Origin of the sequence: Exiguobacterium sp. SH5S4 (assembly GCF_004337045.1) — a bacterium.
GTDB classification, from domain to species: Bacteria; Bacillota; Bacilli; order Exiguobacteriales; family Exiguobacteriaceae; genus Exiguobacterium; species Exiguobacterium aurantiacum_A.
Genome location: NZ_SJUQ01000005.1, coordinates 1 through 53,678, shown reverse-complemented (window position 1 = coordinate 53,678; position 53,678 = coordinate 1). Strand labels below are relative to the sequence as shown.

The 53,678-nt window shown below is 43.5% G+C and carries 73 protein-coding genes (1 of these 73 running past the window's edge); 34 read left to right on the top strand and 39 right to left on the bottom strand.

Annotated features, from left to right (window positions below; translation table 11 throughout):
* From EVJ32_RS04845 to EVJ32_RS04705, 29 genes are all read right to left on the bottom strand, one after another.
* A protein-coding gene (locus EVJ32_RS04845) for a hypothetical protein (RefSeq protein ID WP_131457091.1) crosses the window boundary here: on the bottom strand, window positions 1-619 show its 5' portion. The gene continues 155 nt to the left of window position 1, outside the view; 619 of the gene's 774 nt are visible here — the first part of the coding sequence; the start codon lies at window positions 617-619; its stop codon lies off the left edge, out of view.
* Window positions 620-912: 293 nt separating this feature from the next.
* A complete protein-coding gene (locus EVJ32_RS04840) occupies window positions 913-1,422 on the bottom strand; it encodes a riboflavin biosynthesis intermediates N-glycosidase (protein WP_236639480.1) in 510 nt (169 codons plus the stop codon).
* Window positions 1,423-1,805: 383 nt separating this feature from the next.
* Window positions 1,806-2,033: a hypothetical protein gene (locus EVJ32_RS04835; RefSeq protein ID WP_131457089.1), complete on the bottom strand. Its 228-nt coding sequence runs from the start codon at window positions 2,031-2,033 to the stop codon at window positions 1,806-1,808.
* Between the two features lie 26 nt (window positions 2,034-2,059).
* Window positions 2,060-2,287 (bottom strand): hypothetical protein, encoded by a 228-nt coding sequence (locus tag EVJ32_RS04830; protein ID WP_131457087.1) that lies wholly within the window; start codon window positions 2,285-2,287, stop codon window positions 2,060-2,062.
* Window positions 2,287-2,484 (bottom strand): hypothetical protein, encoded by a 198-nt coding sequence (locus EVJ32_RS04825; RefSeq protein ID WP_131457085.1) that lies wholly within the window; start codon window positions 2,482-2,484, stop codon window positions 2,287-2,289. Before EVJ32_RS04825 ends, EVJ32_RS04830 begins: the two co-directional genes overlap by 1 nt.
* Before the next feature lie 189 nt (window positions 2,485-2,673).
* Entirely contained in the window at window positions 2,674-2,883 is a 210-nt protein-coding gene (locus EVJ32_RS04820; RefSeq protein ID WP_131457083.1) for a hypothetical protein, read from the bottom strand.
* 26 nt (window positions 2,884-2,909) lie between these two features.
* Window positions 2,910-3,596, bottom strand: coding sequence for a hypothetical protein (locus EVJ32_RS04815; RefSeq protein ID WP_131457081.1), 687 nt, complete (start codon window positions 3,594-3,596; stop codon window positions 2,910-2,912).
* A gap of 29 nt (window positions 3,597-3,625) precedes the next feature.
* Complete coding sequence (locus tag EVJ32_RS04810) at window positions 3,626-3,868, bottom strand: hypothetical protein (protein WP_131457079.1); 243 nt, start codon at window positions 3,866-3,868, stop codon at window positions 3,626-3,628.
* A gap of 28 nt (window positions 3,869-3,896) precedes the next feature.
* Complete coding sequence (locus EVJ32_RS04805) at window positions 3,897-4,289, bottom strand: beta-sandwich lipoprotein (RefSeq protein ID WP_131457077.1); 393 nt, start codon at window positions 4,287-4,289, stop codon at window positions 3,897-3,899.
* Window positions 4,290-4,529: 240 nt separating this feature from the next.
* Complete coding sequence (locus tag EVJ32_RS04800) at window positions 4,530-4,772, bottom strand: hypothetical protein (RefSeq protein ID WP_131457075.1); 243 nt, start codon at window positions 4,770-4,772, stop codon at window positions 4,530-4,532.
* 422 nt (window positions 4,773-5,194) lie between these two features.
* On the bottom strand, window positions 5,195-5,629 hold the full coding sequence (locus EVJ32_RS04795; protein WP_131457073.1) for a hypothetical protein: 435 nt from the start codon (window positions 5,627-5,629) through the stop codon (window positions 5,195-5,197).
* A gap of 13 nt (window positions 5,630-5,642) precedes the next feature.
* Window positions 5,643-5,948: a hypothetical protein gene (locus EVJ32_RS04790; RefSeq protein ID WP_131457071.1), complete on the bottom strand. Its 306-nt coding sequence runs from the start codon at window positions 5,946-5,948 to the stop codon at window positions 5,643-5,645.
* 41 nt (window positions 5,949-5,989) lie between these two features.
* Window positions 5,990-6,631 (bottom strand): hypothetical protein, encoded by a 642-nt coding sequence (locus EVJ32_RS04785; protein WP_131457069.1) that lies wholly within the window; start codon window positions 6,629-6,631, stop codon window positions 5,990-5,992.
* A gap of 42 nt (window positions 6,632-6,673) precedes the next feature.
* The gene (locus tag EVJ32_RS04780; protein WP_131457067.1) at window positions 6,674-6,886 is read right to left on the bottom strand and encodes a hypothetical protein; all 213 of its coding nucleotides are present in this window, start codon (window positions 6,884-6,886) and stop codon (window positions 6,674-6,676) included.
* 1 nt (window position 6,887) lies between these two features.
* The gene (locus EVJ32_RS04775; RefSeq protein WP_131457065.1) at window positions 6,888-7,259 is read right to left on the bottom strand and encodes a hypothetical protein; all 372 of its coding nucleotides are present in this window, start codon (window positions 7,257-7,259) and stop codon (window positions 6,888-6,890) included.
* Entirely contained in the window at window positions 7,256-7,792 is a 537-nt protein-coding gene (locus EVJ32_RS04770) for a hypothetical protein (RefSeq protein ID WP_131457063.1), read from the bottom strand. Before EVJ32_RS04770 ends, EVJ32_RS04775 begins: the two co-directional genes overlap by 4 nt.
* A gap of 102 nt (window positions 7,793-7,894) precedes the next feature.
* Complete coding sequence (locus tag EVJ32_RS04765) at window positions 7,895-8,398, bottom strand: deoxycytidylate deaminase (RefSeq protein WP_131457061.1); 504 nt, start codon at window positions 8,396-8,398, stop codon at window positions 7,895-7,897.
* On the bottom strand, window positions 8,395-10,029 hold the full coding sequence (locus EVJ32_RS04760) for a DHH family phosphoesterase (protein WP_161568774.1): 1,635 nt from the start codon (window positions 10,027-10,029) through the stop codon (window positions 8,395-8,397). Before EVJ32_RS04760 ends, EVJ32_RS04765 begins: the two co-directional genes overlap by 4 nt.
* Entirely contained in the window at window positions 9,962-10,285 is a 324-nt protein-coding gene (locus tag EVJ32_RS04755; protein ID WP_131457057.1) for a hypothetical protein, read from the bottom strand. Before EVJ32_RS04755 ends, EVJ32_RS04760 begins: the two co-directional genes overlap by 68 nt.
* A gap of 4 nt (window positions 10,286-10,289) precedes the next feature.
* Window positions 10,290-11,348, bottom strand: a complete 1,059-nt coding sequence (locus EVJ32_RS04750) for a toprim domain-containing protein (protein ID WP_131457055.1) — start codon at window positions 11,346-11,348, stop codon at window positions 10,290-10,292.
* Window positions 11,349-11,360: 12 nt separating this feature from the next.
* Window positions 11,361-12,878 carry a hypothetical protein gene (locus EVJ32_RS04745; protein WP_131457053.1) on the bottom strand — a complete coding sequence of 506 codons (1,518 nt, stop codon included), beginning with the start codon at window positions 12,876-12,878 and terminating at the stop codon, window positions 11,361-11,363.
* 18 nt (window positions 12,879-12,896) lie between these two features.
* Window positions 12,897-13,493 carry a hypothetical protein gene (locus tag EVJ32_RS04740; RefSeq protein WP_131457051.1) on the bottom strand — a complete coding sequence of 199 codons (597 nt, stop codon included), beginning with the start codon at window positions 13,491-13,493 and terminating at the stop codon, window positions 12,897-12,899.
* Between the two features lie 28 nt (window positions 13,494-13,521).
* Window positions 13,522-13,899, bottom strand: coding sequence for a 3D domain-containing protein (locus EVJ32_RS04735; protein WP_236639479.1), 378 nt, complete (start codon window positions 13,897-13,899; stop codon window positions 13,522-13,524).
* Between the two features lie 53 nt (window positions 13,900-13,952).
* Window positions 13,953-14,306: a hypothetical protein gene (locus EVJ32_RS04730; RefSeq protein ID WP_131457049.1), complete on the bottom strand. Its 354-nt coding sequence runs from the start codon at window positions 14,304-14,306 to the stop codon at window positions 13,953-13,955.
* A 94-nt stretch (window positions 14,307-14,400) separates the two neighbouring features.
* Window positions 14,401-14,751 (bottom strand): hypothetical protein, encoded by a 351-nt coding sequence (locus EVJ32_RS04725; protein ID WP_131457047.1) that lies wholly within the window; start codon window positions 14,749-14,751, stop codon window positions 14,401-14,403.
* 249 nt (window positions 14,752-15,000) lie between these two features.
* The gene (locus EVJ32_RS04720; RefSeq protein ID WP_131457045.1) at window positions 15,001-16,047 is read right to left on the bottom strand and encodes an ATP-binding protein; all 1,047 of its coding nucleotides are present in this window, start codon (window positions 16,045-16,047) and stop codon (window positions 15,001-15,003) included.
* A gap of 100 nt (window positions 16,048-16,147) precedes the next feature.
* Entirely contained in the window at window positions 16,148-17,131 is a 984-nt protein-coding gene (locus EVJ32_RS04715; protein WP_131457043.1) for a single stranded DNA-binding domain-containing protein, read from the bottom strand.
* 116 nt (window positions 17,132-17,247) lie between these two features.
* Window positions 17,248-18,312, bottom strand: coding sequence for a phage lytic cycle repressor MrpR family protein (locus EVJ32_RS04710; protein WP_131457041.1), 1,065 nt, complete (start codon window positions 18,310-18,312; stop codon window positions 17,248-17,250).
* Window positions 18,309-19,526 carry a DNA sulfur modification protein DndB gene (locus tag EVJ32_RS04705; RefSeq protein WP_131457039.1) on the bottom strand — a complete coding sequence of 406 codons (1,218 nt, stop codon included), beginning with the start codon at window positions 19,524-19,526 and terminating at the stop codon, window positions 18,309-18,311. The genes EVJ32_RS04710 and EVJ32_RS04705 overlap by 4 nt, the downstream gene beginning before the upstream one ends.
* Before the next feature lie 336 nt (window positions 19,527-19,862).
* Here EVJ32_RS04705 and EVJ32_RS04700 point away from each other — a divergent pair, with 336 nt between their 5' ends.
* From EVJ32_RS04700 to EVJ32_RS04615, 19 genes are all read left to right on the top strand, one after another.
* Window positions 19,863-20,438, top strand: a complete 576-nt coding sequence (locus tag EVJ32_RS04700) for a hypothetical protein (RefSeq protein ID WP_131457037.1) — start codon at window positions 19,863-19,865, stop codon at window positions 20,436-20,438.
* A gap of 106 nt (window positions 20,439-20,544) precedes the next feature.
* Window positions 20,545-20,916 (top strand): hypothetical protein, encoded by a 372-nt coding sequence (locus EVJ32_RS04695; RefSeq protein WP_131457035.1) that lies wholly within the window; start codon window positions 20,545-20,547, stop codon window positions 20,914-20,916.
* Window positions 20,917-21,802: 886 nt separating this feature from the next.
* Complete coding sequence (locus EVJ32_RS04690; protein WP_131457033.1) at window positions 21,803-22,042, top strand: hypothetical protein; 240 nt, start codon at window positions 21,803-21,805, stop codon at window positions 22,040-22,042.
* Between the two features lie 532 nt (window positions 22,043-22,574).
* The gene (locus EVJ32_RS04685; RefSeq protein WP_131457031.1) at window positions 22,575-23,312 is read left to right on the top strand and encodes a Rho termination factor N-terminal domain-containing protein; all 738 of its coding nucleotides are present in this window, start codon (window positions 22,575-22,577) and stop codon (window positions 23,310-23,312) included.
* Between the two features lie 26 nt (window positions 23,313-23,338).
* A complete protein-coding gene (locus EVJ32_RS04680) occupies window positions 23,339-23,770 on the top strand; it encodes a DUF7659 family protein (RefSeq protein ID WP_131457029.1) in 432 nt (143 codons plus the stop codon).
* A gap of 18 nt (window positions 23,771-23,788) precedes the next feature.
* Entirely contained in the window at window positions 23,789-24,154 is a 366-nt protein-coding gene (locus EVJ32_RS04675; protein WP_131457027.1) for a hypothetical protein, read from the top strand.
* Between the two features lie 299 nt (window positions 24,155-24,453).
* Window positions 24,454-24,624, top strand: a complete 171-nt coding sequence (locus tag EVJ32_RS16175; RefSeq protein WP_161568773.1) for a hypothetical protein — start codon at window positions 24,454-24,456, stop codon at window positions 24,622-24,624.
* Entirely contained in the window at window positions 24,621-25,151 is a 531-nt protein-coding gene (locus tag EVJ32_RS04670; protein ID WP_131457025.1) for a hypothetical protein, read from the top strand. Before EVJ32_RS16175 ends, EVJ32_RS04670 begins: the two co-directional genes overlap by 4 nt.
* A 31-nt stretch (window positions 25,152-25,182) precedes the next feature.
* Window positions 25,183-25,791: a hypothetical protein gene (locus tag EVJ32_RS04665; RefSeq protein WP_131457023.1), complete on the top strand. Its 609-nt coding sequence runs from the start codon at window positions 25,183-25,185 to the stop codon at window positions 25,789-25,791.
* A gap of 31 nt (window positions 25,792-25,822) precedes the next feature.
* Window positions 25,823-26,242 carry a hypothetical protein gene (locus EVJ32_RS04660; protein WP_131457021.1) on the top strand — a complete coding sequence of 140 codons (420 nt, stop codon included), beginning with the start codon at window positions 25,823-25,825 and terminating at the stop codon, window positions 26,240-26,242.
* Between the two features lie 59 nt (window positions 26,243-26,301).
* Complete coding sequence (locus EVJ32_RS04655; protein WP_131457019.1) at window positions 26,302-26,574, top strand: hypothetical protein; 273 nt, start codon at window positions 26,302-26,304, stop codon at window positions 26,572-26,574.
* An 87-nt stretch (window positions 26,575-26,661) separates the two neighbouring features.
* Entirely contained in the window at window positions 26,662-27,072 is a 411-nt protein-coding gene (locus EVJ32_RS04650) for a hypothetical protein (protein ID WP_131457017.1), read from the top strand.
* 54 nt (window positions 27,073-27,126) lie between these two features.
* Entirely contained in the window at window positions 27,127-27,693 is a 567-nt protein-coding gene (locus EVJ32_RS04645; RefSeq protein WP_131457015.1) for a hypothetical protein, read from the top strand.
* 733 nt (window positions 27,694-28,426) lie between these two features.
* Window positions 28,427-28,819 carry a hypothetical protein gene (locus tag EVJ32_RS04640; protein WP_131457013.1) on the top strand — a complete coding sequence of 131 codons (393 nt, stop codon included), beginning with the start codon at window positions 28,427-28,429 and terminating at the stop codon, window positions 28,817-28,819.
* On the top strand, window positions 28,816-28,998 hold the full coding sequence (locus tag EVJ32_RS04635; RefSeq protein ID WP_131457011.1) for a hypothetical protein: 183 nt from the start codon (window positions 28,816-28,818) through the stop codon (window positions 28,996-28,998). The genes EVJ32_RS04640 and EVJ32_RS04635 overlap by 4 nt, the downstream gene beginning before the upstream one ends.
* A 254-nt stretch (window positions 28,999-29,252) precedes the next feature.
* On the top strand, window positions 29,253-30,002 hold the full coding sequence (locus EVJ32_RS04630; protein WP_131457009.1) for a hypothetical protein: 750 nt from the start codon (window positions 29,253-29,255) through the stop codon (window positions 30,000-30,002).
* Window positions 30,003-30,308: 306 nt separating this feature from the next.
* Complete coding sequence (locus EVJ32_RS04625) at window positions 30,309-30,680, top strand: hypothetical protein (protein WP_131457007.1); 372 nt, start codon at window positions 30,309-30,311, stop codon at window positions 30,678-30,680.
* A 29-nt stretch (window positions 30,681-30,709) separates the two neighbouring features.
* Window positions 30,710-31,006 carry a hypothetical protein gene (locus tag EVJ32_RS04620; RefSeq protein ID WP_131457005.1) on the top strand — a complete coding sequence of 99 codons (297 nt, stop codon included), beginning with the start codon at window positions 30,710-30,712 and terminating at the stop codon, window positions 31,004-31,006.
* A gap of 169 nt (window positions 31,007-31,175) precedes the next feature.
* Window positions 31,176-31,391: a hypothetical protein gene (locus EVJ32_RS04615; protein ID WP_131457003.1), complete on the top strand. Its 216-nt coding sequence runs from the start codon at window positions 31,176-31,178 to the stop codon at window positions 31,389-31,391.
* 692 nt (window positions 31,392-32,083) lie between these two features.
* On the opposite strand, the gene EVJ32_RS04610 is transcribed toward EVJ32_RS04615, so the two are convergent.
* From EVJ32_RS04610 to EVJ32_RS04575, 9 genes are all read right to left on the bottom strand, one after another.
* Window positions 32,084-32,536 (bottom strand): hypothetical protein, encoded by a 453-nt coding sequence (locus tag EVJ32_RS04610; RefSeq protein ID WP_145983586.1) that lies wholly within the window; start codon window positions 32,534-32,536, stop codon window positions 32,084-32,086.
* Between the two features lie 425 nt (window positions 32,537-32,961).
* The gene (locus EVJ32_RS04605; RefSeq protein WP_131456999.1) at window positions 32,962-33,453 is read right to left on the bottom strand and encodes a hypothetical protein; all 492 of its coding nucleotides are present in this window, start codon (window positions 33,451-33,453) and stop codon (window positions 32,962-32,964) included.
* On the bottom strand, window positions 33,453-33,773 hold the full coding sequence (locus tag EVJ32_RS04600) for a hypothetical protein (protein ID WP_131456997.1): 321 nt from the start codon (window positions 33,771-33,773) through the stop codon (window positions 33,453-33,455). Before EVJ32_RS04600 ends, EVJ32_RS04605 begins: the two co-directional genes overlap by 1 nt.
* Window positions 33,770-34,054, bottom strand: a complete 285-nt coding sequence (locus tag EVJ32_RS04595) for a hypothetical protein (protein WP_131456995.1) — start codon at window positions 34,052-34,054, stop codon at window positions 33,770-33,772. Before EVJ32_RS04595 ends, EVJ32_RS04600 begins: the two co-directional genes overlap by 4 nt.
* On the bottom strand, window positions 34,054-34,458 hold the full coding sequence (locus EVJ32_RS04590; protein WP_131456993.1) for a hypothetical protein: 405 nt from the start codon (window positions 34,456-34,458) through the stop codon (window positions 34,054-34,056). Before EVJ32_RS04590 ends, EVJ32_RS04595 begins: the two co-directional genes overlap by 1 nt.
* A complete protein-coding gene (locus tag EVJ32_RS04585) occupies window positions 34,458-35,294 on the bottom strand; it encodes a prohibitin family protein (protein ID WP_131456991.1) in 837 nt (278 codons plus the stop codon). The genes EVJ32_RS04590 and EVJ32_RS04585 overlap by 1 nt, the downstream gene beginning before the upstream one ends.
* Before the next feature lie 97 nt (window positions 35,295-35,391).
* Complete coding sequence (locus EVJ32_RS16170) at window positions 35,392-35,541, bottom strand: hypothetical protein (protein WP_161568772.1); 150 nt, start codon at window positions 35,539-35,541, stop codon at window positions 35,392-35,394.
* A gap of 345 nt (window positions 35,542-35,886) precedes the next feature.
* Window positions 35,887-36,162: a hypothetical protein gene (locus EVJ32_RS04580; RefSeq protein WP_131456989.1), complete on the bottom strand. Its 276-nt coding sequence runs from the start codon at window positions 36,160-36,162 to the stop codon at window positions 35,887-35,889.
* A 21-nt stretch (window positions 36,163-36,183) separates the two neighbouring features.
* Entirely contained in the window at window positions 36,184-36,717 is a 534-nt protein-coding gene (locus tag EVJ32_RS04575; RefSeq protein ID WP_131456987.1) for an AAA family ATPase, read from the bottom strand.
* A 592-nt stretch (window positions 36,718-37,309) separates the two neighbouring features.
* On the opposite strand from EVJ32_RS04575, the gene EVJ32_RS04570 reads away from it, so the two are divergent.
* Complete coding sequence (locus EVJ32_RS04570) at window positions 37,310-38,674, top strand: hypothetical protein (protein ID WP_131456985.1); 1,365 nt, start codon at window positions 37,310-37,312, stop codon at window positions 38,672-38,674.
* A 16-nt stretch (window positions 38,675-38,690) separates the two neighbouring features.
* On the opposite strand, the gene EVJ32_RS04565 is transcribed toward EVJ32_RS04570, so the two are convergent.
* On the bottom strand, window positions 38,691-39,710 hold the full coding sequence (locus EVJ32_RS04565; protein WP_131456983.1) for a tyrosine-type recombinase/integrase: 1,020 nt from the start codon (window positions 39,708-39,710) through the stop codon (window positions 38,691-38,693).
* A gap of 150 nt (window positions 39,711-39,860) precedes the next feature.
* Here EVJ32_RS04565 and EVJ32_RS04560 point away from each other — a divergent pair, with 150 nt between their 5' ends.
* From EVJ32_RS04560 to EVJ32_RS04500, 14 genes are all read left to right on the top strand, one after another.
* Window positions 39,861-42,221 carry an AAA family ATPase gene (locus EVJ32_RS04560; protein WP_131456981.1) on the top strand — a complete coding sequence of 787 codons (2,361 nt, stop codon included), beginning with the start codon at window positions 39,861-39,863 and terminating at the stop codon, window positions 42,219-42,221.
* Window positions 42,218-42,421: a hypothetical protein gene (locus EVJ32_RS04555; RefSeq protein WP_131456979.1), complete on the top strand. Its 204-nt coding sequence runs from the start codon at window positions 42,218-42,220 to the stop codon at window positions 42,419-42,421. Before EVJ32_RS04560 ends, EVJ32_RS04555 begins: the two co-directional genes overlap by 4 nt.
* Entirely contained in the window at window positions 42,414-43,856 is a 1,443-nt protein-coding gene (locus EVJ32_RS04550; protein WP_131456977.1) for a hypothetical protein, read from the top strand. The genes EVJ32_RS04555 and EVJ32_RS04550 overlap by 8 nt, the downstream gene beginning before the upstream one ends.
* 168 nt (window positions 43,857-44,024) lie before the next feature.
* The gene (locus tag EVJ32_RS04545) at window positions 44,025-44,315 is read left to right on the top strand and encodes an HU family DNA-binding protein (protein ID WP_161568771.1); all 291 of its coding nucleotides are present in this window, start codon (window positions 44,025-44,027) and stop codon (window positions 44,313-44,315) included.
* 13 nt (window positions 44,316-44,328) lie between these two features.
* The gene (locus tag EVJ32_RS04540) at window positions 44,329-45,579 is read left to right on the top strand and encodes a PhoH family protein (protein ID WP_131456974.1); all 1,251 of its coding nucleotides are present in this window, start codon (window positions 44,329-44,331) and stop codon (window positions 45,577-45,579) included.
* Between the two features lie 440 nt (window positions 45,580-46,019).
* Window positions 46,020-46,283: a hypothetical protein gene (locus tag EVJ32_RS04535; protein WP_131456972.1), complete on the top strand. Its 264-nt coding sequence runs from the start codon at window positions 46,020-46,022 to the stop codon at window positions 46,281-46,283.
* Window positions 46,284-47,595: 1,312 nt separating this feature from the next.
* Window positions 47,596-47,757: a hypothetical protein gene (locus EVJ32_RS16165; RefSeq protein WP_161568770.1), complete on the top strand. Its 162-nt coding sequence runs from the start codon at window positions 47,596-47,598 to the stop codon at window positions 47,755-47,757.
* A 1-nt stretch (window position 47,758) separates the two neighbouring features.
* Window positions 47,759-47,953, top strand: a complete 195-nt coding sequence (locus tag EVJ32_RS04530; protein ID WP_131456970.1) for a YonK family protein — start codon at window positions 47,759-47,761, stop codon at window positions 47,951-47,953.
* A gap of 2 nt (window positions 47,954-47,955) precedes the next feature.
* Window positions 47,956-49,143 carry a metallophosphoesterase family protein gene (locus EVJ32_RS04525; RefSeq protein ID WP_161568769.1) on the top strand — a complete coding sequence of 396 codons (1,188 nt, stop codon included), beginning with the start codon at window positions 47,956-47,958 and terminating at the stop codon, window positions 49,141-49,143.
* Window positions 49,144-49,155: 12 nt separating this feature from the next.
* Window positions 49,156-50,007: a hypothetical protein gene (locus EVJ32_RS04520; protein WP_131456966.1), complete on the top strand. Its 852-nt coding sequence runs from the start codon at window positions 49,156-49,158 to the stop codon at window positions 50,005-50,007.
* Window positions 50,007-50,294 carry a hypothetical protein gene (locus tag EVJ32_RS04515; RefSeq protein ID WP_131456964.1) on the top strand — a complete coding sequence of 96 codons (288 nt, stop codon included), beginning with the start codon at window positions 50,007-50,009 and terminating at the stop codon, window positions 50,292-50,294. The genes EVJ32_RS04520 and EVJ32_RS04515 overlap by 1 nt, the downstream gene beginning before the upstream one ends.
* A gap of 348 nt (window positions 50,295-50,642) precedes the next feature.
* Window positions 50,643-51,503: an LAGLIDADG family homing endonuclease gene (locus tag EVJ32_RS04510; protein WP_131456962.1), complete on the top strand. Its 861-nt coding sequence runs from the start codon at window positions 50,643-50,645 to the stop codon at window positions 51,501-51,503.
* Between the two features lie 300 nt (window positions 51,504-51,803).
* Window positions 51,804-53,186: a terminase gene (locus EVJ32_RS04505; protein ID WP_131456960.1), complete on the top strand. Its 1,383-nt coding sequence runs from the start codon at window positions 51,804-51,806 to the stop codon at window positions 53,184-53,186.
* 24 nt (window positions 53,187-53,210) lie between these two features.
* A partial coding sequence (locus tag EVJ32_RS04500; RefSeq protein ID WP_201740684.1) for a hypothetical protein occupies window positions 53,211-53,678 on the top strand: 468 nt, incomplete at its 3' end.

Sequence of the window (53,678 nt, the reverse complement as noted above, 5' to 3'; positions counted from 1 at the left end):
TCACAGCTCCACATACAAACTCAACAGGAATACTGTCGTCTTTGTACTCCACAATTCCAGAAAGAACCTTATCGAGATCTTCGTCGCTCAAGTGTTTGTATGTGTCTTTAAACCAACACAATAATGCGGGTGACACATATTTCTTCTTCTTAAACAAATCAGCATGATTTTTAGCAGACTCAGGAACGTCCTCGATATTAATACACTTCTTCAGAATATCCTCAAGCTCAATGTCATCCAGGTATCCAACGTGATTACTTGTCACTTTCTCATCCTTTTCGTAAGGCAAAGTAACCACGGACATCGTCTCTAGCTCAAACCCGACCTTGTACCAGTGTTTGCATTCATCGGTCTCGTAAGCCGCTACCCATGTGTCAGGGTTGTCGATCATTGCTTGCTGCGCGTTAAATGGCTTTTTAAGATACCAGTCTTCAAGAAGAAGTAAAGAGAGAGACGTCGTATCTTCGTGCGCCGTATACTGATTATAAAACCATACGGTTCCGTGTTCTTTGTCAAACTCAAATCTGTTGCCGTGACGATCGTAGATAGGATTTCCATCCAAGAGAGCGTGAATACCCTTGATACCACTAACTTTTTCGTGTTTTCTCAAATCGATCATATGTATTCCTCCTAAAAATTGGTGATGCTACATGTTTATAGTAACACACAACACCACCAAATAATAATACTTTTTTAATTAGATATTAAATTCTTATATGTTTCGGTTTTATCTTTTCAATGTGACACGTTGGGATGTACATATTCACCACTTCTTTGTCGGTTTCAGGATCTAGCTTGTAGAGAACCGTATAGTTTTCGTCTTGCTCCCATTTCGCATAAAGACTATGCCCGCTGTCCTTGAACCACACCTCAAACACCTGCATATCTCTCACGTCCAATCAAATTATTCTTTTATTTGCTTAGCAGTTTAGAATTATCTTTTTTAATCTTTTCTCGCACATCCATCAATATTATTCCGAGTCTATTTTCCCCTTCTCCAGCGCAAACTCCCCAACATTTATCGTTCCATGTGTTTCCTTCGACTAAATAGCTGTCACCAGTATTAAGGAGAAGTCGCTTTAACTTATCGTTTCCTCGAAATTTACGAAGAACTACCTTTCGCATTGCTTCGTCTTTGTAGCTTTCCCAATCGTTTCTGAGCTTGACTCTCCTTCCTAATCTTTTTGCCTCATTGGGCTGAAGGTTGTAAAACTCTTCTGCCCTAGACGGATCTTTCATAGCTTGAAAAGCAGCTTCTCCATTAAGAAATCGCTGGCCTGTTTTGAAATTAATTTTGCTATTGTAAAAGTTGCTCAGGAAGTAAAACTCCTCTGCGAACACCCCAATCACGTCTCCAGATATTCCTTTCCTTCTGGCATACTCTTCGCTCATTCTCTGTGTAAGTAGATTTTTTGAATTCACGTTCATCTTCCTTCCGCTAAAAGTGAGATTTTATTCGTCTAATTGTCCATATTGCCTTCGAGATAATATTTGAAAAACCCGACTTCTATGTAGGGATACATCCGTACTCCGTTCACGATTTTACTGTTTAGAAACATATCGTCTGTCAGTTCGACTTCAAGCTGATCTTCATATTCCCACAGGATTGTTCTGGTATCGTTTTGCAAGAATTTTCATCTCCAATCAAATCGTAATTTTATTCACTTACATACTCTTTATATACGATCATAATGACTTCGCTTTCGTCGTTGGCAGCCATCTTTATATCAATTACGTCCATATGAGAATTCTCTTTAAGCCATCGATTGATTCCGGGCTCAGTATCCACGTAAACTTGCGTGATCTCACTCATCAATCTCCCAACCCCTCAAAACATACTTTTCTCCGGCTTCGTACTGATCATTTAACACAATCGATGTCGCGTACCAAACGGCCTCTTTGTACGTTAACCCTTGTTCGAGAAATTGTTCGGTAAGATCGTCGATACCTTCTTTTAGTTTCGCTTGGGCTTCGTCGTAACCAGGAATAGATCGTAACTTTTCCATTAGGTCTTCGTGAGTCTTTTTGCTCATCAGATTAGCTCCTTATTGTTGAAATTCTATACGGAGAAACGTTTTTGAACACGTCCAAACCTTGTTCGTACTTCTCCTTCTTTCTCTAATCTTTTGTAATCAAGTTTCTCGTGATATTTAATTTGCAAATGATCTTTGGCGAAGTCGTCTAATTCGTAAAGTTCGATAATCTTCGTTTTTGCATCTTCTTTACATTTAGCTAAAACCAACCCACCGCTACCTTCGAAATCAATATGCCACTCATAAATAGTCATCAGATCAACTCCTTTTCACCGTCATATAGTTCGTAATCATCTTCAACTAGATCCAGGTATTCTGAATTGTTTTCGCTGCCGTACTGCTTATGCCAAGCTTCTACCATTTCAGTTCCGTAATACTCGTTAACATTCTCTGCAACAACCGTCTCTTTGTAATAATCTAATCCAAAGTTGCTTCGCGTAACAATCTTCATCTTCATCATCCTTCCATTCAAATCAGAGTTTTATTCCTTTCATTTGAACAACGTAGAACACTATGTTAGCTTCGGATTCCCACCAGCTCTCGAGTATCTTATACCCGAGTTGTGCAATAGCGGATTCAAATCCGTATTTCTGCTCGTCACTACATTTTAATATGACACGTTCCATTCTTCCTCTCATTCTTACAACCGCTCAGGCTTTACGCCCGTCAGTTCTTCAAACCCGTCGTACACGTAATCTTTATACGTCTTATGTAGTCGCCGCGCTGACCATAACACCCATCTCCGCAATTCTTCGTTCTCGTGCTCTAGATCGCAGATTTCACAACTTCGTCGAAGAACGTGGTGCTTACACACACCTCGAGCAACATCTTGTTCAGTTAGTTCGGACATCGTTTTCGCCTCCTAAAATTCATCTTTTATTGGTTACTACTCTCTTCTTCGTCTTTCTTTTGAAGAAATTTGCAATACTCTAAACAGTCTTCTTCTAAGTTAAAGATGGTTCGATATCGATCCAACTTAGCAAAAGAGTCACCATGCTTAAATACTTTGTCGTAAGCATCTGACGACAACTGCTCGTCGAGCACCATTACGTTTCCATTGTCTCGATAAGGTTTATACCACAGGACTGAACGATGGTTGTCTGCTTTGAACTCAGTTCTTACAATTTTTTCTGCAACATACATCTTCGTACTATCTTTACAAGAACATTTCTCTGTCATTTTTCTACCTGACGGCGACTCAAAGTGAATATATCGATAGTCGTCACACTGATCGCATTTGGGCGCGTCGACATATGTTGTTGCTGCTTTAAACATAATGACCTCGCTACCCTTGAGCAATTCTGTTAAGCGTTCTTGACGAACTTTAGCGAGCAAACCCTTACGTTCGTATTCTAACTCTCGCTCTTTTCGAGCGTAATCTTCTTTGATTGCCTCGAAGTTCTTCTTAACCTCTTGCAACTCTTCATTTTCTTTTTTAATTCGATTCATCTCATCAACATGTTCTTGTTTGACTGCCTTTTTCAAACTTTCTTTGAGGTCGTTCACCTGGGCATCGAACTCGCTATAATCGTCATAATAATCTTCTTCAGTAGGCCAATCCATCGTTCATTCCTCCTAGTAAAATGAGATTTTTATTCGCCTACCACTTTGAAATGTGTGTTGAAAAACTCTTCGCTATCTTCTCTTACGACATCTCGGATAATATGACGAGAGTTTTGATCGTTTTTAGCGCAAATAACCCGCCGTGGCTCCTCCCATCCATCTTTGTATGTGTATGGGTATGTGGTGTATTTGCGGCCTTTTGTAAATGTAATTTCATCTACGTTTCTCATTTCGACAGTTTTGATACACTCAATTACTGTGCCTTTTTTCATAAGGTTCTCTCCTCATAAAATAGAATTTTTATTTGCTCAACTGAAGTTCAATATCTGGAATAATCTCTTCTGGTCGGAACAACACTTTGTAATGATAAGCGTCTTCGTACTTGGCGTCTGTCTGTTCGACAAAGTAACTTACGTTATCGCTTAAGCCTAAGAAATGTTTCTTGTATCGATCTTCCTCGGTTTTGCAGGTCACCTCGAGCTGTTTGCCGTCCTCGCTGATCGAGCAGAGTCCTTCGATTGTTAAAAGATACTTGTCTGTAATCCCGTTAAAGAATACGACTCGGCGCTGTACTTCAAACGAGTCTGCTGATTTTGACAGGTTATGAGAAACCACGTCCGCTTCTGTTTCGCATCCAGCGAGAACCGCTGCTAATGATGTTGCTCCAATGATTGCTAGTAATGTTTTTTTCATATGTATCATCCTTTTATTTTTTATTTGTCGTCTGTTTCGCCTTCGGAAAATTTAGGCAGCCAATGGGGTATTCCGTCTTGATCCCACATAGCCGTCCATCCTCGACGCTGATCTCCTTCTGGTGGTACAAGGAACTTTCTGTCGTAAGACTCTTCCCAAACCCAACCATGATCGTTTACTGCGATTTCTGCGTCTAGTGACCTGCTCAAGAAACATCGCTCCTCTCATAAATCCAACATTTTATTCTTCTTTAAAGAGATCTTTATACTGAAATTCGATACTCGATGTTTTGAGTAGGTTAACGAACACAATCGAGTCGTTCTCTTGATCTGGGATTTGAATATACCCCGCTTTATCAGGGTCTTTGTAAGATTCTTTTACGGTATTGATGGCTCCTAAAACGTCCGCCTTGTTTTCGGCTGATGTTTCGATGGTTTGCTTGACCCCGTTGTCGTAAATAACTTCAATAATCAATTTTTTCATTTTTATCTATCTCCTCTTTTGGTACCGACATCGATGTCGGTACCAAATATTAAAAGCAACATTTTATTTGTTATTCTTTCGATTTTTGAAGGCCAACATAACCGGCTCTCCGATCAACCACTTAACCAACAGAAATGCCTGATACGTCATGTAAATCCCGATTGCTGCGAATATCAGAATACCTGGAAGGTTCTGGTGGATTAGAGATAATCCCCAAGCAACCAACGTAATTGCTCCTACCGTAATCCCACCTACCGCTACTAGGACGACAGTAACCAAGATTACTTGTCCTAGAATTTGCAATCGCTCTATAAACAGATTCATTTTTCACCTCAAATTGAATGTTTTTATAATTAGACTCTATCGTCTGATTTGAAATATTTAGATTTTAGAGTCTAATTTAATCCTATCAAATGTCGTTTTTATCTGGCGGCCGGTACGTCTTCGATTGGAATACAACTGTCTAATGTAGAACGCGTTGGAATGTTGGGGTTATCTTCGTTTACAATTACTTTTCCTGTGTAACCGTGATAAGCCGTAGCCGGTGCCATGCTGATCGCGTCAAACCCTACTTGAATCCAGTTATCTTGACCGTTCTCAAAAGCCCCAACCCATTCATCCGGTTTGTCGCGCATCGCTTGGCGGACATCGAAGGGTTTCGGGATATACCAGTCACCTGAAAGAATTACATTCACAGGGTAATATAATGAGACTATCTCGCTGTTTCCGTTCACAACTTGACTATGTTTAAAGTTTAAGCGAAGTTCGGTTCCTTTGTTCGTGAAAATTTCGAGTCCTTCAACCAGCCGTCGTAGCGCCTCGCGCCCGTCAATCTTTTCAAACTTACTAAGATCCATCATTTTCTCCTCCTTAAAACCCGCCTGAAAATTTAATCTCATTCGGCTTCATCTCTTCCCAAGTTTTTAAGAGCGCTTCTTCAATGACATCTTTTGGTACAATCTCCAAGACCTTTTCATTAAGATATGTTGCTCTTTCGGCGCTATCTAGTTGCCGATATCTCCAATCGTTAGTGATTTGATCTCCTACATCTAGAGATTTCCGCTTCCCTTTTGGGGTGATTTTGATCCACATAATCATCAAACCGACGGCAGACTGCCCGATTCCAAAATGATATTTCGCTCCGTCTGTATGCTTAATTTCTACATTAGAAACCATTTAATCTCCTCGTTTCCCTGTCTTTTAAAACTATCCTTTTATTAGATGTTGATACACAACCCATGATTTACGTCGTGATCAACGATTTGTCGACGTACCACCCATCCTGTACCGTCCAGATGGGAGATATAACCGTCATTCAACCCGAGGGCGTACATCACTTTGTCTGCATATCCGAAATATGTACCGGAAGCCACGCACAACTCGAAATCGAAGCTCTGTCCCTTTGGATTGACGCCTGTATAGCGACGATATGGCTTTTGACCCCAAGCCCCCGGTCTGCTCAGACGCTCCTCACGTTTTGCTTCGATCTTCCATTCCAAGCCTAAGAAGACCGCTTTACCTTTTTCGATCTCATATTTCTGATTCATGTATTTCGCACTATCTTCGATGATCATCCACGCCCCGCGATGCAGCTTGCTTTTAGGATCGATCGAGACGTCACTGAGCATCACCGAATCTTTCGCCACACAATACTGGCTCTCCCACCCATATCTATCTTGCGTCGGCTTGACAGCCACATTATATGAGTCCTTGTCAACATTCGTCACAATTCCGACGCCATAATCCGTTTCTACGACGTCTCCCATACGAAGGTCTTTGCGAGATTGCTGCTTTTTGTTGAATTTCTTTAGCGTAGGATATGTACTTGAAAGAATGTTTGTCTTAAACGCTGTGATCATCTCAATCTACCCCTTTTAATTAAAATACTTTTTTATTTAGATTTAAGCTTCAACACGCTCCATTACCGCCCAATGTTTCTTAGACCCTTTTCCTTCTCGCATGATCTTGGTTCCGTTGTAGTTATATGTATCCATGTGCATCGACACGACCTCAGCGCCCATGTCAACGAGTTTATATCCTCGCTCTTTCATCTCCATCACACGTCGCGTAAACTTGTACTGCGACTCGAATCCTGAGATTCTGATCCGTCCCATATTAACGTAACACCCGACGGATTTGGTTCTTGCTGAAGTGAGCCTTGCTGCCATCTTTGGCGTAAAGCGTGTAATAGCCATTGTTGAGGTCTTTGGCCTTGTACTTCATTCCAAAGTAAAACCCTTTCGCTTCGTCGTCCGCTTCCACAGACGTCAATACGACAGTCAATTCCTTCTTGTCTTCTAGCTGACCAATCGAATCTATGTATGCGTCCATCAGCTCTTCAATCTCTTCCGTATACTCCGACAAGTCAATCATATTGCCTTCGTAGTAAGAGTCCAACATCTTGCGAAGCTTCTCGACTCGTCTCATTCCTGGTTTAGCTAGAGCTGTATCGATATGTACGTTTACGTCTGGATTTGTTGAAATCATTTCGAAACAACCTCCTTGAACGCGTTTGCGTTGTCCATATGGTGACGACCCTTGTAGCGATTGTAAAAGCTGTCGGCCTTGTTCTCCGGAAGATCTTCGACATTGTGGATTGATTTATTTTTCACATTAGACACCTTAAGATAGCGTAGCGTGTAAGTCGAATCTTCGATTGCTTTAGCTTGCCGACCAAAAATCTTCTCAACATGTGGGAGTGCTGTTTTCAAAGGGTTTTCAAGAGGTCTCAAATGGTTAGAGATACGTCTTAGTAAGTCGCGTCTGTTCTTGATTTCTCGTCGCTTCACAGATGCTTTATGTAGTGCTGTAGACACCTGACTTCTGCCCGGCGCATTGAGCGGTTCGAACTCTAAGATATGTAACAAGTCTTCTCTAATTAAATCTACAGCGCTCATCTTTTTGTTAACGGCTTCTTCTTCATTTTTTACGTAGTCATACAGTCTTTTGATTTCATCGGCATAATCAAAAGCTCCTACTGTCAGCTTGTTAAGCTCTTCGTCTAAGTTCTCAATCTTCATCTTCTTCCATCCTTTCGATTTAAAAAAGTGCCATCCTTGTTGGGAATTAACTCCCTAATCCAAGAATAGCACTTCGCAATACATAACACAATACTTTTTTAATTAGATATTTAACTTTTTCAGTTCGACCCCTGCTTGACGGAAAAGTTCGAAACTATCGCTCTTATCATATGTATTCAGATACACGACCCGCTTGATCCCCGACGCGATCATCGCAAGCGCGCACGACCGACATGGACTCAGCGTCACGTAGGCCGTCGCCCCGTCACAACTTTCATGCGACTTCGCTACCTTTGCCAAAGCGTTGATTTCTGCGTGAATCTCGTTCTCTTTTGACCATTTGTGGTGCGCCAGTTGATCATCGCAGCGATATAAGTCATCCGTCATCGTGACCTTCGTATGCCAAACACCGTCCACTTTTGAGAAGATTTCGTTGCAGTTCGTAGCGCCTGGGATCGTCCCGTTCACACCGATCGAGATCGGCTTATCGTCTTTGACTAGCACACATGCCACTCGATGAGAAGCGCATTTCGAATGTGTATCAGCCATATCGATAGCAAAGTTCATCCATGTCTTGTCCCACTTCAATACCTTGTCGTCACTCATACCTTAACCACCTTTTCGGCTAGAATCTGGTTCGTGTAGACTTTTTCACGCTTCTGGAAGTTGTACCACGAATTAATGGACGGGATACCGAGCACTGAAATCGTGTCACCCTTCTTGATTGAGCGAATCGGGTCGTCATCTTTTACATAAAACTTCATCACCTTGATGTCATCGACCATGAACGCGAGATGATCTCCCGTCTTGCCGATCGTCTCAGCTTTGTCGACGTACCCTGTATACTTCACCGTCACCGAGTCGAATCCAGCACCCGTGATCCGGTTGATCTCCTCAATGTCCGTCAGTTCTGCCGAGACAAGTGTTTCCACCTCGACGTCATACGCCTCTCTGACCTCGAATTCGATCTCGTTCGTCTCGATATAATCACGTAAATCATCAACCAGTTCGCTATTCATTCGGAACCCGGCAGCGCTCGCATGGCCTAACACATAGTCGAATAGTCCGCTGTCAGCCAAGTATGACCGTAAATCGAAGTCTCCTGGCGCTCTGAGTGACCCACCAAGCTTCCCTTCGATATGACTAGGGTTGAGGATCATGGCCGGCTTGCTGTATTCTGAGGCTAATTTCTGAGCCACGAGACCGTTCATCGAACTGTTTCCGTTGTTGTTCTCGAGATAACCGACCACGACATTGCTGTTGACGATGATCGATGTCGATTCGACGAACGCCTGAACCTCTGCTCGACGCGCCTCTTTACGGTCATTCAGTTCTTTCGCAATCTTTTTCGCCTCGTACTCGTCTTCCGTCGTAAAGAGCTCATACACCAAGTCCTGATCGTTAAATCGCAAGGCCGAGTTGACCGTCGGGATGACGTTGAAAGCAAAATCGCTCGTCTTGAGCTGTTCGGTGAACTGATTCTTCAGTTTCACGAGCGCTTCAAGCCCAATGTTTGTAATATTATTCAATCCTTTGTATATTAATGCACGATTACTCTTCTTTTTGACTGAAACGACGTCGGCCACCATGCCAAGCGCGACCATATCGATGATCTCGTCCGCAAAGTATGTCTCCTGCATATCGTCGAGCACCTGAGCGACATGGTACACGATGGTCGCTGCGCTCACACGTTTGTTGGTGTAGCCGCATTTCCGTTGCATCGGGTTGACGATGGTCGCGAACTCGTTATTGTTCTCAATCTCATGGTGGTCAAGGATGATGACATCCATCCAATCGGCCAGCTCCTCACACTCAAACTCGTCGTTAGAAGACGAATCCACGATGATTAAGAGCTCTGAGAAGTCAAAAGCGGACTCCATTTGGTGTTTTACACCGTGTCCGAGCGACCGATCGTGTGTTAAAATCCTGATTTTATTAGGCGGATGACCGTGACGGATGAGGATTTTTCGCATCGAAACCGCGCTCGTCACCCCGTCCGGGTCGATATCGGCAGAAATCCCGATGTTTTCGCCCTTCTTGATTGCATCCAAGATGCGTTTACATACCTTTTTGATGTTTAAAAGAGAATAAGGGTCGAGGATATCGCTCTCGTCATAGACGAAGAACGACTCATCGACACCCCGTTTCTCCAAAATCTTTTTAGCCAGTTCAGTTTTCAACCGACACCGCTCCCCATAATTGATCTTCTGTTTGCTCGAGACTGCCCATTTCAGCATATGCTTTCGCCATCTCGTCTTCTGTATATGTATGTACTTCTTCATTCTCATCTAAGTTTTGCTTAAACTTCTCAGCTAACTCAAACCTTACACCGTCGTTGATCGCGTCCATCAGCTTCACTTTTCTTGTCGCCTCGTCGAATCGTCGATGATGCTCTTCTAAATTGCAGTCCACCCGATAGTAAAAGTCGAACGTCGCCCCGTATTCTTCGATCAACGCTAGTGCGTATGCCTGTTCTTGTTTGCTGAGTTTCATAGTATTAAGCTCCTTTGGATGTGATTGATTTTCGATACGTCTTCCGTTCTTTTAATAGTGTCCGTAAGACGTCCCACCCTTTGTCCATCGGAGAGGTCTTGTCTTCCGGCTTGCCAAGCAACCCATTGTCGTCCATTACATAACTGATCTTCCGCATTCCTAGCTGTGCTGCGATTCCCCTGACATACTCTTCGTCCTTGTCCTTGTCCATCGCAACGATGAACTCGGTATCAAGTGGTAGTTTCTGAAGCTTCTTGACCTGTGCGTCTGTTACCGAATCCCCTTCGATCGACACCGTATACTTAATCCCCGAAGACCAAGCCGACATACAAGATTTCGCACCCTCGAAGATGATGACCCGTCTCTTCTCCTCGATGAACGGCAACGCCCGATGAAGGTTAAACCATTCGATCGACTTGTTACAGGCGTGAAGGTAGAGATATTTGAACTGCTTATCCTCTTCTCGCTCGTAGTGGACGAGACGGCCTTTCACACCGATCAAATCTCCCTGCTCGTTATGAACCGGGAAGATGATGCGTCTGCTCTCGAGATCGAAGCCGACATCGAACTCGACTTGCGTCTTGTACGAGATTCCCTCGTCGATCCACCATTTGTTCGGTTTCATCACATATTGGTTCATGATGTGCAACGGTAGCTTGTCGTTTTCGTGGATTTTGCGGCTCGAGCCAAGTTGTTTGAGCCAGTCGTTCTTGACGCGCTTATCCGACATCTCGATACCGTCGACGATACCGAATCGTTCTGAGAGCCATCTGATTGCGCTAGACAAGCCTTCCGAACTGCCATCCCAATCGTCGAACCGTAAGGCGGCCACCAGTTGAAAGATGTCGCCTTTAAGGTTTCGGTTTCGGACGTTCGCATACAACCCGACGACGTTTCGTATTTGCACCGCTCGCCGGTTCTTTGAGCCGAACCGTTCAGGGAGCCTAGCTACGAATAGCTGTCCTCCCTGTTCTGGTCGGATGTGTTCGCATTCCAGTCCTTCTAACACGTTCTCGATCAACTCGTTGTCGAATATGTATTGTTTTACCGAACGATAGTCCATGTCATCACCTCGTCAGCGACGATAGCCGTCTGCGTTTTTAGGAACGTGTGTATAACCGCACTCCCAAAACGAGTTGGCATCAAAGTTTGAGCGAAGCACGATCACTTCTTGCCCACCGTCATTCGTTGCTCCGAAACGGTTCTTTGTGACGAACAGAAGTTTGTAGTGGTGACTCTTGTCGAGTTTAAACTCTTTCTTATAGAAACCGCCGTTGATTTCGTCCTTCTTCCATTTCCAGCAAGTGAGCTCTGTCTTGCCACCCTCTAGCTCGTCATCGAACGTGTTACGGAACATCATCACGACCGCCGCTTCATCTTTGGCTGCCTTACCTTCACCGATGCAGTCGTTATCCATGTAGCGACGACCTTTCGTATGTTCGGCCACCTGGAAGTTCAGCATGACACGTAGGTTGAGACCACCGGCATCCTTGCGAGCGATCTTGTAGTATTGTTTCGTGTCTTCGACGAACTGTGCATAACGTTGCTCGCCTGTCTTCTCGTCGCTCACCTTGTGCGTGTCGATCAGGAAGTTGATACACCCACGAGCCGCATAATGCTTGATGAGCGTCTTCACGTCTTCGACGATATAGTTTTGAAGATAGACGATCTGAATCAATGACTCGTCTCCGTCCACCAACGCTCTCAATTCGTCCGTCGCAGCACGAATGATCTGACGTTCTTCTTCTGTCAGACCGCCTCGTGTCAGCTTCTTCGTGTCGAATTTCGTCTCTTTCAACTTCTTGAAGATGATGTGTTTGTAGATCTTGTCTCGCCACGACTTACCCGCCTCTTCGTTTGCCAAGATGACGAGCTGTTCTTTTTTGTCAACACAACCGAGCACCAGTTTCTCGACCGAAATCGATGTCTTTCCGGTGTTTCCGTATCCCCCGAACATATACACGTTTCCTCTCGCCCATCCACCGACCGCTTTGTTCGTGAGGTCTGAGTTATAGAACGGCAACATTCCCTCTGCCTGTTTCTCGATCTCTTCGATATACACCTCGGCGTCGACGATCAACTTCTCTGATTCATAGATGTTCTCTGAGGCCATCATCGTCAACTTGTTCAGTTTGTCTTGCCAGTAGAGCGTGACTTGGTTGGCTTTCATCTTGTACGGGTCGTACTTGCCGTCCTTCTCGAACACCTTACTTCCGAGAATCTTTGACGTCTCTTTCATCGTGTGGTTCCAACGGATACCCGTCTTATAATCATCGAAGTTCTCGAGCTCGACATCGACAGAGTTGAAGATCTGTTGGATCGGTGCGAATCCGCCGTACTCGTCGAAGTCTGATGACGCGCCGTATTCTTTCACTTTCTTTAAGACCATGACGTCATCAAACTTGCGGACGCCGTCGTTGAAGATCTGTCTCGCTAGACTGAAATAGAAGCGCCATGAAGGATGTAGAAACATCTCTTCGTTCAGTTCTGCTGCCGTAAAGGTCGAGAAGTGATCCGGGTGACGGTATAATGACGCCACCAGGTATGCCTCTTCGATCTCCGCTTTTTCTTTGATCCGTTTCTTGTGATCCATTCAAGTACCCCACCTTTGTCAATCTAGAAAATCTGAAATATCGTTTTCATACTTTTTGTTTTTATAATTCGCTCGGTCGTCCCTGAAGACCTTTTCTTTCAACTGCTTCTTGGCTGCACGTTTCGCCCGGATTCGCTCGAGCTCACGTTGTCGGATCATCGGCAACTTGTCTCGCATGATTGCCAGACCATACCGCATCTCCCCGTATATGCTATCGAAACTCTTCTGAAGCTTCGCGTACTCGATGTTGCTTCTGACGTACTCATAAGCCGATTCGATGACATAGTACGGTGTGCCGCTCTTACTCTTCACTTGCTTGCGATCTCCACGACGATATCCGTTCCGAATATCCTGAATGTCCACATAGAAGCGCTGAGGGAAATCCTCGGGTCGGATACTATGGATAGCAATGATCGTCTTAACAAGAGCATCCAACTGTTCTTGTTCGATCAGCTTCTTCTCTTTATCTTCGAGATATTTATCCATGCAATCCTCGTGATAGTAGCTCCGCAAGACCTTGGGTTTCCCACTTTTAAGCAGTTGACCGGTCTCTTTTTCGATCACCATCGCTTCTTCTTTCGCGACTTCCTCTTTGCACCACTTACATTTCGGCATCTCAATGACCTCACTTTAAATATTTTGATTAGAGGATTCGTGCTGAACACTGTCTGCGGCCAAAATCAACGGCTCTATCAGCGCTGTGTATGTATAGGTCTAGCTTGTAACCTTTGATTGCCCCACCCGTATCTTCCGCGACGTAGATGCCGTTCACACTAGGATAGCTAGGACACGACAGTTCGACACGAGACCCCATCGGGATGACGTTTGGGTCGGTCGCAATCGTTCGCCCTTCTTGGACTTGCGTTCCTGTCGCTGTCGTCCCTGTCGACCAGCTCATGTCCGGTGCGTTGATACTGTAAGCGGATACGTTAAAGGTTTGCATTGTTGAACGAGTTGCCGATTGATTAGTTTCGGTCTTTTGTGACGTCTTCGCTTCTTGCTTTGGTGCGACGGCTGCCACCGACTTCTCTTCTTCTTTCTTTGCTCGTTCAAGCGTTTCAGCTTTGAGTCGATTTACTCGCTCTTGCTCTTTAATTCGTTGTTCAACAATGCCAATGTCTTTTTTAAGGACTTAACCTCTTCCTCAGACCGCCTATGCTTGTCTTTGGTTTGCTTGTATTGCTCCGAAAGGTCTGCCTTCTCTTGAATCTCGGCTTCGAGAGCGAGTTTTAGTTCAGACACCTCGAGCTCGGTGAGCGCCAGATCTGACTCTCGTTTGTCGAGTGTAGCCGTCAATGAGTCGTTTTTATGTACCACCGCGTCTATTTCTGAATTATACTTTTTGATTTCGTTAAAGTTATAGGTGAAACCTATCGATGCGATAACGAGTGTAACTCCGATCACCGTTCCTTTGATTTGTTTTTTCATGCGTTTCAGCTCCTAATATGAAAGGGAATGACCAAGTCATCCCCTTAAGTTTTCGACACCGTTCGACACGCTTGTCAGACAATATTTTTGGATTTCAACCATTTGCAAAATTGAAATCCGTTGTCACCTTTCGGTATGTAAACAGTCGCGCCAAACCTGGAAGGTCTCCGACGTACTCCATGTGTTCGACATACGTCTCGTACATCTCGTCATGTGTCATCTTTGAAATGATATCCAGGAGTTTGTCAATGTGGCCTTTTGAAGCCTTCTTGACGAACAAGTGTGTCACTTTTTCTTCGAGTGTGCTATCTGACAATACCATTCCAATGAAGTTCTCATGTTGTTTGTAGTGCCTGATCTGAGCTTTCGCTTCGACAGCGTCTCGTTGTAGGCTTTGGAACGGGCTTGTGCTGCGTAGGTTGGATGTTGAGAATGTATCGTTCAAGTGTTGAATCCCCCGTTTTCTTAATTATAAAAACATTTTGATTGCATACGTATTCTTATATCACCTATTTATAATACCTCTTAATTGGCAAATAATCTAGATAATTTAGGAATATTGTATGACTTTCTTTAGATATTTTTGGGTAAAAAGGTTTAGTTGAGGAAAATGACGGGTAAAAACTATAATTTATAGTGTTTTATAGCCATTTTTTCCTCAACACGAACGTTCGTTCTTATTTTCTTAACCTGATTATAACTCGTCGATGAACGATTGAATAGACTCTAATTCAGAAATCTGGTCAATCTCAGCAAACTTGCTCGATCCGATCTCCTCGACCATGAAGCTTCGAAGAGATTTTTTCTGATCAGCAGTCAGTCCTTTGACCGACGCTTGGAGTTCGGCGCGCAACGTCTTGACGTCTTTTACTTCAACCTCACTTGCGTCGCTGTCGTCCTGCTGGTCTTGTGTGTCGGACGCTGTCGTCGGAAGAGCGGACTCTTCAACTTCTTCTGTCTCGTTGTCAGAACCGATGCCTTTGTTGGCGTTCTCGACCGCATCTTTAACTGTGTCGAGGAAGTTTTTTGCCCCGTAAGGCACTTTCGCCTTGATTTTGTCGAAACGAGATCCGGCTTCAAACATCGACTCGTCGCGGAAATACATGAACCGCTTGACCTCTTTGTTCTTGCCTTTTTCACGCTCGGGAGAAAGATAAACGATGAAGTCTGAAATGTTCTTAACGACATCCAATACCTTGCCATCTAAAGATAGCGTCGTCGTATCGTAAGAAGCGCCGACTTTAGGCTCGATTTTCTTCTCTTTTCCGTGTGTGATGATCAAAATCCCGTAAAACTTGGCGAGACGTTCGATCGCCTCTTGGATTTCGACACGCAACGCTTCTCCGCCTCGACCCCAAGGGATGTCTTTGATTGTGCGGTAGCGCTTCTGGTCGGCCTTGCTCTCGCGTCGGACGACGTACTTCGACGCCATGCTGCTCATCCCGTCCGCTGTGTCTAACACAAGAAGCTTGTACGGCATGTCTTCCTTCTCGTCAATCAGTTCTTCTGATAACTCGAGGAAGTGCGACCAATCTTTGATCGAGACGGCCATCGCACCCGTGAGAGCTTTGAACCCGTCCTCGAAACCAAGGATCAACGTCTCTTGTGTCGAACCGAAGTGCTCTTTTCCAAGATTGAACGCCAATGTCGTCTTACCGACCTTTGGCGGCCCGTAGATCGTCGTAATATAGTCTTCCAAGTGCGCTTTCGGTACGATCGGTTGCAAGTCTTTTAAGCTCATGTAATCACCATTTTCTTTAAAATGAAAATGTTGATGTGTCCTCTGTCGATAAACGCTTTCCGGCGTTTTTTATGTATTACTTTTTTAATTCGATTTCTTCTTAGAAATCGTCGTCATCATCGTCACCGAAATCGATCGCATCGCTGCTGTCAAAATCGTCTGGCTCGAAGTCCGACTCTTTGTATTTCTCTTTGTTCTCTTTCCAGTAAGCCGTATCGAAACCGACGACCTCATATACACGACGGTATGATGTGACGGCTGTACCGAATCCTGCTACCGTCTCTCCGCCCCAATCATCTTCTTCGTCGAGCTCGACCTCTTCAACGATCGCCTCGTTGCGAACGTAACCCATGAGCACGACTTCGTCGTATGCTTTTACTTTTTTCAATAGACCGTTGGCGAGTTTTTTGCTCGAGTCTGTCTTGGCCGGAACCACATATGTAAAGTCTGTAAATTTACCTTCTTTATCTTGGATGATGCGAAGGTCTACATGAACTTCAGTCTCTTTCGTTTCTTCGTTCTTCACTTTCTCAGCGCCAAGGAAGACACCCTTTTGTTTGAACGTAGCCATCTCTTCGTATCCTTCGTCTCCGAACGACTTGTCTTCTTTAGAGGCGTAGATCTTGTCGATCTCGATGTTCATCGTCGTGCGTGTCTCACCGTTGCTCTCGTAAGAGTTAGGAGATGTCGACCCCTGGATGAACACCCAATCGCCGTTTTTGAAACTCTCATACACCTTGTCGATTGCTTCGTATGAAGTCAGGATCGTGATTTCTTCTTGACCTTCTGCCTTGATGTGCGTACCGATCAACTGAGCGCCCTCTGAAGGTGCTTCGTAACGGTCTGCCCAATCCACGGATACGATCTTGCTCTTCTCACCTTTTGGTGACTTCTCTGAGTAATATACTTTGTCGTTCTTATAACCGAAGATTTGAACAGGAACTTCGTTCACCTCACTGGTCTTCAGTGCAAAGCTGATCTTTTTGCAGCGCTCGTTGTCGAAATCGTCCTTTACCGAACGTTCGTTCATTCGCGTGATCTGCCCTTTAAGTTTTACTAATCCTCGAGTTGGTTGAAATGCCACCATCACTCACTCCTTCGTGTTATGTATTGTTCTTACATTCTCTATACTATACTTTTTGATTTAGTACGTCAAGCATCTGGCTTAAAATAAATTAAAAAGAGAGGATTGCTCCCCTCTTACGAAATAATCTTCCCTTTTTCCACATATAACTCTTCGATATTCTCAACGTTCACGATCTTCTTGATATCTACCGGGAGATCTTGATAGACGTTCTTGACGTGGCGAGCCACCTCTTTCATATGATCGTCCGTCAGTTTCTTGATTGCTATCTGCTTTTCTTCTATATAACGAGCCCCATACCAGATCGCACCGCTCTTATAAATGTTGTTGAATTTCAAGTAATATTTATCGATCGTCTCGAATGATTGAAACGCCTTGATGTTATTAAATCGTTTGTATAGCGTCGGCGTCGTAATCGGAGCATCCTTGATCATACGTCCAATATGCGACTTCTTCATAATGTATCCCGAATCTTCTAACTCGTATTCTGTGTTTGCGCGCATGAAGTTCTCGCTGACGTCTTCGCCATTATTTAATATATATACTTTCTGTTCATATGCTTTTACGGCCATATCAATAAATCGCTCTGTCACTCGGATTGTCCGGTTCTTGTTGTAATCAGCTATATTGATTGAGACTAAATTTTGATGGATATCGATATCGCTCATCTTTAGGTTGCGTAGCTCGGTCATCTCAGCCCCCAAAACCCCTTCGAAGATCGCCCGGAAGATAAATGCGTCCTGCGGATTCATACAGCTATCTTCTAATAATTGTAATTCTGCTTCTGACACATAGAATTTCGGATTACTAGGAAGAAAACTATTCGCCATATCTGTCAATTTGCCTACCTGGTGAACGATATTTGAACTCTTTTCGCCGTCTTGTGCCGCGTGAGTCAGGTATCGCTTGATCATTGCGATGATTTTGGCGGCAGCAGAAGAGGTCGACGGGTGCATCCCCGACACGACATCCTCGATATCACGACGAGAGAAGTCGTACATATCACGACCAAGGCTTTCTTCTTTTTCTTTTACGTTGATAAATAATCGATAGTAAAAATTAAAATCCTGTGTTTTGGTTTTATGTTTGTCTAAGAAATCTAATTTATATTCTGCATTATAAAATAGGTCATCATCTAATAATTTTTGCTTATTGGTTTCAAAATTCTCTAAGTTTGTCATAATAATTGTCCTTTTTCTGTTGTGGCTAATAAGAAATCTAAATCGACACGTTTTATATCTTTATCAATCTTTTTATATTTATTTAACAATCGATCTATCCCGTCGACCGTAGCAAACAATGTTTCATGTGGATCAGGTTTCTCTGATAGGTATAGGAAAATCAATTCATCGAACAACGGGACAAGTGTCTCCACCACACCCATCGCTTCTCGTTTCATCTTGACGTTATACTGTTTCTGAATGGCATTCTTTAGACGGTCGAACGTAGTGATCTCTCCGTTGTCGAAGATTGGGCGTCGCTGATACCCCACACGCCCCTTCAGGTCGCTGTTGTTGATGAGCTCGTTGACGATGTATGCGTAGTGGTCTTTGGCTCTCAGTTGCTCGACATACGCCTTAGGCATGACGTTAAACGTGTTCGTTTGACCGACATAGCGCTTCGCTTTTTGGATATCAAAGTTTTTAAAGGCGACAGGGAAGTTTAAGTCGAATTCTGGATTCGCTTCGACCGCTTGCTGCATGGCAGACAGACGATGGAATCCGTCCAAGATGTCGAGCTGAGTCCCTTCGTTGACGACAATACTGTTTCCTTTAGAGGAAAACTCTTCTCTTTCGTCATTAGAACCTAACAACATATTAAATGTCAGCATATCGGGGAGATATTCTCCGTTCAACATCAGTTGCGCGATCTCGATGACCGACTTTTGGTTGACGTTGATCGCTCTCACGATTCTTCCGTTCGTGTCCACCATGCTCTTCGCGTCGCGCTGTGAGTCGAAGTTGTAGGTGACAATGCTGCTATCCAACATCTTGACGAGCTGTTTGGCCGACATGATGGCGATATACTCGTCGTACTGGACGCTTAATGCGTTGTTCACTGTCAAAGGAAGTTTGATATACTCAGGACGATTGTTGCGGGTATAATATTGCGCCGCCTTGATCTCTCCTGGCTTGAAATAGCGTTGCGGATTGATGATCTCGAAGTCGGGAAAGCGGCCGTACACAATCCGCGCAAACAACACGAGCTCGGTGGCAGGAATATCTTTGAAATCTGTTCTTTTATTCATAATATCTGTAATATCTTTAGAAAATATTTCATGTTTTTTCAAATTCTTTTGTAAATCATTAAATAAATCATGATCATAACGGTTTTCGTACAGAAAATCTTGCAATACTTCTGCTAAACGTTGCGGGGTTAGATCTTCGTTCACCATCGTCTCCACCTCTTAATTGTATTATTTTTTTGATTTAGGAATAATTTGTATAAACTATCTGATAAAAACTTACACAAAACCTGTACACTTTAGCAAACTTAAAAACTTGGGAAATGAAAAAATCGTTGGGACAGACATACTTTTTTACCCATAGGGGTATAAAGTTAATGTATTAATACATTATAGTATTATTATACTACGTTCTATAACTCTACTCTATCACAGAATATATAAGAAATGTGAGCATATTAAAAAAATAATGTTTCAAATTATGTTCCCGTGGAACATATAAATTAAACAACCGCTACTTTTTGATTTAGAAAGCGAGGTAACACCATGAAGATGAACCTAGTTAACTATCAAAATCGCATCTATTGTTTTGTAGACGAAGACCTCCGCTTTAGAACTTGCTTGTTCAAAAAGGAGAAATTGAGCGAATGGTTAGACGATCATGGCATTGAGCAGGGGTATATGACCCCTCGCACATGGGCTAAGTTCATAAAGGAGATGGGTTACGACACGCTCTATCCTCAGATACCTAAATCCTATGTAAGAGAGGACGTTGTGATCGATCTGAACGCCCCTTCTCGAGACTTCGAGATCATGTCTGCTAGTGAGGCCGCCAAATTTACAGACAATTCCCCGTCTCAGTTCAATCGCTTGGTTGATTCGGAAAAATTCCCGGCATACGAGTTTTACGATACGAAGCGCAGGTATTGGCGAAAGGAAACGGTCGAGCACTATCAAGATGGATATAGAAAATCAAACATCATCGATATCATGCAGATGATGACGAGCGAGCAGTATGACGCCGTACTAAGCAAGGTCGAAAGCTTGGAAAAAATCTATATTTCTACTAATTCACAAAACATTTACCTGAAATCGGAAAAAGGGTTTGAAAAAATCCTATAATTCGAGTATTTTGGGGTTGATTTGGGGTTCATAAGATGTTATATTTAGGTCAGAAGTAATCAATTACAAAAGTATTTAAAAAATATTTGAAAAGGAAGTGAGAACAATGTTGATGACAACCGACACCCTATACGCAGCCAAGTACATCAAAGAGCAGTTTGGACAACAAGACGTGAACGGCCTGACAGAGAAAGAAGTTATGAGTTTAGTTGAATCCATTCGTTCTCTCGATGTCGTCGTAGAAGCCGTTGCCAGCAATCAAGAGTTTGACCTGTACGCAGTTGACCGCCTTCTCACGATCACCGAGTGGGTACGGACGCAAGTGAATATGAAAAAAGTCTCTCCGAACGACCACAATGAATTCAAAAAGAAGGCCAAGTTGTTCTCTAACTTCGTGAACCGGTTGATCGAATATCGGATTAAGAAATACAACGAGATGACGAGCCTGGATCGCTTCATTAACGGATACGGACAGTAAATCATACATCGTTATACATCAGACCTCGCTCAATTCGGCGGGGTTTTTTATATGAGTTTCTGTTATACGGTTTTTGTACAAGAGACTGTAAAACCCTTATAAAAATATTTTTGTAATTAGCTTGCGTATGATGTACGCTTGTGTTACTATTTAGTTACAAACCACTCAAGGAGGCGTCAATTATGACCCATAAAACAGTTCTTTTAACGACCACTGAAGTTGCAGATTATCTAGAGATCTCGCGGAGCACCATCTCGAACCGTGTCACACAAAATAATATGCCGGAGCCCGACGCATATACGTATAAAGGCCGCCCACTCTGGAAGACGACAACTATCGATTGTCTGAAGGATCAAATTACACCGCGCAAAACTCACAAATAACAGGGTTTATATAAGACTTTGCTGTTATACGGTTTTTGGACAAACGTCTGCATCGCCCTTATTAGGTTGACGACGCCGACACGAGGAGCGGAGCTCTGCGAGCTCGCGGCGGATCGCGTCGCCAGCGAAGGCCGGACGGATCGAACGCCAGGAAGAAAGATAGATCGCTAGGCCGATCAACGGCCGATCATGCAGCAGGACGGACTACCCTATCACGATCTATTAGATCGCTCGCTAGCGCTCGTTATGTTTTGGCCGTATTAAAAAGATAGATCGTATTTAAACACGGCCAAACCATCCAAACGGATCAATCACGTCCGTATATAATCCGAATGGCCGATTTAGCACCGTATATTTTAAACGCTATTTAATAGAAGAAACCCGTCATAACGAAATAAAAAAGAATTAATTTTAAAAAACACTTGCGTACAATGTACGCTTATTGTATATTATTAATAGATCGACAAACACACGAGCACAACGCTTGTAAGGGAGGATTTTAAATGAATCGCAAATATAGTGTTTATAGTAACGTGTCAAATGCCAAATCTTTAAATATCGTCGATAGTGTAGTCTTGCAGAACGAGCTCGACAAACGAGCGGTGTCTATGAATATGCTTAATTATCGTTACGAACACATTTATATTGCAACGGCCTTAAATAGTGACGATTCAAAAGTTTTTGCACATTTTGAATATCTTTACACTGTCGATCATAAAACGGAAAGCGAGGCCGCATCATGAAAAAGCTACTCGCACTATTCAAGCGTAAACGTGTAACAAACCAGGTTGACGATTACAACCAAATGGCCGTACAAAAACTAAACAAGCGTTTAGGCTTGTAATTGGAGGTATGAGACATGGAAAAGAGAGACAACGTAAACTATTTGATCTTGTCCGGTATGGCCGTTGCAGGTTTTGCAATCATCGTCATCCAGTGGATCGTACAAGGGTTTATCATCATCTAAATAAAAAAATAAAAACTTTTATTTAAAGTCTTGCGTACAATGTACGCTTATGTTAAACTAAAGGTAGTTAAGAAACAGCAAGTAAAAACATCATTTTAACGGAGGTAAAACATCATGCTAGTTTACTTTTCAAACCGCGAACAGTATAGCGAATGGATCAACGGCCGAAAGATTGACGTAAGTATCGCACCATCGGCCGATACGTTTAAAAGTATCATTGTTTCGCCGCTTGAAATTGAGTCATATAACGGGAACGAAAACACTGTTACTGTAATCAAAAAATACTAATCATAAGGGAGCTAACCAAAATGAACATCACTGACAAAACACAAAAAGAACTTTACTCACTCGCGAAAGAATTGAACATTGCAGGTAGATCGAGAATGAATAAAAGCGAGCTTTTAACGGCCATTGAAACGGTTAGGGAAACGGCTCGCACGACAACGGCAAGCAATACCGATCATGAAAAGGCCGAAGCGTTTAAAACGTTCTCGCTGCTCACTGATTCGCATAACAGCAACGAGCGCACCGTTATTAAACAGATTGACGGTAAAACACGATACTTTTCATTGAGTGCCGAAAGCTATGTGTATGCAGGGTTAGAAACGCGCTACCATGTAAAGGTAACAGAACGAGAGTTTAAGAGCGAAGCGCCAAAAGGCCGGAAAGCATGGACGTTAGAAACCTTGTTCGGCCAAAACGAAGAAGAATTAAAAGCGCTGCTATTAAACGAAATTCACGACTACATGGCCGAAACTAAAGCAGAAGACGGCCGGCCATACATTGAAATTGATCGACGCTTAGAAGAGGTTGAGACACTAACAGAATCAATCGGAGAGTGTCAAACGTGCGAACTCATTTATGAATCTAAATACAAAAAAGTATGGCGGTCACGTATGACAAAAGAAGATGGCGACGACATGGACAACGCTATCACAATCGAATACAACAATATGAATACGTATCGATGGGAAACGGTTGATCGTTATGAAGCGAAACAGAACAAGCAAAAAACCGGATCGCAAAATATGAAAATTTTCTTTTAAATAAAAAAATATAGGAGGTTTCAAAAATGAACGCTTATAAGCAAATGAAGGATAGACACCAAAAACAATTAAATGACTTTCCTATCATGTTCGCATTTTCAAACAAACAGTTTGACGAAGGTATGAAAAAGTTAGAACTTGAAAAAGATCAAACTAACATGGTTTTGGATATTGGCAATGGAGGATTTATTAAAAAAGATAGCTTAATGGATTTTGATAATATGTTCGAGCGACAGGAACAAGAATTAAAGGCAGCTATTGAATCCGATCAAACCGGAGAGGGTTTCATTTTAGAGATGTTTCGCTATGAACTAGGAAATCATGAATACAGTTATACTTACGATTTAAGCGACACGTTGCAAGCGCTAGACTTATCAATGACAAGCGTTAACGAGCGGCCGAATCTTAAAAAGGGTTTGGAGCTCGCTATTAAATCAGTGTTAGAAGAAGAGTATTAAAAGAGAGAAGGTAAACAAATGAACAACGTTACATTACTAAACAAGGTTAAAGAGCTTGATTTTAAAACGTTAACGTCTCGCGAAGAAAGTATTAGAGTTATGACTCAAATTGCAATCATTAGGAAGGCTTTCGGTGTTAGGGACTATGAAAGCGACGCGCCAGCGGAAAATTATGAACGCGAAATCGTTTTAACGGACGATCAAATTAAAGAAGAGTTTAACGGCTATATGCAGTTTAAAGAGACGTTTGAAAAATACGGAGACATTGGAAACGCTAAATATTATGAATCGCGGCTGCATTACTTTATAGAGGCCGTTGAGTTTTTCAAACCGGAACTAGCGAGCGAATTAAAAGAAACGTTAGCAAAAAGAAAGGATATGTGAACATGAGAACTAGAAAAATTGACCGTGTAGCCGATGAAATTTTTAACGGCTATACGGATCTAAAAAACAAGAACACTAATCTTTCTTACAATTCAGATAAAGTCGTTAAAAAGTTTATTATGGATCGCTTGCAGTATCACGGCCGAAACGGGATATTGTTTCACGCTTCAGAATTTTACAAAGAAGTCTTATATCAAACTTGCTGGAATGATAAAAGCCTTTTGATCGGATATGTTTTTAGAAGTAATTGTTTCAGAAAATGACCGCTAAAATAAATATTTTAAAGGGAGCGAATAAAGATGGATGAAAAGGTAATTGAAAAAGATTGTATCAACCGTTTGTGCAGTAGATGTGACAGTCAAGTATATAAAAGTGATTTAGAGGATTATTCATATCAGTGTTTTGAGTGTGACGAAGATTTATATTTTATCGAAACTTACGTTTTGGACGAAGAGGATCTAAAAAAATGAGACAGATTACACTGTATGAAATTGACGAGCTACACGGACGTTTTAGAAAACGTGCAATCAATCAAGCGAGAGACAAGTATTTAAAACACCTAAACGATCGGCAGGGTTGGGACGTTGAGCGAGCGATTAAAGCGTTTTGTAAAACCTTTAAAACGGACATCTTACAGTATGACGTTAAACCATGTTACCAACCGCATATCGTTTTAGATACGTATTATTTTAGCCGTCTCGACAACGAAGATAAAAACGATCTAGTCGATACGATTAATCGCAACAAAGAAGATGATTTTAAGTGCTTAATAGCGTGGGACACGTTCGGAGATCACTATCTAGCTGCTTACTTTGCCAAAAAGAGCGGAACGACTTACAACGAGCTCGAAAGCGATATTCAAAAGGCGGTTCGTTTCGCGGTTAAAAGTCATCTAAATAACATTTTTGAAGAATCCCGGAACGATGAAAAAGTTTTAGAATATGCTCACTTAACTATGATGGGTTTTAACGCGCATGGATCGCTCGAAAAGTTTTAAACAAAAAATCAAAACGAAAAGGATGATTAAAATGAGAAGAATGACATTTACAGAGTTTAAAAAAGCAAAAATTAAAGAAACGTCTAAAGAATATGCTTTATATCCTTACGATATGCACGAAACACAAAGAGCAAGCGTTATCCTTGTGTCTAACAAAGTTGATGAAGTAACAGCCGTATATTATGGACGAAATAAAAAAGAATTTTGTTTTGTTGTACCGACACTTAATCACATCGAACAAAACGAAACGATTTTAAACAAATATGCAACGACAACTTATTACACGTTACGTCCAGCCGATGACCGTTACAAGTCAGTAAGAAAATACGAAGGCTTTAAACGTGATCGCGAAGTGTCGCCAGCTGCAATCGAGGACTTTAAAGAAATGACGGAAAACAAGAGCGAAATCGAGCGGCTAAATAAATACGCCACTGAAAAAATCAATAAAATGTATCCTAATTTATCGAACGATGAAAAATTATCAATCGCTAAACAGTGGGACGAAGTAAAAGAAATAAGTCGTTTGAGTTTTGTTAATCGTAAGTTGTTAGGCGAGTATATTCGAGAACACGGTTTTAATCCATATGATTATAAGCTAGTACAAAAAAGTGAAGCGTCAACGGCCTTACAAACTGTATAATAATCACATCAAACAAAGGGAGCTGGATAAGATGTACAAACAAATCGGTCAATATGATTTCGCGAGAATCTTTTTTAACGGGGACGAAAACAAGGCAGATGATCATATTTTTAACAAGCGCCAGCAAGCGCACAAAAAGATCACGCTTGAAAATTTACAAGGCCATTTAAACGAGGCTGATAAAGAATTAAAAGTTGAGTTTTCGGACGAAATCAACGGTTTTAAATATGAATATGAAGAAGTTTACGGGCTAGGCCGTTACTTTAATCATTTTTATTATGAATACACAACAAACGTAGAAAATCACACGGAAAAAGAATTACAAGCTGCATTAGAAAAAATTTATAACGGCCATTACATTGATGACGGTGGATCATATGAGGAAATTATTTTGATTCGCGAGGATTTAGAAAATATGATTTATTTTACACAAGACGGTGAAAACAATTAATCCAGGCCGATAAATCGGCCATGTACTGAAATCAAAAAACAGAAAAGGAATGATTAAAAATGAGACTAACAGCGGACGAATCAAGAAAAATTTTGGAACTTGCAAGCGAAAAACAATTGGATATGGAAGTTTTTGAAGGGACGTTGAATGATAGCTATATCATTTATAACAACAAGGCATTGCAGGTAGACGGCCAAACACCAAACTATATTATTATGCTCGATAAATATATCAACGTATGGCAAAGCGAGCATGAACTAATTTTGACGGATAGTGATCAGAAGTTTGATGAAGTCTATCAAGAATTATCACGGCTCGAAATGACTGTTTAAAAAATCATTACCCTGTAAGGGATTTTAAAAGCAATTTATCCGTTAAAACAATTATTTTAACACTCAAAAACAAGGGAGCTGCTACACATGGAAACTGCAAAAAGAATCAGTCTTACACAATGGAACACAATTTTAAATAATCTAGAAGAACAAAATGAAGAGGTTGAAATTGTATGGTTGGATAGCGGTGACGAATGGTGTTTATGTAACGATTGCGAATTGTTTGAAGATGGATTTAAAGACGAAGACGAAGCAAGCCACCGTTTATACATGGTAACAAACGCAACTGCTAAAGGTATTTATTACTACGATCCACAAGACGGACGCGAAAACGCACCGCTCGACACGTTTAAGCTAGTAGACGTTTACGACAATGGCACGTTATTAATCTTCAATGTTTTGGACGGCCACAACGAAGTTAAAAAAGAATACGTTGAGACGTGCCAGGCAATCACAAAAGAGCGTTACGAAGAAATTAATAAATCATGGTTTAGATGACGTTGTAAGCTGCTAATAAATTAAAAAATCATAATCAAAAAGGGAGAAATCAAAATGAAAACAATGACACTTTTGAAACAAATCGCTCGCTATCAAGAATTAGATATGAGAAAACACAATGTATACAATGAAGAAAGAAGAGTTATTGAAAACAAGGTTGATCGACTTAAAAAGACAATCAAAAAGGCCGTAACAGAATTGTTTCCCGAGCTCACTGAAAAGGTAAAGGGTAAAAATGCAAGATATGAAAATGATTTTTATATCCATACAGCGGCCGAAATGTTAGGCAATCACAAGGACGGTATTGTATTTATACGCAATAGTGGTGTAGATTACTTTTATAAAAAAAGTGTCAATCAACGTACCATGTTTGATTACTATATGGCACAAATCCGTTACGATCACAAAGAGAAGCGCGATATGTTCGGCCGTCTCGAAAGCGCTGCTAAAGCAACAAACCGCACACGACAAAGCGATTCGATTCATATGTATAAGCTCGAAAACGGTGTACCTGTAAAGCGTTTAAGCATGGATAAGGCAATAGAGATGTTTGAAGAATTGCCAACGGTTGAGGAACTTGAAAAGAAGTTGAATAAAAATAAAGAGCTCGTAACGGCTTGAAAGAAAGGGTTTGAATGTATGTATACGATGAGAGACGTTAACAATTTTAAACTAAAAGATGAGGATTGCTATTACTTGCAAACTTATAACAGATGGTTAGACAAACAAGATCAAGAGACGTTAGACGAGTTATTTTATATAGCGTGTAACATCTATCCCGAGCTCGCGCGATGTTTACCCGCTAACATGGTAACAAAGTATGATATAGTGCCGGCCGTTGCGGAGATCCAAAAAGGCCATGTGAGAGCGCTAGAAAGTGATGGAGATCGGTTGACGTGTACGGGATCACCTGTAAACCTGCATAATGAGAGTAAGAGCTACATTGTTAATGTTAATCTACCAAAATATACGTATAATTATATACGCTGCTATGATAGCGACAAAGAGACCGTGATTAAATGGATATGCAAGACAAACAATGTAAAGTATTATCGCAATCACATCTTGAATGAATATGATATGTATACGGGATTGATACAAGGTAAAGCAATTCCATTGTTTAAAGTAAAGTTGATCGAGCATGGCAAAAAGGTTTATGCGGTTTATGTGATTGACGAGGATATTAAAAAATTTATTAAGATAAGTTGAGCGCTTGACCGTTGACGGGTTGAGTGCTTTTTTTATGTGATCGGCCTATGTGATCGTAAAATAAATATGATAGCTAATTAAAAAAGTATTGCGCGTACATTGTACGCATGGTATACTAAGAGTATCAAAAGAGGAGGTTATTGATATGAGTAAATTTATTGTTAAAGGGTTTGTTGTAGAATATGATTTATTGTTTGATCCTGAAACGGGTATGTATACATGGGAAAGCGAGCGCAAAGATCACGGGCAAAGGTTTAACGAAGTTGAGGCAGACACGCCAGAGCAAGCACTACAGTACGCTGCTATCATCAATCTAAGCGTGTTTGAAAATATCACGCTAATTGAAAAAGTAAATTGTGATATGTACGGATCACATGGTACTTATGAGATTAAGAAAGATCACAAGGCATACACGTTTGAAGGTTATGTTTTCGAAAGCGTGAGAGAGCGCGAGGAACGCGAAAAGCTGGATAGAGAGGCCGCGTTGTTTATGAAGCTATGCGAGGACGCGAGAGCGCCAAAAGCGGACGTAAGATGATGAACGTTCAACGGGTTTTAGAATCAGAAGGGTTAAAAGTCGCAAACTATAAATTTAGTTATGAAGACTATATAAACGGATCAGACAAAGAAAAAATATATGACGTTGAAACGGTTGACGGAAAATATTATTTGATCGGCATTGCAAGAAATGAAATTCATACGTGTTACGAAAGATAAGAGAATCCGAAAGGATTCTTTTTTTGTTGAGTGATCACGTTCAAAAATTATCAAGTTTTAGTTATACTAAATCTGTTAAACGGATATTGAAGAAACGTTTAATACTATTACTTTATAGCGAGATGATTTAAATTTTTAATAATGTTTACGATCAATGCTATTAAAATAAAAAAATATAATATAAAATTAAATATATAAACGTGCGATAATGTAATTAAGCAAGATAACCCAAATCAAAAAGGGAGCTAATCAAAATGAAAAATCTAATCGAAAACGAATTAAATGTAACTGTATTGCACCAGGTGGAAACGGCCAAAAATGTAAACAAGTTTATTGTTTTGGATGAAACAAGGAACGAATATAGTTTAGTTGTACGCGTTGACGAACCGAACGAACGGCCAAACAATCCTTTTAAAAATACATTAGGCTGCTCGCGCACATACTGGAAAGCGCCAGGTAAAGCGATTGTAAAAACGGTTGAGGAATTTAAAAAGGAAGTTGAGAGCGGCAAAATCATTTTAGACGACCAAAACACAGCACTAATCGATGTATCAGAAAACGCGTATTCGAAGCATGGCGAATACAATAATCGTTATGAGGTGTACTATTTTGTAAGACAGGGTGGCCATGTCGTCATGATGTATGACCGTATTAAGTACAAAGGGATTTTAGAAGGATACGGATATCTAGAAGATGGCGTAAGATCTAAAGGTTCGACCGACAGAGTGCGAAATGTGGCCGAGCTCGAAATTAAAGATAAATATAACCATATCGGAAAGTTTAACGAATACGGAGAACACGCCAGCATTAAAGAGACGAGTAAAGAAACCTATGTACACGTTCAAGATCTTTATATTTACCCTCATGATACAGAAATGTTTGATGTACCTTGCATGAGTCTAACAGAGTCAACACAAGGCGATTACAAAAACAATATTATACAGGTTAACGATGTAATAAGTTATGGCGTTTATACGGAGCTGGAAGGGTTTGAAGGAGAATGATTGCAAAGAGTCGAAAGACTCTTTTTTTGATTGAAGACAGTTGATCGAGTGATCGAGTTAAGAAATATGTTTACGATCACGAGCCGGGAATTATGTCGTTTTAGTTATATGGATTCCTGTTAAACGGATTTTGAGCAAGTCTTTATATATATACTTAATATAAGAGTAGAGATAATTATGATTTTTTAAGAATGAGTAGATCATAAAAAAATAAATTAAAAACGTGTCAGATCTTCACGACATGAGAAAATAAGAGTAAGCAAAACAACAAAACGAAAAGGAACGGTGAACAAGATGAACACAATCATGAACGCAATCGGCCAACAAGTAAACGTTACAATTAAGGAGCGCATGACGCTAGAAGTCGTGTCGGGCAGCAAAGAAGGCTTGTATACATTCGGATACGTTGCAAGATCTTTTAGTAAAGAAGAACGCGAATTTGTAGAAGTCCAGGCGGCCGAAGTTGTGGCAGCGATTGAAGAAGAATATACGACAGAATTTAATGAAGAGTATGCTACGGCCATTGAATACGTATCGGAAGATGAAGAGTACACAACGTACGCGGTTAAAACGTATGACGCTGTTTGGGAAAAGGAAGGCCAATATAAAGTTGAGGTTAATAAGGAAGATAGCGACCATATGATAATTAAAAACCTCAAAACCGGCCATACATGGTAAACACTAAACATACACTAGGAGGCGTTAACATGAAAGATCTTACTAACGTAACTGTAAAGCTCGAAGCTGGCGAAGCTGCTGCATTGTTTGGCGGTCAAGATATTCATGATGTAATTGTACGCGTTGAGGACGCGGAGAGCGGCCGGACACTATGGACGAACTTGTATTATGTGGACACTAAAGGCCAGCGTGTCGCGTTTGTCGAGTACGGAGAAGACGAAGAAGAAGGCGGTTTGTATGTGTATGAGGTTACGGGGAACGAGCTCGTAAGATCTCACACGGCCAGCGAGAGCGCGCCAGAATTTAGCAGGGTTCAATTATACTAAATCTGTTAAACGGATTTTGAACGTATGTTTATAACTATGTCATATATAAGAGAGAGGAGAAATTTATTTTCTTCTCTTTTTTAATTAAATAAAAAAAATAAAAATAAAGTGCGGAAAGATCTCGACAGATGAGATAATAAGGGTACAACAAACAAGGAGGAAAACAAAAATGAACAAACTCAAACAAATGCTCGCCAATGAAGGACTTACTATTAAAGAGGCAATCAAGCTAAACGAGGATTGGAACGCCGAAGGCAACGAGGTGCACACGTTGGGCGTGTACGTCAATGAGATGGAGGATGTGGGAGAAGCACACTTGACGGCGTGGGTCGAGTACGACGACGAGGGTTACGTTAACGAGGTTGACTATTCGGTTAACGTCTGAATGTTATACCAATTCCCAACGGACGCTAGAGCGCCCATATATAGACAAGCGCCATTGCCATCGAGCGGTGGCGTTTTTTCTTTTGTCCGAAGACGTGAGCGTCCGAGCGTGGTGGCGACATCATCGTCCAAGTCGCCCCAAGTCAAAAAACGTCAAAATCCGTCCAATCTCAAATTGTGGATAATATCCATTATCAACAATACGGTGGGGACAGTAAAGATCCACCCATTCGTCCTATCCTTCGGATAGGCCGATAGTAGTTACAAATCCACACCTCATCTTTTTCCCTCATATATCAAATTTCATTTCTCCCCTCCCCCTATAGCGATATCAAAATCCATATATCTCCTTTTTCCGATTCGATACCCAAACCCCCTCACAAACCCCAACCCCACACTATACCATTTGCCCCTATTTTCAGATCGTTTAAATCATATAAAATCCCTTACCCTGCCTTACTTTTCTCCCTCAAAATCCGTTATCGTCAAATCGTTTAATTTCCCTTACCCTTACTCACTTTTTCGCCCCTTTAAAAAACTCATCAAAAAATCTCTCCTCATTTCATCCCTCTTAAAACCCTCATTTTCCCTTATCCTCACTCACTTTTTTAGACTCCTAAATACACGCACAAAAAAGAACCCCTCTCGGAGTCCCAAAACCTCACTTTTCCCTTACCCTGTCAGAGAAATCATTCATTTTTTAGCCTTCTCACCCAACCCATATCCCACCAAATAGTCAATCTCTGATTTTACTCGGTCTGTCTTCTCTCGCTTCGCTCTCTCGATCACAGCATCAACTTCCCTCCTGATCACTCCCCCATATTCAACCTTCATCTCCAAACCGATATCCATCTTCGCGATCTCAGGCAGCGTCACATTCATCAACTCTCTCAGATCCCTCCGCAACTCACTCTCATACGTCTCCACATCCGCAATCTCAATCCCTAGCTTACGCAACCCCTGAACCCAATCCTTCACGACAGGCTTCGCTCTCTCCGGTGGACGGCCGTTCAAAGTGTCACCCAACCTCGCACCCATCTCGCTCTCCTGTTTATAATCCATATAATTAGCAAAAGACCCTACCATCAGCAGCAAGAATCCCCCGAAGAACACCAACCCGATCAGATACATCAAAAACATCTTCATCTCCTCCTCCCTCTTATCATACCCTATATCTCCCAATATTAAAATACTTTTTCATTTAATCTAGAGAGGGGGGTGTGTTTTTATCCAAACAAAAAGACCGTCCTGTAAGGGAGACGGTCTTTCCGAAAGGAGGAGGTAAATCATGAATGTCACAAAAACATCCGGTATGTATGGTATGCCCGAAAGGAATCACACCTCTCTTCACCCCTCTAGGGAGGCATATGATCAGACCGCTATCGATGGCAACGAGTGAGCGGTCGTCTCATGAAAAACGAAACGTATGTACGATACTAGTACATCATTCATATTCTCATATGAATTTTTAGGTAGTTTCCGCTACCTCTTAATTACAATATATACTTTTTGATTTCGATTGTCAAGCGTCTTTCGCTAAATCTCTGTTTTGTTTCATATGAAACCAACTATTATTCATACTCGCCACCGTCAAAGTAAATCACATTCCCTTCATCCTTGGTGTTCCCGAATGTCACTTCAAACCGATATGTATCATCCTCGTATCCATTGAAGCTCATTCGCTTCTGACCGACCACCAACTCTCCGTGATAGTAAGCCACAAACACATCGTCATCTCCTAGAATCACCAGGTCATGACGGTCTCCGATGGACTGTTCTCGCTCGTCTGCCAACAAACTATGTGCATTGACGGCCTCTAGATACCGATCTTTCCATACCCCGATTCCCTCTTTCGCTTCTTCTAAGTCTGCCTGAGCGATATACAACTCTTCCTGTAGGTCTCGGAGAGTGGAGCGGGACTCCGACAACTCATCCAAAACTTCCTCATATCTCTCTTGTTTCGACTCGAGTCTAGCAGTCACAACATCCAGGTCTAAGTAAAGGAATACGGCATACACCGTCAATCCCGTCGCATATGCCACCAACAATGCTAACCACATCATCAGCGCCCACCTACCGTCTCTGCATCATCATGCGTCTTGATCGTGTCATACGCCTTCTCAACCTGCTTCCGCAAATTATCCATATGTCCGAGCGGTCGTGTCATCAGTAAGCTATGTAAACCTTGCACCTCGCCACCAGTCAGGTAAACGAACCACAAATCTTCGTCAGAAGACTCATTTTCGAGCCGAATTCTCTCTTCTAAATCTTCAATCAATCCCTCGAAAAGCGCTAAATCTGCCTGATACACCTCAATTTTACCTGTTTTCGCCTCATTTAGCATCAAAATCAATGATTTTAGCTTATCTTTGGTTGTCATCATAACTCCCCAACTCCAATTCGATAATGTGCATTAAGCGAAATGTCACCTTCGGAAAACTGATAATCCACAATCTGAATCTTAGGGTTCGCCTTCAGACGTAAGTCGTTGTCGTAGGCCGAGCGGTAATACACCATCTTCGCATCCACGTTTTCGCGCGGGTTTACGATCATTTCAGGCTTTGCACCATCTACCGAAACGAAAACAATCAAGAAATTGTATTCCACTTCCTCTTGCACCGATTCATAATCTTTCAACATGGAATTCATCGTCACTTTTCTCATCACTCCATCAACCCCTTCGCATTCATCTCATAGTCAAACCGATTCGCAAACGCACCAAACAGATCGAACGTCTCAGGATGATTCTTCATCCACTTACACCGAGCGATCGCACATTCAAGAGCAATCTTGGGATGTAGGCCGCTCGTCAGAAGAAAAAACATCTCCGGTTCATCAAAATGAACCAATGCAGCCAGGTAAACGAAGTCATGCTCGAGTTTACGTTGCTCAATCGCATGGTTCTTCGCGTCAAGCTTCATCAACATCTCTTCTTCGTTAAACTCAGCCCGATCGACCAACCGCAACAAGCCGTCATAGCCGTCGCGGAGGTCTTCGAGTTGAAACCTTGTATTCTCGTCAAATTCATACTGATTGTGAAGCTTGAAATCTTCCCACAGGTCGATCATCACTTTTTACTCTCTACTTCTTGAGTCAACGTCGGAGCGACACCTTGAATCTCGACCCAACCATGCTTCTGACGCGCCTCAGCTTCTTTAAGTTTGATGAGCTCAGGTGTGATCGAGTTCGAGAGCAACTTGTTGGCCTTCGCTTCAGCTTCGGCTTCAATCACGGTCTTTTTCGCTTTAGCGTCGGATTCTACGAGGATTCGCTCCGATTCGGCCTTCGCGATTTCGAGCTCCGTCTTCTTACGGTCTAACTCCTGGCTCGCTTTCACTCGCGCATCAATCGCCTCTTGTGTTTTCTCATCTGGCTTCGGAGCACCCAATGACAAGTCTTCGACGATGAATCCAAGTTCTAACACCTTGTCGGCAAATTGTGCCTGAATGTCAGAAGAAACTTGCGATGACTGCTCTCCGAACAACTCAAGAACTGTCACCTTGCTAACCTGATCGCGCGCTGCGTCGAACAACTGTTGACGAAGATATCCTTTCGTTGCGATATCATCCACCGATACAGCTCCATACTTGTTAAACAAGTCGACGACCTTTTCAGGGTTCACCGAGAACGAGTAAGAGAAGTCGACTGTGACGTTCTTACCGTCTTTTGTACTCAACACTAAATCCTTGATTGATTTCGTCTGTGTACGTGTCGGATACTCGATTACCTTGTCAAAAGGAGCGACAACCTCCCATCCTGGTTGGAAGACCTCTTTCTGAACGCCGTTAGACGGTTTGTAATGTACACCCACATGACCTGGTTCGATCTTTTCGACGACGAATGGTGTTGCCACTAAGCCCAATACCAATACTGCTCCACCTACGATTGCTAATCCCTTATTCATTCTTCATCCCGTCCTTTGTATGTAAGTAGTTTTTCGAACCCGTATACCACGATTCCAATCACCAATATTGCCAATACACCCGTTACGAATAAGTGCATCACTTTTCACCAAGCTTTCGTGGATACCCGAGATTGCCATCCCGATACCCAAGTTCGTAGCCGTCATAGAAACCCGTACTGTGGCCGAGGTAGAACCCCAATCCAACAAACAGTCCGATCACAACAGTTCCAGCAAAAATCATCATCATCTTTCTCACCCTTTTCTTGTGTTTTCGTACAGCGTTTTAAGAACACCTGATCCAGACTAATACCTAACCCTTACTCAACCCCATGAGGTCGTTTAACGTACACACGTACAGGCGCTCTGACGCTTAGAATCGATTTATGGATATACGCCACGAGTATTGATGGGGTCTCGGCGTCAAAACCCTCTAAGACCCACTAAGCTGAACGATTTTCAACATAGTCGTTTTTTCCTGTCAATCCAAAGCGTTTCTGAGAGCCAACGTTTTCCGAATACCTAGGTATATCCAAAACTAGTGACATCGTTTTCTCCTGATAACTCTCTACGCTGTGGCTCTCAGAATCGATTCTTACGTGTTCTGCGCTTCTCGCATCTTACGCATACGTTCTGCTAAGGCTGCACGTTGCTCCTCTGACATGACACGCTTCTTAGAGATTCGTACATTCGCATCTTCGATTCTCCCTCGGATCGAGTTGATACCGTATTGATCCTCAGTCATCGTCGCGTCGACCAAAAGTTCCTTATACTTACGAATATGAGGCGGGTGAGTCGAGTAGAAACTCCACAACCCCGTCTCTGCCTCATATACGATCACCGTTTCTTGTTCGTCTTTTGGATAAGCCATCTTTAATCATCCTTTACTTTTTTATTTAGAATTCAAACCGCTCAAACTATCGCCGTATGCTTCTAGCCACTTGATCGCCTGGTAGCTTTCTAGCGGTGATACCTCGCCGTCTAATATGTAATCATATGTATATTCATCAATATGTCGTTCTGTTTCGTGATTCAAAAGCTTCGGATCGACATCCTCACCCTTGCTCTTCATTCTCATCAACCGAACCTCGTCGGAACATCTCACATGAAACAAGATGAACCCGTTTCGTTTCGCCCACTCATACTCATTCGGCTGCCTAAGATCATCGATGACAACCAACTGATTGTCTCCCATATCTCGCTCGACCCATTTCACCCAAACGTCTGGATCGATCTCTCGAGCCTTCTGACCGAAATCCTGATACAGCTTTCGTGGCTTCACATCGCTATCCACATCGAATACCTCATGAGCGAACTGCTTCAGACGAGTTCCGAATGACAACTTCTGATATCCCAAATACTCCTCTAACAGATCTGCGATGGTAGACTTCCCGCTTCTCATCTTACCGATCAACGCTACTCTCAATACCCTTCACTCCTATCGATTATGATTGATTATTATCTATCGATTACTATAATAGATAATAATCCTCTACCTCTATATTATATAATACTTTTTGATTTCAATCAATCAAGTCGATCATTAATCTTCATATTATCGGATTCTTATTATAAAGAGAGTACCCCTCATCTTTTTCTGACGAAAAAGAGTTCGGGTGCTACACTCACTACGTTCGTTTCGCTGGTTATGATTATTTGAGTATTGATTAATTAAGTTCTATGTAAAGCAAATCCTTGTATAGAAAGATATATATATAATTGTTTTATATATACAAAGATTTGCTTTACATAAAAACCTATATGGTATATAGATAATTGACTATAAAAATAAAAATATAACGAAATGAGCGTAGCGAATTGAGTACACGAAGCGCTTCTGTGAAACAGAACGCTGAGTGGAAAAGAATAGAGCGTTTTTAAATGTAAAGCAAATCCTTGTATATAGAAGATATGCCTATTATAAATACATATACAAAGAATTGCTTTACATAGAAGATTGAAATAAAAAAGTATTTATGTTATCATTAATTTAACATTTAAGTAAAGGTGGAGAGGGTATGGTTAAAGTTCTATCTAAGAGAGAGGCCGTAGAAGAGTATGGTACTAAACCTCAGAAAGATCACTTCAATAAATATCGACGATTTACATCGAAACGAGTAGAGGAGTCTTTATTCAAAACGCTCGAACAACATTACTCTAATGTAGAACGAGTCAAAGAAGGAAGATCTATTTGTTACCGACTGTCAGGTAAAAAGAGCGAGGTTTCCGACAGACAGGATGACCGAATGCTTAACGGGAGTAATATGCGCGTACCTTATAGCTACGACTTAGATATGGCTATCATCGGGTATCTTGAAGGTACTGAGTCGCCAAGCGCGTTTAGACCTAGAACCGTAGCGTCATGGATGGTCGAGATGGGTATTGCGACGAGAAGTATGCACGACGCCTATCTGAGCCGTTTCGATGAATCTCATAAGAAGATGCAGATTGACGATCTGATCGACGAGAACGTGATCGAGGCAGGACAAAACAAGGTGTTTAGTGATTACATCGATTTCCACGACACAGTCCGTAGAAACATGGAGTCGTCTTTCAACCGACTACTGAAATCAAAAATCATTGGCAGTTTAGATGAGTATTGGGCGCTTGTGATCAAGCACGAAAAAGTCCAGTACATTGATGAGAACGGAGAATTGTTCGTCGAGTACGAACCTACCGGATCTATCCATCAGGCGATTACCGCAGAAGAAATGGGGAAAGTTCTGTCAACAAGAAGAAAATTGATTGTAGATAACGACCTTACATATAGCGACATCAAATACAACAACAAGCATAAGGCAGAAAAAATTGATAAATGTAAAGAAGATATCGAAGAGGCTATGAAGACGGTACTAGACCCTGATCCAGACGGATGTCCTCGTCAAGTCGTATACGTCTACAAAAAGCAAAGCTTCTACATGAAGGCGACGCCTCCGACGGTGATCAAATATATCAAGAAAAAAATTCTTCCGTTTTGCGACCCAAAACAATCGGCCGAACTGCTTATTGAAAACTACTCAGGCAAAAAGCGCGATGGTGAGTATCTAGAAATTCTTGAATCGTTTCAGAAGAACAAAAAGATTGCAATCGAAAATCGATCTGAAAAGATTTCGGACAAATTCAACAACTTTCTCAAAATAGAAGACGCAAAGCTTGAAGAGGTGAATGAGATGGGAGGGGAGTGGTCTAGTGCTGCTGAAATTTATTCATCTTCCCTTAAGCAAGGTGCGTACTTTCGAGACGTCATCAGCGGCAAACACTCCGAGGTGATCGGTAACGTAGACAAATTCTACCTTTCGAATCCTAAGCCTCTTCACTTGAGAATGAAACGAAAAATCGAGAAGAAGTCAGCGCTCGGCAAGCTGTACGACTTCTCTGTATAATACTAAAAGGGACGGCTTACGCCATCCCTTTTTTCTTGATCTCATTTTTGATCTGCATCTTCACGCTGCGGTTCATGCCGTTGATGAACTCGAGCAGTTCGTCTTTAGACAGCCCGTCCAACATAGACAAGTCAATCTCTTTTCCGATCAAGAGGCTCTGTGACTGCGAGAAGTCTTCGTTGTTCTCGATGTACCGCTCTGTCGTAGAGAAGTTCTTGTGCGCCCCCTGTTTCTTCGTCTTCATAGCGTCGTACCCCGTCTGCACCCACACCTCTGTCACACCGGCCTTCTTCAGCGAGTGGAACGTGATATTGCGCTCTTTCGGAACCCCCATCTCCTCAGACAGACCCTTAACCATGTTCAACGCAGTCCCAGGAGACAATTTGAAGATCGGCTCATCGTCCTCTTTAAACATCATGATCATGCGGATCTCTTCGTACAACTCGTCACGGATAGCCTTCGTATCACGTTCTCCGCCCTTCCCCACCGTTGTCACCGTCCACACGCCTCGCTGATTCATAAAGTCCGTCTTCGTCAATCGCAAGAGCGAATCCAAGCGGAAACTCGTCACCACGGCCAAACGAATGAGGGCGGCCTTCATCTGACCGTTACGGTGAGACAGGACACGGCTCGCCATCATCTCCGTCTCTTCATACGTGAGCACCCCATACGAGTTCTGAGCGCCCTTCACAGAGCCGGTATCGAACGCCGATAAGTTGATGTCATATCCGTCCAAGCGGTCAAGGTAGCGCATCAGAGAGCGTACAGAGACGACTTTACGATTGATCGTGGACGAGGCAGTCCCTTTCTCCGACAGATGGACGAGATATTTGTCGACGTCTTGCGGCGAGAACGATACGTCTGACTCCAATAGACCGGAGACAGCCTTGTTCTTCGAGAAGATGAAGAACTCCTCGATATCTCGCTCATATGCCCGTCGTGTCTGATCGGAGTTGAGCCCCTTCTTATCTAAGAACAATCGGATATTGCTCTGAATGTTTGTCGTGTTCAACGCTACTGTTTTGATGGCTTCCATTGTCGATCCGCTCCCTTATGCTTAGTTGTTGATAACTTTATTATCCATATTTTTTGATTTCGTGTCAACCCCTAAGACGCTTTACTTTTTGATTTAGATATGGTATATTTTATATAGAAATAAAGAACGAAATTGAGAGGAGATTTTTCATTGAAACAAGAAACAAAACAACTTGAAATCACCAAGATCAGCTATGTATCGGACGACAAACGCTTCTATATCTACCAAACCAAGGAAGTCGATACGAGAACCCGGGCGACACTAAAGGGTTACATGCCGGAATTCTCAGTGGGCATGGTCGTCGAATGCTATGTCAAAGAGACGTCGCACCCTACGTATGGCAAGCAATATGAGCCCATCAGCTTCGTGGAGCGAAGTCCGCAGACACCGCAGGAAAAACTGGCGCTCATGAGTCTCTTCTTGACCGAGAATCAGGTCAAAGAGTTTATGGAGGTCTACAAGAAGCCGTTCGATATCTTTAAAGAGGTCGAGACAGACTCTCTCCGATGGGAGGAAGTCAAAGGGTTTGGCAGAAAGAACTACAATACGTTGGTCAACAAGGTCAAGAACCGAAAAGGCGGAGCGATCATCTCGGCCAAACTCACCAACTTCGGTGTCAACGCGCAGATGGGAGAACAACTCCTCAAACGTTACGGTAGCGTAGATAGAGCGCTAGAGATCATCGCAGACAACCCATATGTGCTCACGAACTTCCGTGGACTCGGCTTCAAGACGGTCGACCCGATCGCCCTCAAGATGGGTGTGCCGGAAGAAAGCGTCTATCGGATCACTTCGGCCGCACGATACATAACGAAAGAAAATGAACAATCAGGTTCTACATATATGAGTAAGAAGGCGTTTATCGACGAGATGTTCGACCTCCTCTCGATCCCCGTCTCACGGATCAACGAAGTCAACCTCGGAAACGACATCCATATCGACGAGGAGCGTAAGACGGTGGCGTTCCAAAACACCTACTTCCGCGAGACGTTCACCTCAGAGTTTATCGCAGACTACGTCAACCGAGATGTCGACGAGTTTCCTTTGAACGACGAGCAGGTGGATGCGTTTATCGTCCAGTTCGAGAAAAAGAACGAGGTGACGTTCACCGAACAGCAGAAGAAGTTCTTCTATGCGGTAAAAGATCATACCATCGTCTGCCTGCTCGGATACGCAGGAACAGGTAAATCGATGCTTCAGAAGGCGCTCGTGCAGATGGTCGACAGCGCTGGATGGGCGGTAACGCTCACAGCCCCTACCGGACGTGCAGCGAAACTCCTGCAAGAGTATACCGGGGTCAAGGCAGGAACGCTTCACAGCAAGCTCGGTATCGGTGTCGACAAAGACGAGAAGGACGCCGAATATTCGGACGCCTTCATAGAAGAGGATTTTACGGCAGAGGAAGACGATAAAGAACCTTATGCGATCAACGAAGAAGTGTTCGTCGCAGACGAGTTTTCGATGACCGACACAGAGATCATGTATCACATCGCGAAGAACAAAGGGATCGCAAAACGGTTCGTCTTTATCGGAGACCCCGAGCAGCTACCATCGGTCGGAGCAGGAAAGGTTCTCCTTGACCTCACGCAAAACGGTGTCAAGACGATCGAGCTCACCAAGGTCTTCCGTCAAGCGGAAGGCGGTATCTTAGATCTCGCCACGAGAGCACGTCAGAAGCAGAAGCTCGTGTCTGAAAACAACGGTGCTTCGCGGCTAGGCTCGGACACCATCTTCCATCAGACGTCGAAAGAAAAGATCAAGAAGGCCGTCATCGTCTATATGAAGAAGCTGACAGAAAAGATCGACCTATCGGACATCACGGTCATCTCCCCTACGAACAAAGGAGATATCGGCGTCCAAGAACTAAACAAAGAGATTCAGAACGAGTTCAACCCTCACAATCCGATTTCACCTGAGATCGAGTTCGCCGGATATACATATCGCATCGGAGACCCGATACTCATCACAGACAACACGCCCAATGTCCTTCTGTATCACTCGTTCCAGCAGATCTTGTTTGTAAAGCAACCGGACAGCGAACTGACAGCACAAGAGATCATTAAGAAGAAGACGATGCCGCCTCTGGCTAAACTTGAAAAGTCGGCAGACAAAGCAAAACTTTTTAATGGCGAGATCGGCAAGGTCGTCGGTATCCACCTTGACTCGAAGACGCTCTATATCGACGTCAACGGCGTTACGTATGCGTGGGAAAGAAAGCTCTTCAAGAACTCTTCTCTCGGGTACGCGATGACTGTCCATAAGATGCAAGGGTCGTCGAACAAGGCGGTCATCTTCGTGGCCGACAAGTCGAATACATATATGTTAAACCGCCAACTCGTCTACACGGCGATCACGCGAGCACGAGAACGACTCGTCATCATCGGTACGGGTTACACTATCAACGGTAGCGTCAAACGGGACGGCAGCATCAAACGGAAGACGATGCTCGGTGAACTTATTTCAGAAAAATTAACGAAATCAAAAAGTATTAAGGGAGATAATTCAAAATGAAACTTTATGTCTGCAAATCACTCAAACAATATCAGTTCCTACGTTCACAAAAGGTCTACCCGCTTCTCGCCAAGATCCGTACATACGATGAAGACCCGAAATTCGACGGACGCCCTGCTTCGATCTTCGAGGTGACAGAAGAGTTGTCTTCTGCCCTCGTGGAATGGTCGAAGCAATACGGAGGTGCTGGTCGTGCGTGAAGAAGTAGAAACGATCATCATCGACGGGATGGAACTGCCGAAGCGTTTCGAGGGAATGCGTTTCGGTGACAGCCCGTTCGAAGAACGAGGCGACATCCAGGCGTTGCGCGAACTCGTCCACTCGAAGCTAAACTACCTCTCGAAGTACGGGGAAGAGCGAAACGAGCTCGTCTCCTCTTTATTGGGAGAGGTAGACTTCCTCGAGGACATCATGTCGGCCGAACGCACGATCATCAAGGAGCACAAGAAGGCGTCATCATTCCTTTCGGAAGACCAGACGCTAGACAAGACACTCGCGACGCTTGCGGACTACATCCTGTTCACGAAGTTCGATAGCGAAGAGCAGGAACGTGCATTCTTAGAATCACTGTCAGAGAGCACAGACCATGTGTTCCAGAAGCGCCCCCGTGAGTACGACTATATGAAGCGTGTCACGGATACCGCTCACGAAGTCCTCACGAACGACTTCTCCGTCCTAGAGGCGACAGGCAAGACGCAGCTCACGAGCGAACAGAAGTTGGATATGAAGCGTAAGCGTTCGTCCTTCAAGTTGGCGGATGAGTATCTTGATGAAGCCTATTGGGATACATACAAGAAAGGCAACGAGATCCCTTTCTACCACGGCGAGGTGACGACGCAGCAAGAGGTGTTCGAGGACTTCAAGCGCGACATCGACTACATGCGCTACTATCTCGGCGTGAACGAGACGAAGGATATGCAGGACATCATCAGACAGAACACGATCAAGGCGATCGAGAAGGAGTCTGAGGGCAAGGAGTTGCCGAAACACTTCACGCCCGAGCGACAGTACAACCTTCTTCGGAAGACGTACTCGAGCGTCAAAGGTGAGTACGAGATCATGAAGCGTCAACTCGTCAAGACGGTCACACTCTCCCCTGACGCCGGTAAACCGGTGTACGACATCAACTCGAATACATATTACGAGAAGGAAGACGGTGAGATCGTCGAGGTGTCTACGAACGCCATATCGCTTGGCGACTTGAAGACGTACCGACCGCTCCTCACGATGTATGCCGAGCTATGGGACAAGTACGACGGGAACTATACGTCTGATTGGTACTGGCTCTTATGGGAATTCAAGCGACTCCTGGACAAAGCACCACTCACGACGGAAGAGCGTGACGTGTGCTCGCTCCTGATCGACGCGCAGACACAATCGTCCGTGGCCGAGAAGCTTGGGTTGTCGACCGTGGTAATCAACCGCATGGTCAACTCTTCGATTCCGAAGAAAGTCCATCAGACGTATCTTGAAGAGGTCGACGAGCATGTGTACACGCACAAACTCAAAGGAAAATACAAGACGTGTACGAAGTGCGGAGAGACAAAGCTGATCTCTAACGACCGTTATTTCCAGAAAAACACATCTTCAAAAGACGGATTCCGAACAATTTGTAAGAAATGCTCGAATTCATAAGGGATTAGGTGGAAATGTGAAATATTTCTTGTCTAACTCCCCCTTAGTTATGAAGGGTATTAAATAAAAAAGTAAAATGATTATTTTACCGCATACATAAAAACCGAAGAGAGATGTGGACGCACGTCTCTCTTCTTCTATTAAACGATGACAGGATGGATGATTACGATGAGCAAAAAGAAAGCGATGAACCGCTCCGAGTTCGCCAAGATTTTGGCGAAAGACATCGGCGCAGATATTCCGACGACGACAGATATTATCAACACGGTGTTCCGCTCGCTCTTCAGAGAACTGAAGACAGCAGAGAAGATTACGATTGCCGAGGTCGGCACGTTCGAAGTGAAGACACGAAAAGGCACGATCCGACGAAACCCGAAGACAAGAGAACCCGTGGTGACGCAAGACAAACAGACGGTTACATTTAGACCTTCAAACAAGGTGAAAGACAAGTTTAACTGACGACGAAAATTCGATGATGATCGGGGATAACATGATGACGACCGAAACGAAGATGAAGAAGTTTGTAGTCGATACGAATGTGGTGCTGAATAACATCAGCGCCTTGAATCCGAATGAGGTCGTCGTGACGACCATGCTTTTACGAGAGATCGAGAAACACAAGTCGTCACGGTCGAGTGACCTAGCCTATCGTGCGCGTGTCGCACAGCATTGGTTGACGTTACATCAAGACCGTCTCGAGTACAACACGAAACCTTATCGATTGAACAAGCTACTTGAACACGGCGAATATGATGAACAGTATGTGGACAACCAATTCTTAGAGTGTCTGCTTCAAAACCCTGAGTACGGATTGATTACGGAAGATATGTTGCTCGGGATTCAAGCGCATGGATTCGGAGTCGAAGTAAAACAGCTTCAGCAAGTGTCGACGGATGTGTATTCATACAAGGGATATACAAAACTCGACCCGAACGATGACGTGGAAGCAGAGTTGATCGACCGAGTATGGATGGACGACAAGACGGTGGCAGATGAGATGAAGTTGGAGATCAACCAATATGTTATCATCGACGACCCGTCACAACAGAAATTCAAAGAGATGGTGCGACGTTGGAACGGCGAGTCGTTCGTGGAAATCAAACTCCCCGAATATCGTGTCGTCAAACCGCGTAACGCCGAACAAGCTTGTGCGTTGGATGCTTTGAACAACCCGGATATCACATCGGTATTCATCTTAGGATTGGCTGGCTCAGGCAAGACGATGATGTCGGTGAAGATGGCGCAAGAGAAAACGATTCGAAAAGGCGACTTTGGTCGGATCGCACTCATGCGTAAAGCAGATGTATCGAGCGTCGGATTCCTACCTGGCGACATGGACGAGAAGATGGGCGTGTTCTACGAGACTTTCGTACAACATTTAGACGACCCTATCCAAGACCCTGTACATATGTCGGAGAACGGACAGCTCACGAAACACGAAATCAGCTTTGTCAAAGGCTTATCGATGGATTCGACATTGATCTTGGTGGACGAGTGTTCGGATTTGAGTTTAAAAGAAATTCGAAACTGTGGTACGCGTGTCGGCAAGGATTCGAAGATCGTCTTTACGGGCGACTTCGCTCAAACGAACGATGCGTTCGTGAAATCTTCGGGCATCATCGAGGCCGTGAACAAACTTAAAGGCGATCCGCAATGTGCGATTGTGGTGCTCACGCAAGATGAGCGTTCTGAGACATGTAAGATGTTTGCGAACAAGTTGTAAATCATAAATCATACATACCGCGATTCTCGAAGGATTAGCCACTTTTGAGAATGGGCGCAGATGCGTAGGGCTATGTGTCTGAGGAGAGTACGACATTGGGTCGGAAATCCGTCGTCTCAAGGAAAACTGTCATGCGCAGACGGCTCGCAGAGTTCGGTTAGAGCGGGCAACTATTCATACCGCATCACAAGGGAATTGGTCGTGCTTATCGCGCGGCCACCCTCAAAGATCACACACAACTTAATAGTGGTGCAGCCGAGCTCCACGTTAAAAACAGAAAGACAGCAACCTAGCTAGGTAGATTTCGAAGCAGGTCGGACTGACCGACCAACATCTGCGCCGCCTTGAAAGATAGGTGTGCGCGGATTATTTTTAGTTCTAGCCTTAGAAAAGGCTGATTTGAGCGCTAAAAACCAATAAAAGAGAAAAGGATGATGAAGATGAAAGCCGTGATTAGCACTCTGCAAAGGGAAGCAAAACGTATTAATGCTGAAATTAGAAGTACAGAGTCAGAGATTAATTTTCAGGAAGAGTTGCTACAAAACCGTAAAGATTACTTAGGCGAATATAAGCAACGTCTTGCAGAACTCGAAAACCACATTAAAGATCTCGAAGAAAATAAAAATCAACCTATCGACATTCAAGCCGAGCGGGTTAAAGCAAGAGGTTTTAAAGTCGAAAGTCCTTGTTGCTGCAAAAACTAATATCATGCTGATTAGTCAGCACCACATTAAAGATGCGTATCTTCGGATATGTGAGTCGTGAAGACTCAACATTAGAGGAAAGACCTCAACAAAGTCCCAGAGGTGGCTTGCTAGAAGGATAACTTCAAAACAAGTTAAGTGGCCCGTTTTACTTCACAGCCACGGCTGTCAACGCTGATTAATTTGCTTGTCCGCCAAGGCGAAGACACACAATACAGCGTATTTATTGATAAAAACTCGGCCTGTCTATCATTCCCCGGGCTGTAAGCCGAGTTTTTATCAAATTTGGCATCCAGAATTCCTACTCAGACCCCCGAAGGTCATCTTGTATCGATCCAATCGACTGTCAACGAGACTTCGGACAAAAGGCTGTGTGGGCGAATGGGTGTTCAAAACTAGCGGGTTAGAGATGAAACCTGCTCCGGCGTAGCGGCTTTGAAAAAAGGAAAACAATGCTACGAAAGCTATCCCCCTAAGGCGTAGACGGGGCGTCATCTATTTTTTAGAACAGTAGTTCGAAAACGCCTCTGAATATGCGAAACACTTCGAGCCTTCTATATTGAGGGTGTCCTCATTTGGATAACCCGCGCCTTAAGTGGTGCAAATTTGATTTGTAAAGACCAATTTGGTGGCAAAGAAATTTGTCACGACCCTTTGGGGTCTTATTTGATTTACCGGAACCCGACACGCCTAGCATAGAAGCGAACCTCGTCGGGTCTTTATATTTTGTGCCTAGCGCACCGCACAATTGAGTGCATACATCGTCCTGCCTCGTTGCGGACAAATTATCACCGGATCAGGTTCGCAACCTGACGAAAAAGCCACAACTACGTGGGACGTCACTTTTGGTTTCAGGCGTTATATTTTCATTTTTGACGTCCAATAAAGGCGCCATTTTATCATGAGGGTCAACCCTCACCTTTCTAGAATCGAATGTCGTGAGGTGGCAAAACACCTGGCTAAATAAAATTCGAGAGGTGATTAGACACCTGGCTAAAAAACTCTAATGAGGTGTGGGAAACCTGGCCAACAAACTCCCCTTCATTCGATTCTACTATCATGTCGATTCGTCGACACCAGAGCAAAGTCCTGTACCACACCCGGACTAAAGCGGTTAGGGAGACCTCTCCGCAATTGAATTAGACATGAACTCGCCACGCCTATCAACGATGCGGACTAGGGCGAGTCTTTTTTTTGCAAACAAAATTCTAACATTAGAACATAAATAGTCTAACGTTAGAACATTAATCTTCTAATTATAGAACTTATATATTCTAACATTAGAACATACATAGAAACGGAGAGATGAACGATGAACGAAAAATTAAACTACCGACTCCGCTTCCTTGAGGTTCTTGCAGAGCTTCAGAAAGCCGGTCACAAATGCAACACGGAGATCAAAGAGCAACTCGATATCGTAAAAGACGAGCTCGAAAAGGTCGAAGACTTCACCTTTGAATCGGAGGTGGTCTGAGATGCCAGCAGAGATCAAACATTCGGTTTCACTTAAAGGATCATTGGACGTCGGCACGATGCGCGTCACAGAAATCACGAAAGCCGGTGAGTTCGAATACGACCTCATGGAAGTCTTGAAACGTTTCCATGACGCAGAAGTCGTCATCAGCATCACCGAGAAAACGACCGTTGAACCAGTAGATTCGGAGGACTAATGATGATTGAAATCAAACGATTGAGCGACGAGACCGAACAAGATTATTTCGTCCGCATCTGCTCGAACAAGGATCAATACGGTCTGAGTTGGGTAGAGGTCGGACAGATCTTGAACGAAGAGTTTGGCAAGGATCACGGCGAGTCGAAGTGGCGCAAGAAATATGCGGCCTTCCAAGAAGGTATGAGATATGCGGAAGACAAGTCGGTATCGTTTGACGATCTGACAGCAGAACTCGAAATCAAACGTCGTGAGCTCGAAAAAGAAAAGATTCGGGTGCAAGACCAACGCCGTATCTACAAAGGTTATGTGCGTGACGAGGCTCGAGTCGAAGAGATGAAAGCGAATATGCTTCATGAGATCCGTCTTCTTGCACAGAGCAAACCGCTCATCCAAGAAGACTTTTCTGTTCCCGTCGTATCGGAACGCGAAGGTCTCACGGTCTTCTCGGACTGGCACTTCGGGACACATGCGAACAACGCATGGAACAAGTTCGACAACAACGTGTTCTTCGAACGGGTCGCCTACCTCAAGAACCGTGTGATCCAACACGGGATCGAGAACGGGATCGAGCGTCTGCATGTGGCCGTATTGGGCGACATGATTTCAGGACTCATCCATCAGACGATCCGTATCGAAAACACGGAGAACGTATCGATTCAGACAATGCGTGTCGGAGAGGTGCTTGCCGAGGTCGTGAACGAACTATCCGAGCACTTCAGTATCGACTACTACTGTGTGCGAGGCAACCACGACCGCATCACACCACAGAAAGACTTGACGCTCTCTTCTGAGAGTTTCATGGATATCATCCACTGGTACGTGAAAGCACGTCTCGAGAACAACGCTCGTGTGACGTTCCACGAGAATCAAATCGATGAAGAATTGTGTGAAATCAACATTTGCGGAGACTTAGTGTACGGGGTTCATGGTCACAAGGATCGACCGAACAACGTGGTCGAGAACTTGACGCTCATGACCGGCCGAAAACCGGCTGCCGTTCTCCTTGGACATCGACACCACCACTTCGAAAAAGAAGTTCACGGCGTTGACATCATTCAAAACGGCACACTCTCGGGTGTGGACGAATTTGCGAAAGACATTCGGGCGACAAGCATCCCCCATCAGAAATTCATGGTGTGGGAGCGTGAACTCGGACGACTCTGTACATATAACCTGCGCTTCAATTAAGGAGTGACAGACATGGCAAGACCGGTCAACACAGACAAATTCAAGGGTCTGAGCAGCAAGGTGAAGAACGGGACGCTGAAGACGTGTACCTGTTGCGGTGAGGAGAGGAAATATAGCGAATACTATAAATCCTCCAACCCGTATCATTCTGACGCCCTATTCCCGACCTGTAAAACATGTATTTTAGACCAGTTTGACGAGACGAGCCAGGTATCGGTCTACGACACGCTTCGACGGATGGACAAACCGTTTATCGAAGACAAGTGGATTGCGGCAGAAAATAGCTCGGAAGGAAAAGCGGTCTTAGGGAACTACTTCAAATCCATCAGCATCAGCAGCATGTCGAACCTTACATGGGACGACTCGGAGTTCCCCGAATCAGAAGATGACGACGAGTTGAGCCAGGCAAGTAAGACTCGGTGGGTCGGTTTCAGTTCGGCAGAGAAGATCAAACTAGAAGCGATGTATCAAGAGATGTTGAGTGCTTACGAGGCGGATACACCGGTCAAAAGAAACCTTTATCGAAGCTATGTGATCACATTGCATAAATCAGACGAAGCTTTATTTAACGGAAATGTATCTGAGTACGAAAAACTCCAAAGAACGGCATCGAGCCAAATGGGTGATGCCCGTATCAAACCACTCCAGGAGACCGGTTTTGACGAGAATTCCACGGCCACTTTCGGTCAGTTTATGGAGAAGATCGAGAACGAGCGTCCTATCCCCGAGCCATTAGACATCTTCGAGGATGTGGACGGGATCAAGAAATACATGACTAAATGGTTCACCAACCAGATGCAACGAGCGCTCGACCTCCGTTCGAAGAACGACGATATCGAGTCCGTTTTGGATGGTGACAAGTAATGGGTGCGTTTCAAGTCAACAGAAACAAAGACAAGCGCGGAGGAAACATATACTCTCGCGAGAAGAAGCAGCGAAAAGACGGTCTTCCTAAAAACAAGGCCGACAGATTGAATGAAGGGCTTTTGGTATGGGGTTCTTTCTATCGAGCAAACCCACACCGCTTCATCAAAGATTATTTCGGTCTCGACTTAAAGCTGTTCCAGATGATTTTGATTTATATGATGTTCCACAGTAGTATCACCGCGTTCATCGCGGCCAGGGGATTGGGTGGATTCGCCCCCTATTAGAGCGATCTAGTATGGAAAACCGAGGAATATCGGTGAAAGGATATGGATTGCACGTTCCCAACACCGAGATAATCATTCGTTTTAAAAGATGAGTGATATCGTAACGCATAGGCATGTCTGAAACTGCTTTGGCAGAACATAGTGACGCCCACGAGTCCTTGGCTTCTCTAGACGAGAAGAAAATATATGCTGACCTATATCAAGACCATGTAGATATAGAAGCAGAGGATAAAAAGCCTTTGCGATAACAAAAGTGAAATCCTTCCTGACTGCGATTTACTGTATTACGAGATGTGTGCTTTTCCCAAAAAGTAAAATAGCAATCGTTAGTGGTGAATAAGGAGATATATGCGAAAAGTTAAAAAATGGACTGAAGAAGAAGAATTGTATCTAAGTGAAAATGCAAAAAACATGTCGGCTCAGGAAATCGGAGACGTTCTTAACAGATCGAAAATATCCGTGAGACATAAAATCAAATCCTTGGGGATCACCGATACCAAATATTCTCGAATGACTGTTCGGTATCATTATGACAAAGATTTCTTTAAAGTCATTGACTCGGAAGAAAAGTCGTATTGGTTAGGGTTTATCGCAGCAGACGGTTGTATCATTGATAAGACCGGGGCAAAGGCGTTAAAAATAACCTTAAAGGGCGAAGATAAGGGTCATCTTGAGAAATTTAAAAACGCCATCAAAGCTAATGTTCCAGTTAGAGAAAAAATAGCTAAGTCTAATGGTAAAGAATATCCTTCTTGCGAAATTATCATACATTCAACCGAATTATGTAATGACATAATTTCTTACGGGATAGGTCATAACAAAACATATGCGATGAGTCTCACCGGCATCAACCCAGCGATGATGAAACATTTCGTTAGAGGATTTGTTGACGGAGATGGTTCTCTTTATATGTCGTTCGGAAGAGATAAACGGGGATATGAGCGGTATCGTTACGCTGTTGAAATCGTGGGATATAAAGATGTCGTTCTCAACGAATTAAAAGTTTATTTTGATTCGCTAGGTATTAAATCGAGTATTTATGCCAAACGAAAAAACAACGATAAACTAATGATTACAAGAAGAGAAGATATTGTTCGTTTTTTAAACGCTCATTACTTCAACTCGAAAATTCACTTAGATAGAAAATTCAAGAAAGCTATGTTCATGAAAGAACTTTTCGACGCTAATCTTCCGGCGCCGTCTCGGTGAGCAATCTCCGAGATTATGATCGGGGAATATCGGTAAAAGGATATGGTTTGATGTCCCAATACCGAGATAATCGCCTGGATTAAAAGTCAGGCGGCATCGTAACGCATACCGGATGAACCTTCGCAAAGAAGAATATAATTCCGGCACGAGTCTCCGACACCCCTAGAGGGTGAAGATGTATGCTGAGCTACGCCGAGACCATGTAGGCGTAGAAGCAAGGGATAAAAAGCCCATGCGATAACAAAACTGACCAAAGGGCAAGCCAAGATGATTGTCACGGAGAAGATAGAGAAGGAACTCATGCAGTACCCGAATATCGCCCGTGAGATCAAAAAGATTCAAACCAGTGGTGGCAACATCGACGTATTCTTCCATAACGGATCGTCCATCACCGTCGTACCGAACAACGAAAACGCCCGAGGCGTTCGTGCTCAGGTATTGGTGGCCGATGAAGCGATTCTTTTGAAGGCAGAGAATTATACCAAAATATTCCGTCCGTTCTTGAACGTTCAGCGGATTCCAGGATTCAAGAACAAGACCGAATACAAAGACTACCCCGTCGAGCCGAACGCAGAGATCATCCTGACGTCCGCTCACTATCGATCGAATTGGGTGTACGACAAATGGAAGGCGATCGCCTATCAGATGTTCAAGGGGAACGACGACTATTGCGCCGTCAACCTCGAGTACAACCTCTCGATCCATGAGGGGTTGCTTCCGCCGAAGTTCATCGAACAGGTGATGCAAGAGGATGACTTCGACCCTATCGCATTCTCGATGGAGTACGAGGCGCTGTTCTACGGTTCGTCAGAAAAAGCTTATTTCCGTCTCGAAGACATGCAAAAGTGTCGGAAAGTCTTGAAACCGGCCATCTTCTTTGACGAGGCTACTATCGCGTCGTCGGTGAAACGTGTCGCCAAGATGAAGATACCGAAGGTCAACGGAGAGAAACGAATCATCTCGCTAGACGTCGCCCTTAGCGGCGGTAAAGATAACGATAACTCGATTTTCACATTGATCCGGTTGCTTCCTAACGGCGGCGAGTACAAACGACAGATCGTCAACATCTACTCGTTGAACGGGGCAAACTCAGACTACCAGGCGCTTATGTTTAAGCGTCTTTTTTATGATTTCGAAGCAGATTGGGCGGTTCTCGATGCCCTCGGTCTAGGGATGTCGGTCTATGACGAATTGATCAAGGTTACACGGGACGACGAGAGGGATAGCGAATACGAGGCGTGGAAGTCGGACAATGACGAAGCGTTGGCCGAACGAGCTCCCTCGATGGCTCTCCCGGTCATCTATACGGTCAAAGCAACGGTCGACATCAACCATACGATCGCCACGAAACTTCGTGCCGCAATCGAGAACGGGAAAATCGAACTACTTGCGAACGACCTCGAGGGACGGGACTACCTGGAAGATAAATATGAGCTCGACAAAATCGACTCAGAGACGCAAGCGCGCATGTTAGCGCCGTTCTTTCAGACGACCGCACTCATCAACGAGATGATCAACCTTGAGTACGAGATCTTGAACGGAAAGATCCGTCTCAAGGAAAAAGGCCGTATGCGTAAGGACAGATATTCTTCCCTCGCCTACGGAAACCTGCTCGCCTCTATTTTAGAGGATGAGCTCAAAGCCGAAGACTCCGACTTCGAGTACGGACTGTTCTTCGACTAATCAATCAGGAAAGGCGGTGAAACAATGACAGAAACCGCACAAAACCCGGAACTACCGGAAGAGACACACGAATTCAACTCGTTCTTCGACCTCTTGACGTCGCAAGGCGCGGACAGAGTGTATTTTGGCGAAGAGAGTCCCGAGACGATCCGACAATGGATCAACAACCCGATGACCAGCCACCGTCAAATCAAACGCCTGTCCCGTCGGATGTACTCGCGAAACGGCGTCTACACGAACGTCATCGATTACATGAAATCACTCCCGACACTCGACCGCGTGGCCTACGCCACCAAGAACGAGAAGAAGAACGTACCGAAGAATATCGAGAAGGCGAACACCTTCGCAGACCAGATCCGTGACAAGTCGTTCGTGCGAGACGTCCTCATGGGCGGTCTCATCGACGGCGAACAGTATGCCTATGCGTGGATCGAGAAGACCGCTCCCCTTCCGAAGTCGCTTGGAGACCTTGATATCGACAACATCAAAGAG

Excerpts from the sequence above, each read along its gene's own strand:
- EVJ32_RS04835 (WP_131457089.1), bottom strand. The coding sequence starts at position 2,033 with ATGAGCAAAAAGACTCACGAAGACCTAATGGAAAAGTTACGATCTATT.
- EVJ32_RS04830 (WP_131457087.1), bottom strand. The coding sequence starts at position 2,287 with ATGACTATTTATGAGTGGCATATTGATTTCGAAGGTAGCGGTGGGTTG.
- EVJ32_RS04825 (WP_131457085.1), bottom strand. The coding sequence starts at position 2,484 with ATGAAGATTGTTACGCGAAGCAACTTTGGATTAGATTATTACAAAGAG.
- EVJ32_RS04820 (WP_131457083.1), bottom strand. The coding sequence starts at position 2,883 with ATGTCCGAACTAACTGAACAAGATGTTGCTCGAGGTGTGTGTAAGCAC.
- EVJ32_RS04815 (WP_131457081.1), bottom strand. The coding sequence starts at position 3,596 with ATGGATTGGCCTACTGAAGAAGATTATTATGACGATTATAGCGAGTTC.
- EVJ32_RS04810 (WP_131457079.1), bottom strand. The coding sequence starts at position 3,868 with ATGAAAAAAGGCACAGTAATTGAGTGTATCAAAACTGTCGAAATGAGA.
- EVJ32_RS04805 (WP_131457077.1), bottom strand. The coding sequence starts at position 4,289 with ATGAAAAAAACATTACTAGCAATCATTGGAGCAACATCATTAGCAGCG.
- EVJ32_RS04800 (WP_131457075.1), bottom strand. The coding sequence starts at position 4,772 with ATGAAAAAATTGATTATTGAAGTTATTTACGACAACGGGGTCAAGCAA.
- EVJ32_RS04795 (WP_131457073.1), bottom strand. The coding sequence starts at position 5,629 with ATGGATCTTAGTAAGTTTGAAAAGATTGACGGGCGCGAGGCGCTACGA.
- EVJ32_RS04790 (WP_131457071.1), bottom strand. The coding sequence starts at position 5,948 with ATGGTTTCTAATGTAGAAATTAAGCATACAGACGGAGCGAAATATCAT.
- EVJ32_RS04785 (WP_131457069.1), bottom strand. The coding sequence starts at position 6,631 with ATGATCACAGCGTTTAAGACAAACATTCTTTCAAGTACATATCCTACG.
- EVJ32_RS04780 (WP_131457067.1), bottom strand. The coding sequence starts at position 6,886 with ATGGGACGGATCAGAATCTCAGGATTCGAGTCGCAGTACAAGTTTACG.
- EVJ32_RS04775 (WP_131457065.1), bottom strand. The coding sequence starts at position 7,259 with ATGATTTCAACAAATCCAGACGTAAACGTACATATCGATACAGCTCTA.
- EVJ32_RS04770 (WP_131457063.1), bottom strand. The coding sequence starts at position 7,792 with ATGAAGATTGAGAACTTAGACGAAGAGCTTAACAAGCTGACAGTAGGA.
- EVJ32_RS04765 (WP_131457061.1), bottom strand. The coding sequence starts at position 8,398 with ATGAGTGACGACAAGGTATTGAAGTGGGACAAGACATGGATGAACTTT.
- EVJ32_RS04760 (WP_161568774.1), bottom strand. The coding sequence starts at position 10,029 with ATGCTGAAATGGGCAGTCTCGAGCAAACAGAAGATCAATTATGGGGAG.
- EVJ32_RS04755 (WP_131457057.1), bottom strand. The coding sequence starts at position 10,285 with ATGAAACTCAGCAAACAAGAACAGGCATACGCACTAGCGTTGATCGAA.
- EVJ32_RS04750 (WP_131457055.1), bottom strand. The coding sequence starts at position 11,348 with ATGGACTATCGTTCGGTAAAACAATACATATTCGACAACGAGTTGATC.
- EVJ32_RS04745 (WP_131457053.1), bottom strand. The coding sequence starts at position 12,878 with ATGGATCACAAGAAACGGATCAAAGAAAAAGCGGAGATCGAAGAGGCA.
- EVJ32_RS04740 (WP_131457051.1), bottom strand. The coding sequence starts at position 13,493 with ATGCCGAAATGTAAGTGGTGCAAAGAGGAAGTCGCGAAAGAAGAAGCG.
- EVJ32_RS04730 (WP_131457049.1), bottom strand. The coding sequence starts at position 14,306 with ATGAAAAAACAAATCAAAGGAACGGTGATCGGAGTTACACTCGTTATC.
- EVJ32_RS04720 (WP_131457045.1), bottom strand. The coding sequence starts at position 16,047 with ATGAGCTTAAAAGACTTGCAACCGATCGTACCGAAAGCGCACTTGGAA.
- EVJ32_RS04710 (WP_131457041.1), bottom strand. The coding sequence starts at position 18,312 with ATGACAAACTTAGAGAATTTTGAAACCAATAAGCAAAAATTATTAGAT.
- EVJ32_RS04705 (WP_131457039.1), bottom strand. The coding sequence starts at position 19,526 with ATGGTGAACGAAGATCTAACCCCGCAACGTTTAGCAGAAGTATTGCAA.
- EVJ32_RS04700 (WP_131457037.1), top strand. The coding sequence starts at position 19,863 with ATGAAGATGAACCTAGTTAACTATCAAAATCGCATCTATTGTTTTGTA.
- EVJ32_RS04695 (WP_131457035.1), top strand. The coding sequence starts at position 20,545 with ATGTTGATGACAACCGACACCCTATACGCAGCCAAGTACATCAAAGAG.
- EVJ32_RS04690 (WP_131457033.1), top strand. The coding sequence starts at position 21,803 with ATGAATCGCAAATATAGTGTTTATAGTAACGTGTCAAATGCCAAATCT.
- EVJ32_RS04685 (WP_131457031.1), top strand. The coding sequence starts at position 22,575 with ATGAACATCACTGACAAAACACAAAAAGAACTTTACTCACTCGCGAAA.
- EVJ32_RS04680 (WP_131457029.1), top strand. The coding sequence starts at position 23,339 with ATGAACGCTTATAAGCAAATGAAGGATAGACACCAAAAACAATTAAAT.
- EVJ32_RS04675 (WP_131457027.1), top strand. The coding sequence starts at position 23,789 with ATGAACAACGTTACATTACTAAACAAGGTTAAAGAGCTTGATTTTAAA.
- EVJ32_RS16175 (WP_161568773.1), top strand. The coding sequence starts at position 24,454 with ATGGATGAAAAGGTAATTGAAAAAGATTGTATCAACCGTTTGTGCAGT.
- EVJ32_RS04670 (WP_131457025.1), top strand. The coding sequence starts at position 24,621 with ATGAGACAGATTACACTGTATGAAATTGACGAGCTACACGGACGTTTT.
- EVJ32_RS04665 (WP_131457023.1), top strand. The coding sequence starts at position 25,183 with ATGAGAAGAATGACATTTACAGAGTTTAAAAAAGCAAAAATTAAAGAA.
- EVJ32_RS04660 (WP_131457021.1), top strand. The coding sequence starts at position 25,823 with ATGTACAAACAAATCGGTCAATATGATTTCGCGAGAATCTTTTTTAAC.
- EVJ32_RS04655 (WP_131457019.1), top strand. The coding sequence starts at position 26,302 with ATGAGACTAACAGCGGACGAATCAAGAAAAATTTTGGAACTTGCAAGC.
- EVJ32_RS04650 (WP_131457017.1), top strand. The coding sequence starts at position 26,662 with ATGGAAACTGCAAAAAGAATCAGTCTTACACAATGGAACACAATTTTA.
- EVJ32_RS04645 (WP_131457015.1), top strand. The coding sequence starts at position 27,127 with ATGAAAACAATGACACTTTTGAAACAAATCGCTCGCTATCAAGAATTA.
- EVJ32_RS04640 (WP_131457013.1), top strand. The coding sequence starts at position 28,427 with ATGAGTAAATTTATTGTTAAAGGGTTTGTTGTAGAATATGATTTATTG.
- EVJ32_RS04635 (WP_131457011.1), top strand. The coding sequence starts at position 28,816 with ATGATGAACGTTCAACGGGTTTTAGAATCAGAAGGGTTAAAAGTCGCA.
- EVJ32_RS04630 (WP_131457009.1), top strand. The coding sequence starts at position 29,253 with ATGAAAAATCTAATCGAAAACGAATTAAATGTAACTGTATTGCACCAG.
- EVJ32_RS04625 (WP_131457007.1), top strand. The coding sequence starts at position 30,309 with ATGAACGCAATCGGCCAACAAGTAAACGTTACAATTAAGGAGCGCATG.
- EVJ32_RS04620 (WP_131457005.1), top strand. The coding sequence starts at position 30,710 with ATGAAAGATCTTACTAACGTAACTGTAAAGCTCGAAGCTGGCGAAGCT.
- EVJ32_RS04615 (WP_131457003.1), top strand. The coding sequence starts at position 31,176 with ATGAACAAACTCAAACAAATGCTCGCCAATGAAGGACTTACTATTAAA.
- EVJ32_RS04610 (WP_145983586.1), bottom strand. The coding sequence starts at position 32,536 with ATGAAGATGTTTTTGATGTATCTGATCGGGTTGGTGTTCTTCGGGGGA.
- EVJ32_RS04605 (WP_131456999.1), bottom strand. The coding sequence starts at position 33,453 with ATGATGTGGTTAGCATTGTTGGTGGCATATGCGACGGGATTGACGGTG.
- EVJ32_RS04600 (WP_131456997.1), bottom strand. The coding sequence starts at position 33,773 with ATGATGACAACCAAAGATAAGCTAAAATCATTGATTTTGATGCTAAAT.
- EVJ32_RS04595 (WP_131456995.1), bottom strand. The coding sequence starts at position 34,054 with ATGAGAAAAGTGACGATGAATTCCATGTTGAAAGATTATGAATCGGTG.
- EVJ32_RS04590 (WP_131456993.1), bottom strand. The coding sequence starts at position 34,458 with ATGATCGACCTGTGGGAAGATTTCAAGCTTCACAATCAGTATGAATTT.
- EVJ32_RS04585 (WP_131456991.1), bottom strand. The coding sequence starts at position 35,294 with ATGAATAAGGGATTAGCAATCGTAGGTGGAGCAGTATTGGTATTGGGC.
- EVJ32_RS16170 (WP_161568772.1), bottom strand. The coding sequence starts at position 35,541 with ATGATGATGATTTTTGCTGGAACTGTTGTGATCGGACTGTTTGTTGGA.
- EVJ32_RS04580 (WP_131456989.1), bottom strand. The coding sequence starts at position 36,162 with ATGGCTTATCCAAAAGACGAACAAGAAACGGTGATCGTATATGAGGCA.
- EVJ32_RS04570 (WP_131456985.1), top strand. The coding sequence starts at position 37,310 with ATGGTTAAAGTTCTATCTAAGAGAGAGGCCGTAGAAGAGTATGGTACT.
- EVJ32_RS04565 (WP_131456983.1), bottom strand. The coding sequence starts at position 39,710 with ATGGAAGCCATCAAAACAGTAGCGTTGAACACGACAAACATTCAGAGC.
- EVJ32_RS04555 (WP_131456979.1), top strand. The coding sequence starts at position 42,218 with ATGAAACTTTATGTCTGCAAATCACTCAAACAATATCAGTTCCTACGT.
- EVJ32_RS04545 (WP_161568771.1), top strand. The coding sequence starts at position 44,025 with ATGAGCAAAAAGAAAGCGATGAACCGCTCCGAGTTCGCCAAGATTTTG.
- EVJ32_RS04540 (WP_131456974.1), top strand. The coding sequence starts at position 44,329 with ATGATGATCGGGGATAACATGATGACGACCGAAACGAAGATGAAGAAG.
- EVJ32_RS04535 (WP_131456972.1), top strand. The coding sequence starts at position 46,020 with ATGAAAGCCGTGATTAGCACTCTGCAAAGGGAAGCAAAACGTATTAAT.
- EVJ32_RS16165 (WP_161568770.1), top strand. The coding sequence starts at position 47,596 with ATGAACGAAAAATTAAACTACCGACTCCGCTTCCTTGAGGTTCTTGCA.
- EVJ32_RS04530 (WP_131456970.1), top strand. The coding sequence starts at position 47,759 with ATGCCAGCAGAGATCAAACATTCGGTTTCACTTAAAGGATCATTGGAC.
- EVJ32_RS04525 (WP_161568769.1), top strand. The coding sequence starts at position 47,956 with ATGATTGAAATCAAACGATTGAGCGACGAGACCGAACAAGATTATTTC.
- EVJ32_RS04520 (WP_131456966.1), top strand. The coding sequence starts at position 49,156 with ATGGCAAGACCGGTCAACACAGACAAATTCAAGGGTCTGAGCAGCAAG.
- EVJ32_RS04515 (WP_131456964.1), top strand. The coding sequence starts at position 50,007 with ATGGGTGCGTTTCAAGTCAACAGAAACAAAGACAAGCGCGGAGGAAAC.
- EVJ32_RS04510 (WP_131456962.1), top strand. The coding sequence starts at position 50,643 with ATGCGAAAAGTTAAAAAATGGACTGAAGAAGAAGAATTGTATCTAAGT.
- EVJ32_RS04505 (WP_131456960.1), top strand. The coding sequence starts at position 51,804 with ATGCAGTACCCGAATATCGCCCGTGAGATCAAAAAGATTCAAACCAGT.